Below are 56037 nucleotides of genomic sequence, written 5' to 3'. Positions count from 1 at the left end.
TTAACACTACGGCCTATAATTTTAATTGGTGGCTGTACTGGTAATGGCAAAACAACGCTTGTTCATAACTTAGCAAATGGGATTGATTTAGAAGGAATTGCTCATCATCGCGGGTCGTCTTTTGGTCGCACATTACAACCCCAATTTCCTCAAGCCACATTTGAAAATCATTTGGCAGTTATGCTACTGAAAAAAGCAGAACATCATAACCGCTGGGTTTTAGAGGATGAAGGTCGTGCAATTGGTTCTAATAGCCTACCCAGTGTACTCAAAAGTCAAATGGACTCTGCTACTATTGCGGTGGTTGAAGACCCCTTTGATGTACGGCTCGAACGCCTTAAACAGGAATACTTCGACCGTATGACACATGAATTTCTTAATGTATTTGGGGAGGAAAAAGGCTGGCAAGAATACAGCGAATATTTACACCACGGTCTCTTTGCTATTCGTAAGCGTTTAGGTTCACAGCGTGCAATTGAATTAACTCGCTTATTAGATCTTGCTCTTGCAGAACAAAAAGTGACAGGTGACACTCAAGCACACTATTCTTGGTTATGCCCTTTACTCAATGAATATTATGACCCTATGTATCTCTACCAATTAAGCAAAAAACAACAGCGGATTATTTTTCGTGGAACTTATGAAGAAGTTGAATATTGGCTAACGTCTCAGCACTGATTTTAGATCCATATCATACAAATCCCATGCTCAAAACGGTGAAACTGTATAGTTGTCATCTGCTATCTTTTAACAACAAGTTCAGTTACACCTTGGTAAATGAGCCTTGATGCTAGCGTACCTAGTACTATACCAACCGCTTTTCCTACTATTTTATGAATGCGTGAATACATTCTTCTGACTGACGTCATCGAGAAAGTTTGGCATAAAATGATTCGCCATATTAATGATGCGATGATAATGCCGAACCAAATGACGAGCTTGGTCCATAAAGGAGTAGAAGGTGAAATAGTTGTTGAGAAAATACTCATGAAAAACAAAACTGTTTGCGGATTAGATAAATCAGAAATCACCCCCCGCCTGAAATAAACACCGGAAGGAAAGCTTTCGACAATGTTTTCTGTAGATAAATTAAGCTGTGTCCTATTTTTAAAAACGGTTATGGCATAGTAAAACAGGTATAAACCACCAAGAATTTTGATCAATGAAAATAATGAACCAAATTCAGACATTAGGGTAACTAAACCAAATAGACCTAACCCGGAATAAATCGCATTACCCAATACAACACCATAACCACAAGTTAACCCCGCTTTTTTACCCGAACTTAATGTTGTTTGCACAACAATAAACAGGTTTGCGCCAGGGTTAAAAAAAGTTAAGACAAACAAAAATAGAGTGATAATAATGCTGTGCAAAGGGTCCATAATTTTGTATTCAAAAATTTAGGGATAACCATTATAGACATAAGATTATTAGCAACTCTATTTTAATTTGCATGTTTTCTGAGCTAAATCAGCAAATTTATTTCCTATTATAGACTTAATGACTTTTTACGGTGTAATAACCATTTGTCTAACTCATTTGCAAATTGCTGCCTATCACGTTGATTTAAACTTGCAGGCCCCCCTGTTTGAACGCCACTTGCCCGCATGGTATCCATAAAATCACGTATATTAAGGCGTTCACGGATCGTCGCCTCACTATAACGCTCCCCACGCGGATTCAAGGCAGAAGCTCCTTTTTCCATCACCTCTGCGGCTAACGGTATATCCGCCGTAACAACAAGGTCGCCTACTTGTGCACGTAAGACAATTTCATTATCCGCAACGTCAAAACCTGCAGAAACTTGCAACGTTTTTAAAAACGGTGATGGTGGAACTGTTAAGCGCTGATTGGCAACAAACGTTATTTGCACATTTTCCCTATCCGCCGCACGGTATAAAATTTCCTTAATTACTTTAGGACAGGCATCCGCATCAACCCAAATTACCATTATTGTATCCAGAATAGTCAAAAAATAGGGCTCATGATTATAACAGAGAATAGAAACAACGAGTGTGGATTTATAAGCGAGTCAACTAGAACAGATGAAAACAGGATACAATATTGACAATTTCATCACTATTTTATGTCAGGTTACCCCACCATACTCAGGGTTTTAAAAATAAACGTATTTATTTTCTGTATTGGTGTCTACGCCATCATAATTTTGTTGCGGCCAGTCACAGTGGCCTCTTCTTTTAAGTCTCAGATAGTATATCGACAACAGATAACACCAACCGATAACATTAACTAAAGTAGCTCATTGAACAGCCCGTTATACGTAAAAATAACAGGATAGAGCAACCAATAAAATAAGGTTATCGACTGGTTTACTGACTGTATTTTTAACTTAATGTATGAAAAACTTGTTTAAATTTATCGATATCTTGCTGGGTTGTTGACCAAGCCGTACAAAACCGTACGCACGTTGTTTCCGTTGTGGGGTTACCAATTTTGCTCAGTTGGTAATGCTTTAATAAATTATCAGCAAGGCTGTTTGGTAAAATAACGAAAACTTGGTTTGATTCAACGGGAGCTAAAAACTCAAACCCTTGTTCCTCAAAAAATAAGGCTAACTGAGATGCCATCTCATTAAGGTGATGACCAAGCTCAAAATATAGCTCATTATTAAACAGTGGCTCAAACTGTGCGGCCAATAACCAACCTTTAGCTTGTAACCCCCCTTTTTGCTTGATGCTATAACGAAAATCAGATTTTAATGCTGGGTTCAAAATAACCAGTATTTCCCCCGTTAAAGCCCCTATTTTTGTACCGCCAATGTAGAAAACATCTGTGACTGCAGCAATATCTTCAATGGTTAAATCACTTGCTTTAGACATTAACCCCGATGCAAGACGCGCGCCATCTAAAAAAAGGAGTAACCCATGCTTATCGCAAACCTCACGTAATGCAAGTAACTCATGTTTACGGTAAACGGTGCCTATTTCTGTCGAATTACTGATATACACTAATTTTGGCTGCACACTGTGTTCATCATTATGCTCAGCCAGCACATTCGCAACCAGTGTTGGCGTTAATTTCCCTGATGGTGAGCTCACCGTAATCACCTTATGCCCCGTTGCTTCGATCGCACCAGTTTCATGCGTAGCTACATGCCCACTATCAACAGCGATCACCGCTTGGTGCGGGCGTAAAGCATGGGAGATCACGGTTAAATTGGTAACAGTGCCGCCATTAAAAAAATGAATATCCGCATCAGGTTGTCCAATACGTGCTTTAACTTGCTCAGTGACCCGAGAACAAATTTCATCTGTGCCGTAACCTTTAAAACGTTTTCCTGCTAAGTCATTCAGGGTTTTCATCACTGCTGGATGGGCTATTTCATTGTAATCATTTAAGAAGCTATACATTCATTCACCTATTAATACTGGACAAAACCATTTTATAGCCACTATTTATAGGTGTATCTTATTAATTATTCAACAAAATTTTTATTGGGATGCGTTTCAAGTTGCTTACGTAGCTTTCAATTTTCTGAAGCTAAATATGCAGCTATTTATCACCTATTTCCCCCCTTTAGTTGGAATACAACCGACACTAGTTTTGGGTACGGCGAAAAGTTAAATTAAAGCGATAAGGGCCAAGTAGTGGGTGAGTCCCTGCTTTAATACGTCTTATACCATGGTAATTTAACCGTGATTGTCCCCCCCAAACCACCACATCGCCATGTTCTAAATGGATAGCTTGTTTAGCGGCATCCCTTGTTATCCCTCCAAAGTCAAATAGCGCAGGTAGCCCCAAAGAAAAAGAGACAATTGGATGAGAATAATCGGCTTCATCTTTATCTTGGTGCAAAGATAATTTTGCCCCGATAGCATAACGATTAACTAGGCAAGCATCAGGTTTAAACCCATCAAAACCGACGCTATTTGCAGCTGAAGTCGCTAACTGACGGAAAATAGCTGGCATTGATAACCAAGGTAAATTAGTGACAGGGTCACGCTGACTATAACGATAACCTTGTTCATCCGTTACCCATCCCCAATCCCCACAATTAGTCATCGCAACTGACATGTGATAACCACTTGGTGTTTTCATGTGCCTTAAAGGATTCGCCTTGAGTACAAGGTTCAAATCCTTCAATAACCCTTGGCTATGCCCTAATAAAAAGCCTTTTAATAAATAAGCATCAGGGGCAATCTGAATGGTGTTTTCTTCTTCGGAAAATAGCATATCGACCACTTCTCATTATTAGCTGCTAATAAAAATAATACTGCTGCCCGCTATACTACCCCAAAACTTTCGTTAACACCGGATAGTGTCGCTTTTGCTAACCATGTTACTGAAAGATGTTCTTTACATTACTCGAATAGCTTTGCTCACGTTTAAACGCAGACCTCATGTTATTTAGATGGAAAACATTGACTAAACATATAATCCAATATTAGACTAAAATTCCAATGCAAGACCACCGTTGTGATAGATAACAAGGTAAATATGAACCAATCAATTAAATATGCGAATGCCTCTACATTAATTCCCCCTAAAGGGCATTATTCTCATTGTGTTAGCGCTAATGGGTTTGTTTTTATATCGGGGCAATTACCTATTGATGCTTTGGGTAATGCCGCCACAAACATATCTTTTACCGAGCAAACCAAGCTTGTGCTCAATAATTTGCAAGCCTGCCTAGATACCGTCAATTGTACTAAAGCCAACTTGGTGCAAGTCCGTATTTATATTACCGATATGAATAACTGGAATAGTTTTAACCAAATTTATGCTGAGTGGATCGGTAATTACCGCCCCGCTCGTGCTGTTGCTGGGGTTTCAGAGCTCCACTTTGGCGCCGCATTAGAAATCGAAGCCACCGCTGTATACGCTTAAAATTTGATAATTTATTGAGGTAATATCATGACTGAGTTAACTTTGCCAAGCTATCAAGATATTGAAGATGCCGCCCAACGTATTTTAGGTTTTGCCCATAAAACGCCTGTATTAACATCAACCACTGCAAATAAACAATTTGGGGCTGAATTATTTTTTAAGTGTGAAAATTTCCAGCGTATGGGTGCATTTAAATTTAGAGGCGCATTCAATGCGTTAGCACAATTAAGTCCAGAACAAAAAAAAGCAGGTGTTATTGCTTTTTCATCAGGTAATCATGCTCAAGGTGTTGCTTTGGCCGCACAGTTACTCGATATCCCAGCAACAATTCTAATGCCAAATGATTCCCCTGCGGTCAAAGTAGCTGCCACCCAAGGCTACGGGGCTAAAGTTATACACTTTGATAGATATACCGAAAACCGCGAGCTACTTTGCCAACAACTCGCTAAGCAACATGGGTTTACCATTATCCCGCCCTATGACCATCCACATATTATTGCTGGCCAAGGTACTACTGCTAAAGAACTCATAGACGAAGTTGGGCCATTAGATGCCCTTTTTGTGTGCTTAGGTGGTGGTGGTTTGCTCTCAGGCTGTGCTATTGCCACAAAGCAACTACTCCCTGATTGCCAAATATATGGTGTCGAACCACTTGCGGGTAATGATGCACAACAGTCATTTTATCGCGGTGAAATTGTACATATTGATACCCCAAAAACCATTGCAGATGGTGCCCAAACCCAACATTTAGGCCATTATACTTTTGAAATTATTAAAAATATTGTCAATGATATTTTTACCGTTACTGACCCGCAATTAATCGACTGTATGAAGTTTTATGCTGAACGCATGAAAATTATCGTTGAACCAACGGGTTGCTTATCTTATGCAGCAGCTCTGGCTAACAAAGAACGACTGCAAGGTAAACGAGTGGGGATTATTGTCAGTGGAGGGAATGTGGATATTCATCACTTTGCTCAGTTAATATCCTAACCCCATAATTGCCTATCACCTGTTAGATACATTAAAAATAGTTTAAAATTAGGGTTTCGATACAAGATAAATAAGGGAGAATAATGTCAGACCTAAAAGAAAATTCATTACTTGCGCAAATAGATATTATAGCAAAAGGATTAAGCGAAACATTTGCCCCTTTTTGTGAAGTAGTGGTTCATGATCTTAAAAAACCTGAACATTCTATTCTCTCTATTCATAACAATTTATCTGGTCGCCAAATCGGTGAACCTACAACAGAGTTAGGCCTTGCAAGAATTGAGTCTCCTGATTTCCCAAATATCATAGCCAATTATACCAACCAGTTTACGGATGGACGCCCAGTAAAAAGTACCTCGATTGGTATAAAGGATGATTCTGGGCAATATGTCGCTGCGCTTTGTCTTAATTTAGATATGACGCTATTCAGGGGAATGCAAAGTATGTTGTCTCAATTTATCGAAGTGGGAAATAGCCCTATAAAAGAACATATTGAACCCAATGGCACAGAGGCAATTCGCATCCGTATTGACCAATATGCAGCTTCGTTAGCTACCACAGCGCGTACTTTAAAAGCTGAGGAACGGAAAAATTTAATTGAGATATTACGAAATGAAGGCTTACTGGATGTAAAAAAAGCAATGGAGACTGTTGCTCAACACCTTGGGATTTCAAGAGCCTCGGTGTATTTATACGCTAAGAAAGCAAGTTAGTTTTGCTTCCTTAGCCATTTACTTTTTTTAAAATACTTTTAATGCTTATTGGGTAAAAATCATTTACATCAACACCCACATTGATTGCACGTGAACCCAATATTTCTAAGCGTTTACGTTGCTCAGGGTCTTTACCTGAATTATGCACATGCCCATATAAATGAATAGCGTCACGGAAAAAACCTTGCCATTCTAAAATTGGGTAGTGAAATAACACAAATTTTTGCTTTTGGTATTCCAATTCATAGTAGCTTCGTACCCATTCAAATAAGGACGTGTCAAACTCTGGGTCATCCAAAAATTTATCATGGTTGCCCCGTATGAGATATTTCTTCCCAGCTAAACGACGTAATATTTTATTTGCATCACTGCCGTTCCCTTTATATAAAAAATCACCCAATATGTAGATCTCATCATAGTCCGTAACATAAGCATTCCAGTTATGAATTAAAGTATCATTCATGTGGTTAGTGCTTCGAAAAGGTCGATCACAAAGATTAATTATATTAGAGTGACAAAAGTGCGTATCTGAAATAAAGTAAATCATATAAAACCCGAAAAAAGATATTAATTGTCATTATGTTAAAAATGATAGTATACAAATAAATATGCGCTATCCCCTATATCATAACGTACTTGTAATTAATAACCTTACAGAATTGACCTAAAAATCCAATTCCTCCTACATAGAGGTTAGCGTTAATTGTTGATAGTTTTTATCTGTTTTTATCACTCGCATTGGACGCGAAATTGCGGCATAAATAATACAACATTCAAAATATCGGAAACAAAATGACCAATCCTTCCTCAATTTCTCTTTTCTATGATTCATTTGGTATAGCGAAAAACCCTGCTGTTGTGTTGATCCCAGGTTTGGGTGGCCATAATATCAGCTGGACTTCGGCGTTTTGCCAACAAATTGCAGATGCAGGCTTTTATGTTATACGTGTTGATAACCGTGATTCAGGATTGTCTTCCCACATCGAACATTTTCCACCAATCGTTTTAAGTGAATTGATTGGAAAAATGCAAACTGGGGAACAATTTGTTATTCCTTACACTTTATTAGATATGGCTGAGGATATAATTCGCCTACTCGACTTATTATCTATTGATAAAGCACACATAATTGGCCGCTCAATGGGGGGGATGATTGCACAGTTGGTTGCTGCGAATTACCCGCAACGTATACTATCCCTTTGCCCAATTATGTCTTCATCAGGGAACCCCGACCTGCCACAAAGCGAACCCGATGTAATGCAAATGCTGATGAGCCCAAGCCCCAACCCTAAAGAAAATTTAGAGGGGTACTTAAGCGGTCAATTAGCATTTTACCAACGCATTAGTTCCTCTATTTGCCCATTTGATGAAAATTATTATCGGGATTATGTGCTGCAAGCGCTTGCTCGAAATTATTCCCCAGAAGGAACTAAACGGCAAATGGTTGCTGTGGCTATGACGGGTGATCTTCGGCCTTATATCAAAAGTATAGATGTACCAACATTAGTTATTCATGGTTCCATTGACCCTTTGTTCCCATTAGCTGCAGGTCAGGATATTGCAGAGAATATAATGAATGCAAAATTAGAAATCATTGAGGGTATGGGGCATGAAACACCTCCGGCTCTAAACTCGCAAATTGCAACTCTGATTATTACTCATTTAAAGCAGAACCAAGTTTAGCTTGGTTAGTACCTATTTATGGCTCTATAACTGAGCCATAAATATAGGTGATTATAACCATCCTTGCTTTTTATGTTGCGTACAAATGGGGCAAATATTGATGTTTTCTTCCCAAGATGAAAATGGTAGATGGCAAGTATGGCACTGACCATCATAATAGTTAAAACTAATCGGTTCGCTATTTTTAGCCGTATGCGCGTGGACATGAATAGATTGCGGGAAACAAACTACTTGGCAGCTCATACACCCCGTACACCGCTTTTCATCTATTAAAAATTGGTTATTTTCGATGTTTATCGCATGTTCATCACAAACTTTTGCACAAGCACCACATAAAATACAGCTTGCTGTATCAAGCTCTACTCTAAACCAGCTATCCTCAGGGTAAAATTGTTTCCTTGCATTTAACCCCGTTTTTACTTGGCCTTTATCTAACGGTTTCTCGTCCAATTTTTGACGGAATAACATCATTCGACGCCCGGTATCCACCTGTGCCGGCTGTACAATACGTAATTGCCAAATCGGTTCTTGTAGCGTTTTTAACTTTAAATTCAATGAGGCAACTGTTGGCAGCCACTTGTCTACCAAAGGCTCTGCTATCTGTATGCCGCGAATGCCATATTGCCGGTGCCAAACAATTAACTCATCTGCATTGGCGACAGGTTCATCGTGGTTAACCACCAAAAAGTCACCTTGATAGGTTCGTTCATGAGGAGCAATATTCTCAATAGCGTCAACAGGGCAAGAAAATAAACAGTTACCACATTGAAAGCACAGTTCATTATCAATTGCAGCTGCCATATGGCTAAAAGACACCGCACCAACCGGACAACTCGTCGCACAATTGTCACAAATACTATTTTTTAATCGTTTTCTGACACAGTTATTATTAATTGTTGGCTCTGGTGGAAGTTCTAGATTAATAAAACGTCTCATCATTCTGCACTCCCATCGTAGCAATAAATACGAATGTAAAAATCAACATTCACCTACTCAACGCTCACATTTTACCATTAATCTAAGGTTTATTTTAGTACAACACATTGTGGATAAAGATGATTTAGGCTAACTAATATGTCAAAAAACATAAAGATTTAACTATTTCAATCACCTAGTAGGGCGGGAACTCATTTATAGTTAAAAACTTTATGTTTTTTTAGCAATAATAACTTATACAGTACTAGTTTATTGGTGCTGCTAACAGTGCATTTCTCATATAACTTTCAACGTGCATGACTGGGTCCCAGCCAGCTTGTATTAGCGCAATACTTTTACGACCAAAACTACTGATTTCATCTTGTATACGCATCCCTGCAAGTGTATTAGCTAAACACCCCATATATCATACAAGTCAAAATTATATGCTGGTTATATATCACTACCATAGCTATATAATTTGTATCTAATACATTTAGGCGCTAAACTTGATTAGTTAACAAAAACCAAGTCCACCCACTTTTAAGGCTAAGGTTTATCTATGAATAACTTCGAATTTTATAACCCAACACGCATCGTTTTTGGTAAAGATAAAATCGCTGAACTTGACAGGCTCATTCCACAAAATGCAAAAGTTCTCATCCTGTTTGGTGGCGAAAGCGCCCGAAGGACAGGTACATTGAATGAAGTTGAGCAAGCATTAGGCACGCGTCAATTTGATCTGTTTGGTGGAATTGAAGCTAACCCTCGTTATGAAACGTTAATTAAGGCCGTTGATAAAATAGAGAAAGAAGGCTTTGATTTTTTACTTGCCGTTGGTGGTGGGTCTGTCATTGACGGTGTTAAATTTGTGGCAGCAGCGGTTAACTACCCTGGTGATAAGTGGGAAGTTGTTACCAACAGAGGCTCTACAATCAAAACAGCTTTACCTTTTGGTACCGTTTTGACATTACCAGCAACAGGTTCAGAAATGAACAAAGGCTCCGTCATTACAAGGGAAGAATTACACTCAAAGTTAGCATTTATGAGCGATTATGTTTTTCCTCAGTTCTCGATTCTTGACCCTGTAAAAACATTTACCTTACCTCCTCGACAAGTCAGTAATGGTGTTGTTGATGCCTTTGTACATATTGTTGAGCAATATTTAACCTACCCTGTTAATGCTAAAGTACAAGACTCATTTGCTGAAGGTTTACTAAAAACGTTAATAGACATTGGTCCTAAAGCACTTGAAACACCTCATGACTATGATATTCGCGCTAATTTAATGTGGGTTGCAACATTAGCATTAAATGGGTTGATTGGGGTTGGCGTACCGCAAGATTGGTCTACCCACATGTTAGGCCATGAAATTACAGTGTTATATGGTTTAGACCATGCACAAACATTAGCTATCGTACTTCCTTCAATGCTGCTCGAAAAACTACCACAAAAACAGGAAAAATTAGCCCAGTACGCAGAAAATGTGTGGGGGGTTACCGCTGGTTCTCAATCAGAGAAAGCCATCAAAGCTATTGAGCTGACAAGAGCGTTTTTTGAAAAAATGCAAGTAGGCACACGCTTTAGTGATTACCAGCTTACCCAAGATGTCATTGAACCATTAGTCAACAGTCTAAAAGCACATGATATGGTCAAGCTGGGTGAACACCAAGATATTACTTTGGACGTTAGCCGCCGAGTGTATACCGCAGCCTTATAACGGCTATGTAAAGGTTGTACCTTCAACCTTTTTAATGAAGCCCGTTAATGTTTTCTTGACCACATTTGCATTGATAGGTGATTATTTCTAATAAACAAAATAATCACCTACTTAATTGTAATTTCAGGTATGTCCAAACCTGTATTACATGATTTTCTTTGCGCTAACCACCTAACCTTGTAGATTGGCTCAATCTAGGTTTATCGGTTATTTGGAGGGGAGATTTTTAATCAGTGAACCACTGTAATACCACCCCCCATCAAACTCGCTAAAGCCATTATTAATCATAATTAGGTTAATCATTTACCTTGATTGAACGCCCATTTGTTTGCATCCATACCTATAAAACTACATCGGCCATAATTAGCCTAAGTTACTCATATTTATCTATCTAGCATATAACGTTTAATTAGATATAAGGGCGCTTTAATTACCAGATTTTTAATTGTGAATGGTAGATTAGCATTAGCAAAATATTGTTTTCGATTCAGAGCATTATTCCCCATTTCTCACTGCTCTAAATTTATGTATTTTATAGCTTACAGACCTTTTTATACAAAATTTTAACAACAATTATGAGTTAGGTTGTGAGCCAATGCTTTCTAAATTTAATATATCAAACAGCGCATTACTTGCATCGTCACTACTCTTAACGATAGGACGTGGCGCAACATTGCCCTTCATGGCAATTTACCTAACTCGAGAATACCAAATGGCAATTGATATTGTCGGTATAGCCATGTCACTGGCAATGGTTATAGGTGTTTTATTCAGTATGGGCTTTGGTATGCTTGCTGACAGGGTTGATAAAAAACGCTGCATGTTATTTGCTGTGTTAGCTTTTATTTTGGGGTTTATCGCTATCCCCACAGTAAATAATGCTATTTTAGTTATCGCGTTCTTTTCTCTTATTAACTGCTCATATTCTGTGTTTTCTACGGTCTTAAAAGCCTATTTTGCGGATACACTCACAGTCTCTTTAAAGGCAAAGATATTTTCCTTAAATTATACCTTTATCAATATCGGTTGGACTATTGGCCCCCCCATTGGTACTTGGTTATTAATGTACAGTATTAACTTACCATTCTATTTAGCCGCTATATCAGCTGCTCTACCAATATTTTTTATACAACGTTTTGTACAAAGCATAAAACCAACGCCATTAGAAAACGGAAACATACGTAAATGGAACCCACTGAGTATGCTAAGTGATCAAGTCTTAGCATGGTTTATTTTATCCACATTTTTGGGTTCATTGGTTTTTGGTACTTTTACCACTTGGATTTCGCAATATGCAATTACTGTGGCAAGCAGTGATTTTGCTCAGGTTGTTATTGGAGTAATTTTACCTGTGAATGCAGTCGTGGTCGTTACATTACAATACACCGTAGGGAAGCGTATCACCCCGGATAACCTAAAAAAATTAATGACCTTAGGCAGCTTATTCTTTATTTTAGGCTTAGCAACTTTTATGAATGCACATGAAAATTTATACCTCTGGGCGGCAGGCGCTTTTATTTTTACATTAGGTGAATTAATTTATGCCCCAGGAGAATATATGTTAATTGACAGTATTGCACCGGAAGGCATGAAAGCGAGTTATTTTTCAGCCCAATCCCTTGGGCTATTGGGCGGTGCATTTAACCCTATGTTAACAGGTGTTGTTCTTACTGAGCTTCAGCCACATTTCATTTTTATTATTCTCATGTTTATTACCTTTCTGGCATGGTTATCCATGTTAAACGGGATGCGACTACGCAAAAAACAATTATTACGCACCGTATAGTGCGTTACCGTTAGTGCTCCATCATTAACGGTAACGCCTATTTTTCCTGACCCGTAAATTTAGCGTAGCCATAACGAGAAAAATTGCACTACTAATTATTAAGATGACTGAAAGTACTAAAGTTGAGAGATTATTTTCAGTCACCAGCAGTGAAAATGCAGGTATTGTAATTAATAAAGCTAAATTATTTATGCTTTCTGAAACAGATAATACTAATCCTTTATTTTTAGTACTCTCTTTAGCCAATAACGAGGTACTGACCGGTGAAGCCACCCCTAATGCTACCCCTATAAATAACAAGCAGATACAATCACCAACTAAGGGTAATTTTCCTGTAATAAATAACACTAAAGCAACCAATATTCCTAATAAAATTAGGATTAGTTTAGCCGCATCCTGTAGTTTATATTTTGCTATTTTCGCAACCAAAGCATTACCAATGAACAAGCCAATACCAAATAACCCCATAATGATACCAATCTCAGCTGTTTCTAATGCAGTTCTTTGTCTTATAATTTCCCCTGACAATAAAAAGATACTAACTGAAACCCCGTTCCATAATCCCTTTGCTATGATCAAACGTAAAATATTTGCTTGTATTAAGCAGCTCAATGAGTGGGGATAGGTATGGTTTTTTTTAGAACTCGGCAAGATAAACCATGATATAGAAAATGCGAATAAGCCACATAAACTCGTTAATATAAAAGGCGAATACCACGCAAAATATTGAACTAAAATACCCGCTAACATTGGCCCAGTCACAATGCCAACAGTCATTCCCATCATGACACTCCCCATCGCGGCTGCTTGGTTTTCTCTTTTTATCACATCGGCTATAAGGGAAAAAATAACGGGAACTAATGCCGCTGATGCCACTCCCCCTATAACGCGAAAAATTACAGCAACCGAAAAATTAGGCGAAAAAATAATCGCCAAACTATCTAGTGATAATAACAATATTGCAGTGAGTAAAATTTTTCGCTTATCTATTTGGTCAGAAAGGTAACCAATTAGAGGTGCTGTGAGTGTATATGCCAATGCATAGGACGATATTAGCCAAGGAATTTGTTCAGACGAAACTTCAAATGCCAGTGCTAGTGGCGACATTATTGAGGACAACATAAATTCTGTAGTCCCAACTAGATATACAATAACAGCAGATAAAAATAATACATTACGATTAGAGGTCATAGTATCCCCTTACGAGTGAAGTAATTAATATGATTTGAGTTTTAGATTTAATAAATTGAGTCTAAATTTAATGAATCGAAGAAATTAGATTTTGGGCTATAAGATGTCAAAATGAACGCAACTCGGCTAAAGTCACATAGTTTGAGGTGAGTGAAATGGGGTATTCTAGGTTAGTAATTAGGTAGGTTTCATCTAATTTAACACTAATTACGAGGCTAATGCAACTTTTAGTTTAACCTTATGGTTAACTATTTCTTATATTTAATTACCTAAACAACCCTCTTTTTAAATACAAATTATTAACATTTCGGTGAGTATGTAATAATGCTTATAAAAGTAACAATGTAATATTTAATTTATAATAAGCCGCTTTTACATCAAAAAAAAGCCCAAAATTATATTTTATAATATGCAAGAAATAACCAATAGATGCTTGTATACATGATTATTAAATGAATTTGTGTAAGTGATTAATTTAACAATTACATGAAAGTATATTTAGACTAGGCAAGGATGTATAAATATGAATATAACAACTCGATTAAAGATAGTTTCATTTTTACAATTTTTTATATGGGGATCTTGGTTAGTTACATTTGCGTCCTATCTTTTCAACACCCTACACTTTAAAGGTGGTGAAATTGGGTTAATATTCAGTGCATTAGGGATATCCGCTCTATGCTCACCAGTTATCATAGGGTTTATTGCAGATAAAATTAATAACCGTAAACTAGTTTATATCGCTTCTCATTTTATTTCTGCTTTATTCTTACTAGCGATGGCTCATAGTCATTCAATAACCCTACTGTTCATTATGACATTAATCCACCTAATGTTTTATATGCCAACAATTTCAATCTGTAACAGTATTGTTTTTGAAATGTTAGAGGAGCAAAAGCTTAGCTCTGATATCTATTTCCCTAAAATACGAGTCTATGGCACAGTTGGCTTTATTGTCGCTATGTGGACTATTAGTCTATTAAAACTTGAAATGAGTTTTTATCAATTATATATCAGTGCTGCTGCATCTATTGTTTTAAGTATTTTTTCTGTTTTCTTTATATCGATTAAAAGAGTTAATACATCAAAAAATAAAAAAATTAACTGCCAAAATATTATTCAGCTATTTAAAAAAGGTAGAGTCGCTGTATTTCTATTTTTTGCTATGCTACTCGGTTCTGTATTGCAAATAACCAATACCTTTGGTGTTCCTTTTTTGCAAGATATGGCTCTAGCTCCTGAGGCTAAGGGTTCTGTTTTCTCTGCGTATCCAACCATATTCTTATCAATATCACAGTTTTCTGAAATTATTTTTATTCTCCTTTTACCTATTTTGCTGAAAAAAATTAAAATTGAAACGATCCTATTGCTCAGTATGATTGCATGGATTTTACGCTTAGGATTATTTGCTTATGGTGACTTCACCTCCATAGGCACCATCGCCCTCTTCTTATCAATGGTTGTGTATGGCTGTGCATTTGATTTCTTCAATATTGCGGGAGCCCTATTTTTAGAAAAAGAAATCGCCCCTGAATTTCGTTCCACAGCACAGGGCGTTTTCACGACTTTAGTTAATGGGTTCGGTACTTTTTTAGGCGCAGTGCTTTGTGGTTGGGCAATTGAACTCAATACAGTTGAAGGTATTGTAGATTTGAAAACTTTTTGGCTAATATTTACCGGGTACACAGCAAGTTTTACGGCTTTATACCTTATCTATATGTTGTTCACTAAACATAATAAGGCTGAATCTATGTAATTGTTCATAATCACAAGCTCCCAAAGATAAACCTAAATCAACTTTACTCATGACTGCTAATGGGCTGTAGAACGATAAGCTAAGCGATTAGTACTTTAATTTTAAAGTACTGATTAATTTTTTGGGGGGCGTCTTTTACACCATCGACTCACATTAAGCTTTAGTTAACTCATCATAAAAGATGACCAATACTAAATGACTTATTATTTAAATCATTTACGTTGAGATTCTTTTAACAATAGTGCTTGTTTACGATCTATTCCCCAGCGGTAACCGGAAAGGTCACCATTATTTCTGACCACGCGGTGGCAAGGTATCGCTACAGCTAATATATTTGCAGCACAAGCACTCGCAACTGCCCTAACCGCTTTAGGTTGGCCTATTTTTTCTGCTATCTCACTATAACTTACTGTTTTACCAGCGGGTATATCACGTAATGCATGCCATACCCGTTGCTGAAATGCAGTACCTCTAATATCTAATGGTAGGTCAAAACCAATTTCGGGTGCTTCAATAAACCCCAAAACTTTCGCAATCACTTTTTCAAACTTATCATCACCTCCGATAAGATCAGCTTTAGGGAACTTATCTTGTAAGTCTCTCAATAGCTGCTCAGGGTCGTCTCCCAGTAAGATAGCACAGACACCTATTGGGCTTTGAGCAACCAATACAGTTCCTAATGAACAAGCAGCGAGAGCAAAATAAATTTTGCTGCCACCCCCTCCTGATTTCCAAGCGCTTGGGGTCATTCCTAGCCGCTGTATTGCCGTTTCATAAAAGCGGCTGTTTGATTGGTATCCTGCATCATAGATAGCATCAGTAATTCGTTCTTGTTGCTGAAGTTGACCTTGTAATTTTTCGTGTCGCAGACCGTTTGCATAAGCTTTTGGCGTTAAACCTGTGTGCGCCTTAAATAAGCGATGAAAATGGTAACGGCTAATTCCAACGTATTCTGCAAGTTCAGTCAGTGTCAACGGCCGATTTTGCTGTTCAATGTAACGGCAGGCCTTTTCTATTTTTTCCTTATAAAATTGGTTTAATTGTGCCGTTTCTGTACGTTGACGTTTACCGGGACGATAACCTTGCTTAATGGCTTGTTGCTCATTATCGAAAAACTCAACATTATCTCTATTCGGTAAACGCCCCGCAGCAGAAGGATGGTTATAAATTAATGATGTTTTCACACCATAAACAAAATGACCATCTGCATTTTTATTACGTTCGACTACGGCTTGCCAACGTTGCTCTGGAGATTTCCACATATTAACCATCGCTATGACCCCTATTCCACTTTAGAATTATTGCGTTAATTATCAACATTGGGCTAGCACAGAAACTCCGAACCTTGCTTTTTAATTATTCAATCGCTACTGGCTAACTACACGCCACTTCCGTTACGAGTTTTGTATTAGCATTTCTGCGAGAAATAACCAGAATAACACTGATGCCTAAAACAGCAATTAACGCCCCAATAAAGCTAATCATTGAATAGCTATAACCATGAGATAATATAACTCCCCCAATAGCGGCTCCAATCGCATTACCTAAATTAAAAGCCCCAATGTTAACAGAAGAAGCTAAAGCTTGTGCCCCCGTCGCAGCATTCATAACAAGCATTTGGATTGGTGGTACAATACCAAAACTAAAAATACTCCAAAATAATAAACCAGCACCAGCCCCGATTGAATTTACCGCGATAAATGGAAATATAGCCATACTGGACGCTAACATAATAAAAAATACAATTAAGGTACCAAACAATGATTTATCAGCAAACAGCCCTCCAATATAATTACCAATGGTAAAGCCAATACCAATAATTACTAACATCATGGTGATCATTTGATCTGAAGCTTGGATAAATTCCATTAACATTGGGGTTATATAGGTATAAAGTGTAAACATCGCACTGGCACCTAATACTGTTGAAAGCATCCCTAGCAATACCTGAGGTCGTCGCAGAATAGCTAATTCGCTTTTCACATTCACTTTTTTACTCGTCAAATGGCTAGGTAATGCCAAAACCAAGCTAATAATCGTCAATATACCTAAAGCAGAAATCAAATAAAATGCCTGACGCCAGCCTATCATTTGAGTTAATTTAGTCATTAATGGTACACCACCAATATTCGCTATTGTTAGCCCCATAAACATCGCTGCTATTGCACTGGCTTGTTTACCCGTTGGTACTACACTAGCGGCCACCATTGCGCCTAACCCAAAAAATGCGCCATGGTTTAAGCTGGTAATAAAACGAGAAAGTGACAGTGTCACTAAATCAGGTGACATGGCAGATAATAGATTCCCTATAGTGAATATTGACATTAAAAATATTAAAGCCATTTTCGGTCGTCTATTTGCTAAAAGTAATGTCATGATTGGCGCACCAATCATCACCCCTAATGCATATATCACTACAATAGAACCTACTGATGGTATGTCTACCTGAATATTTTGCGCGATATAAGGTAACATTCCCATCGGTGAAAACTCTGTTGCTCCAATAGCAAACGCACCTATCGCCAAAGCCAATAATGCTGTGTTTATTCTCATTCAAAACCCTTATTAAAATACATTATGAGTGCTGATTAATAACCCGAATTCTTTCATATTGAAACACAATGAAAAAGGCGTTAAGGTGAAAATGACTTTTGCCGGAAATGCAATAATGAAAATAACATTTGAAGAACTGCAAACCTTTATTAGTGTTGTCGATTGTGGCTCAATTACCGCTGCTGCTGAGCAGTTAAACGTCACTGTCTCAACTGCAAGTCGTCTATTACTTAGGCTTGAAGAAAAAGTGGACACCACCTTAATATATCGCACAACACGCTCAATAAAACTCAGTGATGAAGGTGCTGCATTTTTGCGAAAAGCGCGAGAAATTGTTAACCTCACTCAAGAAGCGGAAGAAATGCTATCTGCCCGCCAATCTATTCCCTCAGGCGTATTACGCATTGATGCATCAACCCCGTTTCTCACTCATGTTATTGCACCATTAGTCCCTTTGTTTTATCAGCATTACCCACAAGTTGAACTTGAAATACATAATTATGAAGGGATAACAAATTTATTAGAAAAACGGATTGATGTTGCCTTCCGTATTGGTACGCTTAAAGACTCTTCCCTTAACGCCACCTTACTTGGGTATAGCCAAAAACGGTTAGTCGCAAGCCCATCTTATTTAAAGCAATATGGCGTACCACAAAATATTGATGAACTAAATAAACACTGCATATTAGGCTTTACACAGCCTGATACCTTGAATGTATGGCCGATAAAAACCAACGATGAAAAATTGTTGAAAGTTACGCCTAATATTGCAGCTGCAAGTGGCGAGGTCCTATTTCACCTCGCTGTTCAAGGGGCCGGTATTTTATGTTCAGCAGATTTTGTTACGACGGATGCGCTTGAAAGTGGGCAATTATTACAAATTTTGGAAAGTAAAACTGTGGTGACTCGGCAACCCATTAATGCCGTGTATTATCGCAACCAAACCGTTTCCCCTCGATTACGCTGTTTTATTGAGTTTATAAAAAAATATTCAACTAAAATTGAATCCTGAATCCTCTATTCAGCAACCTTGTCTTTTTTATGTAATGCGTTTTTAAACCTTGTTAACGTCATACCCGTATGGCGTTTAAAATAACGACATAAATAGGACGTATCCTCGAAGTTTAATTCACTCGCTATTTGCTTAATAGATAATTCACCAACCTCTAATAATGCTTTGATTTCTAGAGTAACTTGTCTATCAATCAATGCTTTAGGTGGGTCATTAAAAAAGGCTTGGCTGATTTTCGATAAATAAAAAGGGGTAATTGCTAATTCATTCGCATAAAACTTCACCTCTTTATGTTGTTTGCAATGAGTCGTAATTAAATCCCAAAAGCGCCAACACAACTGTTCTTGTCGGCTTCTTTCCATCGGTTTATTTAGTTTATTTTGAGCCCCATTGCTAATCTCTAAAAATAGATTTTGTAGGTGATTTTTTAATTGCAATTGCCAATATTCGCCACGGCTTGATACGATTTCAAATAAAATATGCCGCCAGCTTTCAAGTACTGTTTTTTTCCCAGCTGGGATAGTAATAATCGGATATTCATTAAAAAATGAAAACAATTGGTTTGGCAATGAATAAGCGATTTCAGTTGCAAATTTTTTCTCAATCAATAGATAGTCAATCTGAAAATTGCGTGATTTAGCCTTTAACATCGCAAAAGTATCATCATATAACACCATGATATCACTTTTGCCAACAGTGTAATGTTTGAAGTTAATATTAAATACCGCTGCCCCTTGCCTGCATATACATACAGTGACATAAGATGGCCTTATTGGGGTCAATTGCATTTCATCCATATTCGTATTACCCAAACAAATCACATCCAATAATTCAATTTGATGTTTTTTTATACGAAGCATCTTTTTCCTCTTTCACCTTCGATTTGTTTAAATCATAGCAAATGAGTTGTCATTTGTACCCAAATTGGAGATGTATTGCCCTTTTTTGTTTTTCATAAATACCTAAAATAGCCTCCAATATCAAATAGGCATGATAAGGAGCTTTAGGATGATACTTAATACCAACAGGTTAGTTTTGCGCCCTTGGCAAGAAACAGATGCAAGTGATTTATATTTTTATGCAAAAGATAAACGAATTGGCCCAATAGCAGGTTGGCCCCCTCATCAAAATGAAGAAGAAAGTCGAATAATCATAAAAAATATTTTTATGCGTGAAGAGATCTATGCTGTTACGCTAAAAAATGACAATCGAGCTATCGGTTTAATTGGCCTATCCTTTAACCACGAAAGTAATTTCCCGATTGGTGATAATGATGCAGAAGTGAGTTATTGGATTGGTGTACCATTTTGGGGAAAAGGTTTGATCCCAGAAGCAATGTCTGAAATCATGCGCCATGCCTTTGTTGACTTGAAATTAGATAATTTATGGTGCGGGTATTTTCAAGGCAATCAACAATCTAAAATAGCCCAAGAGAAATGTGGGTTCAAATATCATTCAACCCTCGCCCCACAGTATATTGAGCTCATTGCAGAAACTAAAACAGAAGATATTAGCCGAATTACAGCCCAAGAATGGCTATCATTACAATAATTGTTTATTACTCACCAAGCAGCCATAAATTCAATATGGCTGCTTTCCATTGGTTACTATTCCCCACGTTTTTCAAACTGCATAAAATTATTCTACCCTGTTGTTATTAATGCTATGATTTTTCGATAATTATAAAGTTATAACATTTTTATTTTATAAAGGATCACAGGTAAACACATGCAGGACTATGGTATTTGGACAATTATAACTCCCATTGTGACCATTATTCTGGCTATATTAACTCGCCAGGTAATGCTTTCATTAATGTTGGGGATTTTAGTCGGTTTTACAGTTATTCATGACCACAATCTACTTTTAGGTGTTCAAGGCACTGTCGATGGGATTATTCATACTTTTTCATCCGCAGGTAATACTCGCACCATTGTCTTTATGGTAATGATAGGCGGTATCATGCGCTTGGTAGTTGTCACTGGTGGTGTTCGTGCCCTAGTTCAATTACTCACCAATAAAACTAAATTAATTAAAAACCGTACAGCCACACAACTGTTAGCGATAATCATCACATCTCTTATCTTTATAGAAAGTTCAATAAACCAACTCGTCGCCGGAGCATCGACTAAAAATTTAGCAAGGCAATATGGCGTTGCTCCCGAAAAAATGTCCTACATCATTCAAACAGCCTGTGTTTCGGTGTGTTCATCAGCCATAATTAATGGCTGGGGTGCAGTCATTATGGGGTTAATCGGTGTGCAAATATCTCAAGGCCTAATTAGTGGCGAACCTTTTGATATTTTAATTACCTCTATTGGTTATAACTTGATGGCATGGTTATCCATTATCACAATCTTGTTCTATGTATTTACTAATATTTCATGGGGCCCCATGAAAAAAGCAGAAGATAAATATCAACAAGATTTTGCCTCAGGGAATATCTCTCAGCACCAAGGGCAAAATGACGAAGATGAAATTATTGATCACCCAAACGCACATTCTTCATTAAACTTTTTTATCCCCATTTTATCTACTGTGCTTATGGTACCTATTGCGCTTTATATCACAGGAGATGGAGACTTTAGTAAAGGAAGTGGTTCAACATCTGTATATTGGGGAGTTATGTTTGGAACAGCAGTGTCTTTCTGCTGGTTTATTGGCCGTCGCTTACTAACTATTGATGATTTCTTTAAAGAGCTCTTTATCGGCTATGCCAATATGCTGAAAATTAGTTCTATTATGATCTTAGCGTTCTTAATGGGGAATGTTTCCGCTGAATTAAATACTGGCGCCTATATTGCCGAAGTCACTCATGGCGTTATGGCGCCGGGTTTCTCTATTGGTTTTATCTTTATTATCAGTGCCATCATGTCGTTAGCAACAGGAACATCTTGGGGAACATTTGCCATTATGATCCCCATTGGGGTTCAATTAGGTTTATCCGTAGGAATGCCTGTTGAGTATATGATTGGCGCTGCAATTTCAGGCTCTATTTTTGGTGATATGACATCACCAATTTCTGCCGATGCAATTGTTGCTTCGATGGCAACAGACTGTGAACATATTGAGCATATCCGCACTCAAATGCCATATGCATTAGTCACTGCCAGCATTGTGCTCGCCATTTACCTTTACCTTGGTTTCTCTTATTAATTTATTGGGAGTTTAAATGTCTCTTCAACAACAATTAAGCCAATATGCAAAAATAGATTTACTCAACGCACCAACTCCGCTTAACCGGCTTAACAATTTATCGCGTAAATTTCATCGTGAAATTTATATTAAGCGAGATGATATGACCCCCTTAGCGATGGGAGGTAATAAATTACGTAAGCTTGAATATTTGATGGCAGATGCCCTTGCAAAAAAGGCTAAAGTCATCGTAACTGCAGGGGCGATACAATCGAATCATGTTAGGCAAACCGCGGCTGTTGCTGCAATGTACGGTCTTGAGTGTGTCGCATTATTAGAGAACCCAATTCAAAGTGATAACCCTAATTTTCTGCATAATGGGAATAAATTACTAACTGATCTATTTGGCGCCCGTTGCGTCATGTGTGATGAATTAACTGACCCACAGTCACAGATGGAAACGTTAATTGAAACATTAGCGCTTAAAGACACCTATATTGTTCCAGTAGGCGGTTCAAATGCATTAGGTGCATTAGGGTATATTCAATGTGCTATTGAAATCGCGCAACAAAAGCCAAAACATATTGAATTCGATAAAATTATCGTCGCTTCCGGTAGTGCGGGAACCCACGCTGGCCTCGCTATCGGGATACAAGAATTATTATCTCAAAGCCAGGTTATCGGTGTCACCGTTTCAAGAAAGCAACAAGACCAATCCCCTAAAGTAGAGAAGCTACAAAATGAGCTAGCGCAAATGTTTGCGCTTACTCAAACACCAGAAATCCAATTATGGGATGATTTTTTTGCGCCTATGTATGGAATGCCAAATTGCCAAGGGTTAGAGGCAATTAGACTGTTAGCTCAACAAGAAGGTATTTTGTTAGACCCCGTTTATACGGGTAAAGCAATGGCTGGGTTAATTCATTACTTAGAAACGTCAACCGAAAATACCCCCGTATTATTTATACATACTGGCGGTGCTCAAGCCTTATTTGCTTATTCAGATATTAGCCAAAAAATTAAATAACCTACTTTGTGCAAAAGGGCTTATCTGCCCTTTTATCTTGCTTGCATAATCCTTTATATCCAAAAATGCTCTTCCCCCTCACCTCTGTAGCTATCTCACTGCATATTGCTATAAACTGATGATATACAGGAGATAATATTTATGACTCAAGTTTCTATTACACTGAGAAAAGCCACTGAACAAGATGCATCAATACTTAGTGATATAGGTATCAACAGCTATTGCCACCATTTTGCTGCTTTATGGAATAATCAAGATGAGCTATTAGATTATTTAGACCAAGAATATAGCCCAGTTAAAATTATTAATGATATCAACCAACAAAATATTGAATGGTACCTAATAGAAAATAGTTCTCCAATCGGGTTAGTTAAGTTAACTCACCAATCTTCCATACCTGAATCCTCAATAACAGGAACATTACTCAACAAACTCTATTTCTCACCCGACGTCACAGGTAAAGGTTATGGAATGATCGTTTTCAGATTAATTGAAAATATTGCCAAACAATCTGGCAGCACAGCATTATGGTTAGATGTTTTGGCTAGCAACGCGAGAGCCATCAAACTTTATCAGTCAAATGGATTACACATCCTGAAGGAAGTGTTATTCAAAAGTAAAACTCAGCAAACACTTGAATATATTATGAGTAAAACACTTTAATTTATTTAATCAGGAATATTTATGAAAAATACTATCCTCATCACCGGTGCTACGGGTCAAGTCGGTAGTTATTTGACCCAGTCATTACATGAAAAAGGATACCAAGATGTCGTTTTAGCTATTAGGGTTCCAAACAAAATAACTAACACCAGCTATCGTACCGTTGTCATGGATTACGATAAGCCTGAAACCATTGAAAATGCTTTGCAGGGTATTGATTCTGTTTTCATGATGACTGGCTATACCATTGATATGCTTGTACAAAGTAAAATTTTTATTGATACGGCAAAAAAATCAGGGGTTAAATATATCGTTCATTTAGGTGCTTGTGGCGATGATAATGCGCAAGTTGCTCATTGGGCTTGGCATCAGTTAATCGAGCGTTATATTGAATGGTCTGGAATGCAATATACTCATCTTCGCCCTGAATCTTATATGCAAAATCTATTAGGATACCAAGGGGATAATAACTTACAAAAAGGGATATTACGTTCTTATTTTGGCCATACTGTATTAAGTTGGGTTGATTGCGCAGATGTTGCCGAATTAGCTGCACATTGTTTACTTGCTCCTGAAAAACATACTGGTCATATTTATCGTCTTGGTTACGAAAATAAAAATTACACTCAGATTGCTGAACTCATTACAGAACAATTAGGTATAACTTTTCAGTATCAAGCAGAAAACCCAGATGAATTTTGGCAACATGCCCTAAATAACAATCTAGAGCTTGCCTATATGAAAAGTATCTATGACCATTATGTAGATTTTACAAATGGTAAGTTAGATCGCACAGGTATTGTTTTTGATAATTTTCAAACCATCACTGGTAAGCCCCCAACCTCATTAAAGCAGTTTATTTTAAAACACCAAAGATACTTTATATGAGCCTCACCCAGCTCACTATGTAATAGTGGGCTAACATTTATTAGTGAACATTTTACCTATAACGATGCCCTTCCTCCAGCTAACAGAGGCAGCAAAAATCACAAAAATTTCTTTTGCAAATGGCCTATGGTATTCGCTACAACCAAAAGAGGCTTTTGATTAAAATAGTAAGCAACTCTAACTCATAATTAATAACTCTATTTTATTAGCCTATAACTAATAACATACAAAGATTGCTCTGTTGGGTAAATTTCTCTAATCAGTTTTTTCAATGTATCTAATGTCATCGCTTCTTGCTGAGCATGGTATTCAGAAATATCATCGTAAGAGATAGGCTGTACCGAAAGAATTTCAATATCCGTATAGTATTTATTTGTTTCTAATGCATATACTTTAACAAAACTACCTGGCACATAATGGCTTTCGCTTTTATCACGAATAGTGATAACTTTTTCTCCTGATACGACTAATGGCAGTAAACGTTCAAAAAACGTGATGGTCTCTGGTGCTGCACTCTTCATATTATTCTCCTTATATTGTCAGTGAAATACCTTATCATAAAAACCAATTTTTAAATCCATCAGTAAATGCAATGGTTCCAATCGTGCTGTCAGAGGCTCAAGCACTATAGCGATTGAATTGTATTATATACAATGTAACCCAAAAGCAACTAGCCGTAATAAATCACAGGGTCTACAATGAATAACAAAGAAGGTTTATTTTACCAACAAGAAAATCATTTTTGGTCAGCAATTTGCTTAGAAACCGCTCATATTGACGACCATGTCATCGCTTATTTTTCTGAGCTTCCTCTGCCTGTTTTTAATTTTATTTATTTACATAAAGACGCAACTATTACAGGCTTTGAAAATGCACGACATTTATTTAAGCAACGCTCTAAGCCTTATGTACTAGTCGTTCATGAACAAGCACTTCATCAAGTCAAATCTGAAATTGCCAAATTAAGTTTAATTGCTGATGGTGAATCAACGGCCATGCTTCTTCCTCAAGCATCATTATCTCAATATTCTATAGCACTACCGCTTGCCGCAGATTACCGAATTGAAACCTGTAATGAACAATTAACTAATTGGGCACAACCTTTAATTACAGCTTTCCCAATTGAAGCTGAAGGAGAGGAAAACGATTCAACCGTCATTAACGAATACATTCGTTATCACCAAAGAGCTATGGATAAAAATACAAATATGATGCATTTCGTCTTATTTGATAAGCAACAACCCGTTTCTACTCTAACCTTAACTATAAATGAAAAAACTGCTCGCCTTGATGATATTGGAACTGATGTTCAATACCAAGGCAAAGGGCTAGCGACTCAATTAATTAAACATGCTCTTTTCTTCTGTCATCAGCAAGGTATAGAGCAATGTGTACTCGAAGCGTCATCAGATGGGCTATCTATTTATAAGAAATTAGGTTTCGAACCTATATTCAATTACTACAGTTTTATTGCTGAGTAATCTAATAGTTACACTTTAAAAATTAAGGTGTAACTATTCATCATAGGAAAAGATTAGTTATTGATTGTTTGGTACCAACTCTGAATATCCCTAATAATTTCCTTGGTATGTAATTGCCCTTTATTATCTTGGAAAAAATGGTCTAACCCTTGATATTGCTTAAAGCTCACATTGGTATTATGGTTTTTTTGTATCATTTTTTCCGTAGCATAAGCATCAACGTTGGTGTCGGCCATAGTTTGGATAACTAAGTGCGGCGTTTTTATCGATTGAATTAATTTTAAATTATCAATGGTTAACATTTCATACCACCACATGGCTCCATGACCACTCACGAACTGGTCTTTTCTTAATTGCTTTTGTTTGACGGCTTTTGCAAACTGTTTAAAACCCTCAATGGAATTATCGACTTCGTCGGCAGGGGTATTATTCTTAATACTGTATAAAACGTCATCGATAAAAAATTGCCCTCCAACGTTAATAGCGACGGAGGCAGTTATAAAATCTACTTTAGACGCAATTAAATTAGTGACTGTTGCCCCCTCGCTCCCCCCTAATAAAATAATATTCCGGTAATCATTTTTTAGCTGCTGTAACACCGCAATATAATTATCCGCCCTTTCTAAAGGGGAATCTTGGGACATATATTCAACGGGGCAATTTTCTTCCGAAACTGGGTTTCCATCAATACCAACTTGCCGAGTCAAGCCTGTTTTTTCAACTAATAAAATATCATTCTTAGGGAATGCGATAGCAAAATTTCTTACCATATTAGGGTTGTTTGTCACGCTTATGCAATCAGACCCTTGCAATAATACTAACAAATCATTTGAGTTTAGTGCTTGTTGCTTAATAACGTAATAATCAACTTTTTTCCCCTCATGGAGTAAAGTTTGCTTTTGCCAGTTATCTCCCTGTGCAAATGCATTTAAGCTGTAAATAGAAAACAAGAAAGCAACAATTTTTAGCTTCATAATATGCCCAAATAAATTTTAGTCAGGTGATTATATTAAACCATCCTGTAAATTAGGTGCTAAAAATGCCTTAATAAAGATATGAATTTAGAAAAATGATAAATAACAATAAAAGTCTAGCCACTGATTAAGCAAGCTATCTTCTATCCAGAGTTCCCAAAATAGTTTTTCCCGCCTAATTATTGTTCATACTGACCTAACTAGTCTTATTGACTCATAATACCTGAGAATATTATTCAGTGATGACACTAACCACAAAAAAATTTATTTTTGCGTTAAATTCGCACTAGAACCTTATGATATTGTTTCATTAGTCCCTATGATTAAACCTACTGATGTACACTTAAAGGCAAGTACTTTGATGGCAAAAGAGCCATTATTGTCTTTGATTGCTCTATTCTCCACGAGCAAATTCTCGCTATTTTAAATAATGGTTAATTTTATTTATCTTATTGTAAAGTAATTAAAAATGCACTCTACCCAACAATTAAACGTTAATATTCACGCTGCGCCAGCCAAAAAAGAACAAGTTTCTACACGAATTATCTTTTTTATTGCAGGTTTTGTAACCGCTGCGTGGGCCGCTATAGTGCCTTATATTAAGATTAACACGGCAGCAAATGATGCCACCCTTGGTATGTTACTGCTCTGCTTTGGGGGTGGTGCTCTCGTTGCCATGCCAATGACTGGCGCTCTGGCTGCAAAATATGGTTGTCGGCGATTAATGGTTTTTTCAACAATTGCGTTTTGTTTACTCTTCCCTATTTTATCTTTCATATCGCAAATTAATTTGTTAATAATCGGCTTATTACTGTTTGGTATTTTTATCGGTTTAACAGATTGTGCCATGAATGTACAAGCCGTGATCGTCGAAAAATCATCCGATAAACCCATCATGTCAGGATTTCATGGGTTTTATAGTATTGGTGGTATTGCGGGGGCCGGTACGATGAGCCTAATATTACTCCTCGGCGCTTCAGCAGTGCTTGCATCAGTTATTATCTCTGTAATTGCATTCATTTTACTCATGGTTTGCTATAACGGTCTGCTCCCTTATGCCAATGCGCCGTCAGGGCCACTGATTGCGGTCCCTAAAGGGATTGTGCTCATCATCGGGATTGTTTGCTTTGCCGTTTTTCTTTCTGAAGGTGCAGTATTAGACTGGGGAGCCGTGTTTCTTATTGAGCATCACGGTTTAAAAGAAACCCTAGGGGGACTTGGTTTTGCAGCCTTCGCAACCATGATGACTATTGGCCGGTTATTCGGCGACAAGATTGTTATGCGAGTAGGTTCTGCACGTGTGGTTTTTTTAGGGGCTTTGATTGCTTGCTCTGGTTTTGTTATTGCCGTTTTATCACCGTCTTTAACATTGGCGATCATCGGCTTTGCTTTAGTCGGTGCTGGTTCATCCAATATTGTTCCTGTCATGTTTTCCGCTGCTGGGAAACAAAAAACTATGCCTGAATCACTAGCTGTCCCGGCAATTTCAACCTTAGGTTATTTAGGTATTCTTGCAGGCCCTGCCGCAATCGGTTTTGTTGCCTTTCATCTATCATTAGCCACCTCATTACTGATGATCTCTGCATTACTTATTATTATCGCTTTCGTGACACGTTTTATTCGCGTGTAATCGATTTAACATCATAAGGTGATTGACCAAAGTCAGTCACCTTATGATGCATTCTTAATCCAGTTCTACTGTCCCGCTAATACAGTTAACAACATCACCGGCAACCCAGATCCCTTCATCATCAGCGGTTACATAAATTAACCCATTGCGCCCAATGCACTGACCTTGACCAGCAGTATATTGTTGCGGTAATTTCCCCTGAGGGATTAACCACTGTGCAGCCACCGCATTAAAACTTCCCGTCACAGGGTCTTCTTCGGCTATGGAACAACAAAATGCCCTAACCTCTAATTGTTTATCATGACCTTCAGGGCAAATGGCACATAATCCAATGTCATATCCCTTTAATTGGGAATAGTCAGGTTCAATGTGCAATAGTTTTTCAACAGATTTAAGTTCAATACCAAGCCAACCAGGACCATTATCGAGCCACTTGCAGCCAACGACATCATCATCTGTAAGCCCAAGTGCTTTAAAAATTTTATTTTTTTCTTGTTGTTCTATTTCACCACCACGAATTAGTGGTGGCGCCATAAATGCCAGCTTACCATTTATTCGTTTTATTGTTACTAAGCCCACTCCGCACTCTTGGACTATGGTGTCTAGCGGTCGACCATAAGTTTGCTGCCATACAAAACAACTGCCTAAAGTTGGGTGCCCAGCAAAAGGGAGTTCACCTTCCGTGGTATAAATCCTCACACGGTAATCCGCTTTAGGTGTTGTTGGTTTTAATAAAAAGACGGTTTCACTTAAGTTAGTCCATTTTGCAAATTTATTCATTTGCTCTTCTGTTAAATCGTCAGCCCCTACAACAACAGCCAAAGCATTGCCATCCATTTTTTTAGATGAAAAAACCGTTACTTGCTCAAAAATATACTTCATTTACTTTCCCTATTTTACTTCTATGCTGCATCAATGTTCGAATAATAATGCGCCATTAATGAATTAATCGGATATAATTAAAATAATAGCTTATTAATTGTTGCCTTAACTTTATAGTAGTTTTCATTATATGGCGACTTTCTGGGTAATTTATGCATTCTGAACATAAAAAAACTATTGTTATCGTTGGTGCAGGCATTGTCGGAGTGACACTCGCATGGTATTTATCAAAAGAGAGTGATAGCAAAATTATTTTGCTAGATAAAGGCCATGTTGCTCAAGGGGTAACACAGCACTCTTTCGCATGGTTGAATGTTTCATATGGGCGACCAGATGGTTATAGCCAGCTTCGTCAGCAAGCTTTAGCGAGTTGGCATCAGTTGGAAAAATTAACCCATGGTGAGATAAAAATTAATTGGTCTGGTGCTATCAGTTGGCACAAGACTGATAAAGAAACCCAAGAATTCATCAATAGCCACCAATCTCAAGGTTTTAACATCCAAGCGTTAAACCGTATTGAGTTGCAAGCGATGGAACCTAACTTAAAAATCTCACCTGCTATTACTGCTTTTTGCCCTGATGAAGGTAGCATTGACCCTGTCAATACCACACAAACCTTGTTAAAACTTGCTATTAAACAAGGTGTAACATACTTACCTGAGCACGAAGTATTATCCTTAAATGTTAGTGATAAACGTATTTTAGGAGTCAAGACTAGCGAGGGTAATTTCATCGCAGATCAAACCGTCGTCACTGCGGGAGTTGGAGCAACTGGTATCATTAATTCATTAGGAATAACGCTGCCAGTTTCAGCATCTCCTTCAATTATTGTCCATTTTACGAAACAAGATACCGTCAAAATGGTTCAACATATCATTTCAACACCCGCAATGGAGCTTCGCCCAGAGACTTCTGGTAAAATTGTTTGCGCTGAAGATTATATTGATGAGCAGCCTATACATAGTGCAGTCAATATCGCACAAAATGCCCTTACAACAATCAAGAATTCATTTATAGGTAGTAATACACTAACTCTTGATAAAACTTTCATAGGAATGAGACCTATGCCTAAAGATCAGATGCCAATTGTTGGAAATGTTGCTGATTTTGAAGGTTTATATATTATCAGTATGCACGCAGCAATTACATTAGCGCCTTTGATATGCCAGTTAGCTCAAAGTGAAATATTACATGGTGTAAAACATGCTGCTTTAGGCCCATATCGATTAACTCGTTTTGCATCAGGTAACTGACAAATGAATATTCCGCTTTATTACTTAAGACACTACCAATCGATCGAAAAAACGTTTTGGACTTCAATTTGTGAACATAGCATTCAAATAGCACAGCATACCATTTGCTACTTGACGCCCTTAAACTCCCCTGCGTTTAATTTCATTTATCTGCAACCTGATTCCACCAGCCATGCATTTATGCAGGCACATAACTTATTTATATCACAAAGAAAAAACCACACATTAGTTATCCCTGAAGAAATGTTGCCACAAATTGTGCAACAGGCTGAATCATTAAACTACAAACGTGACAGCGTCACAACCGCTATGGCGTTGACCCTTGCAAAACAGAATGAGGTCACTCTGCCCAATAACCAAGTTGATATCGTACTGGCTAATCATGACTTATCGCTCTGGGCCGCTCCTCTCGTGGCTGCATTTTATTTATCTGAAGAACACGATGAAGTCATTAAAGAGTATGTTCGTTACCATGAAGATGCATTACAGCAAGGTGCGCCACAATTTCACCTCGTATTGCTCGTCAATGGTGAGCCAGCGACTTCAATGACAGTGACCATAGAAGGTACCCTTGCTCGTTTCGATGATATCGGTACTGAGCCGAAGCACCAAGGCCATGGGTATGCTTCACAACTTATTGATTACGCCTTAGCATTTTGCCGCCAGCAAGGTGTCGAACATTGCTTCCTTGATGCCTCAGAAGCAGGGTTTGACCTGTATAAAAAATTCGGTTTTGAGCCCTTGTTCCGCTATATTAACTATGTCTGGTGTAAATAGTTCACGTCATTGGCGTTATTTGCACGACCTCCCTGAGCTGGAACCATTGCTTGTACAGTGGTTCCTTCAAGAGTGGCCCTCCCATTATGGTCCTCTAGGTAAAGGTGATGTTTGGCAAGATATTGCTTCCTATCGCCATCGTGAAGGGGTCGGTATGGGGATCATCGCCTTTGAACATGATATACCTTGTGGTTTTATTGCATTGAAAAGTGATACTTTTTTTTCTGATAACACCGCATTTCCATGGGTTGGTGCTTCCTTTGTTATCCCCAGAAAACGAAATCAGGGTATCGGGAAGTTTTTGTTTGAACAACTTGAATGGGTTATTGATAAACAGCAATACCCTCATATTTTTTGTGCAACCACAGTGGCTGATAACTTACTTATTCGCTGTGGATGGCAATTAAATTTATCATTAAGTCAGCCTTCTCTACGTATTTACCACAAATATATCTGACAGTTACATTGCATGAAAATTAATATCATTGGTACCAGTGGCAGCGGTAAAACGACTCTTTGCCAACAACTTGCATCGCTATTAAACGTGCCTTCAATCGAATTGGATAGCCTATATTGGCTGGAAAATTGGCAAGGTTCTTCGGATGAAGCGCTTAACCAGAAACTAAGCGCAGCCTTGAATGAATCCGTATCAGGCTGGGTGCTCGATGGAAACTATACACGGACTCAACCCATTAAATGGAAAGAGGTTGATATGGTGGTTTGGCTGGATTACTCATTACCTCGAACCCTTTATCAGTCTATTATACGCACGTTATCACGTATTCGTTCAGGGCAAGAACTGTGGGAAAATACAGGTAATAAAGAAAGCTGGAAGAACGCCTTTTTCAGCCGTGATTCGATTATTTTATGGCAGCTAAAAACATACTACCCAAATAAAAGAAGAAACCTAAAACATATGGCTAATATCAATTTGCGCCATATTCAGTTTGTTCGGCTGACTTCGCCAAAGGAGACCCGCCTATTTTTTGAACATATAAAGTCGCAAATTTAGGAGAGATTAATAGGTTAACGCTGGTAGTCTGGGATCACCTCAGTAGCCATAAAGACTACCGAGGTAGTATAAATCAACGATTAAATTTCATCACATGCTGTTTTCAGCATCGCCGTTTGTTGGAACTTTTCAATGCCTAACTCAATCAAACGACTAATTAATTGCTGATATGTCATACCGCCTTGTTGCCATAGCTTAGGATACATACTGATATTCGTAAAACCTGGCAACGTATTGATTTCATTAATAACTACATCATTATTTTCTGTTAAGAAAACATCAACACGCGACATACCGCTACAATTTAATGCCCTGTATGCCGATAACGCAATCTCACGAATTTTATCACTAACGGCTTCATCTAGCTGAGCTGGAGCAACCACAGAAGCACCATTTTCATCAATATACTTAGTGTGATACGCATAGAAGCTATCATGTAAAACAATCTCACCGCATGGGCTTGCTAGTGGGTTTTCATTGCCTAACACTGCACATTCAATTTCGCGGCCTTTTACTGCGCTTTCAATTAACACTTTAGTATCGAATAAAAATGCAAAATCGAGGGCTTGGTTAAATTCAGCTAGATTACTGACTTTATTAATACCCACTGAAGAGCCTTGATTAGCGGGTTTAATAAACAGAGGTAGGCTTAACTGAGCCACTATTTCATCATAGTTAACTGTGGTGCGCTCACTGTTTAAAACGGTAACAAAGGGTGCAATTTTTAAACCCGCATCTCTTAGTAACCTTTTCGTTACGTCTTTATCCATACAAGCCGAAGAACCTAATACTCCAGGCCCAACAAAGGGTAAATTAGCCATACGTAAAAGGCCTTGTAAGGACCCATCCTCACCTAAATTACCATGAACAATTGGAAATATAACATCGATTTGAGGGAGCGGCTTTGCGTCTTCTAAAGAAATAAATTGTTCGGATGTCTTGCCTGGAACAATCGCAATACTACGCTTTGGTGTATTTAATGTAATACGAGATGGGTCATCACCATGCAATAAGAAATCGGCTTCGTTATATTCATGCCATTGCCCTTCTTTATTAATACCTAAAAGGCATACATCAAACCTATTGCGATCTAGCCCATTGATAATATTTTTAGCGGACTGTAAAGAAACTTCATGCTCCGTTGACTTACCACCGAAAATAACACCTACCCGTATTTTGCTCATTATCTGCTCCAACATAAGACATAAAACCCAGCAGAGAAATATAGCACGCACGGAAATAGTTATGTCATAAAATCTTTATATGACAGGGGGGTTCGGTGAATTAACAACCAAAATATCCTTTTTTGATAGTTAACTATATTAATTTATGATTGTTTTAATACTTGTATTCACTTGGTCGATTAACCACTGGGTAAAAATATCTGCTGCACTCTTAGGCTTGATGGGTTTTACCGACAATAAATAATACGCTGAGCCATCTTGCATAAACCCATCTGGAGCACAAAGTTGCTTCGATTTAACTTCATCAGCGACCATCAAAAATGATGCCAATGCGACACCTTGCCCTGCTAATGCGGCTTGAATACATAGATAAAAATGTTCATAAGTGATTACCTTATTCCCTTGAAAAGATACCCCTTTCATTTTCTGCCAAGTTTGCCATGCATTTGGCCGCGACGCTGTTGATAACAATGTCGCGTCGCCAATTCCCCCTGCAAAATCTATTTCGGGCCTAATAACCACCCCCATATGTTCAGAGCACACTTTTACCGAACTAATGTACATATCCCATGTGAAATCATTTCGTCTAAGCGCTAAATCAACATTGGTTTTAGTAAAATCAATAGGCCCTCCAGCGGCAACCAAGTGCACCGTAATATCTGGATAATGTTGATAGAAATCAGTCAACCGAGGAATTAACCACTTCATCGCAATCGTCGGCTCACAAGATAAACTTACCACATTAGAGGTGTTATTTGCGGTGATTTTTTCGACACTTTCTCGCAATTGCTCAAATATAGAAGTGGTTGTTTGTAGTAATAATGCCCCTTCTGCAGTTAAAAAAACAGCTCGGTTTCTGCGCTCAAATAGCTCGACATTAAGGTGTTCTTCCAATAAACGAATTTGCCGGCTAATTGCGCTGTGAGTGACATTTAACTCTTCGGCAGCTTTAACAAAGCTGCCTGCTTTAGCGGCAGCGTCAAAAAAACGTAATGAAGTTAAAGGTGGTAGTTTCATATAGGTAATAAAAACTGACAGATTTATGTCAGGATAAATCGCTTTTTAGTTTTAATCAATCTATTGATAATAAAAAATAATAAGCCAGCTGAGAAAGATAAAACAAAGACTTTTCAGTAAGTTTTTATTACTCATTTAGGGAATTAATATGAATGAAATTATTGCTGTTGCCACTATTACGATTTTGGCCGTTATTAGTCCAGGCCCCGATTTTGCTATGGTGACGCGCAGTAGCTATACCTATGGGGTTAAGACAGGGTTAATTTGTGCGTTAGGTATTGCTATCGGTGTACAAGTACATGTTTTTTATACTATTTTCGGCATTACAGTGATCATTATGAGTTCACCCACTTTATTTTTAGTGGTGAAACTTCTTGGTGTTTTTTATTTGGTTTATATAGGTTTTAAGTCATTTATAAATAAAACAAAGATAACAACAGGTGCTTCCCAAGGTCAGTCGCTATCACATTTTGTCGCGTTTAAAACGGGCTTTTTAACTAATGCGTTAAACCCCAAAACAATGTTTTTTGTTGTTTCTGTCTATAGCCAAGTCATCCAAGTGAATAACTCTGTTTGGTTAAACCTAGGCTACGGGTTATTTATCTCTTTTGCCCATTTAGTCTGGTTTAGTTTAATCGCCCTATTTTTTGCAACCCCAACTGTACGTAATAAAGTACTTAACTACCAACTTGTGATGGATAAGGTTATTGGTCTTTTACTTATCGTGTTAGGGTTATCTTTGTTGTTTTTCAACGTGAGCTAATTTTGCGTTGGCTTGCCAGTCACTGTTGATAATATTCATTGACCATTTTCGCCAACTCAATCACATCCTCAGGAATATTGAGTTTGGCGAGTTGCTCATATGCAACCCATTTGAATGGCGCAATGGGAGGCTGTGCTGGCGACAATAATTCGCACAAATACACCATATCAATATGCCAATGATCCCCTTGCGTTTTATCAGCAATAAATTCTTTTAAAATCGCGAGAGGTAAAGGCAATACTTGTGTCGGAGGAACCCCCTTTACCTTTGATTTAAAAGGATAACTACAATCAATAACCTTGCATTCCAACCCCGTTTCTTCAAGAACCTCTCGAAAAACAGCCTGCTGTGGTTCTTCATTCGCTTCAATATGGCCACCGGGGGGTAACCAAAACCCTAATTTACGATGTTCATGTAATAAAAACTCACCTTTATCATTACGGATCATCGCAGTAGCTGTATAGTGCTTCACTTCATTATTCATTTTATAACCATTCTTTTATTAGATTAACAACGCGCTACCTTCCAGTCATAAGGCATTAACTGTGCTAATGTCACTTGCATATCATCACTCACACCCACAATCGTTTCTTTATTTTTATCCGACAGTTGGGTAAGAAGCTCACGGCATCGTCCACAAGGAGGTACGATACAACCTGATGAGTCAACAGCAACAATAGCTTTAATTACTGACTTACCTTCCTTTAACATATCAGCGACAGCAGCGTGCTCAGCGCAAAAACCCAATGAGCATGCTGAATCAATGCTCACACCACTATAAATTTCACCATCTTCTGTTTCTAATGCAGCTGCTACATGCCCGCTTTCTATATACCCATTAAAGGTTGCGGGCTTTGCATAATTTTTAGCAATTTCTATTAGATGTTTTAGCATAAATAACCCCAGATTTATCTTTTAATTCAACACTATTAAAAACTAATCGAATAAAAACCATCAAGTTTTTCGTGCGTTATTGTAAGCCTAGTCACAACAATATCACTTGATGTTGTAGGTTAATGATTATTACAACATAGGACGTTATTATCTGTGCTGTTGCGAAAAAATAACCTATAACAGATTTTCGCACTATTGGAGCGACCCAGACTTAATATTTACCCTACATTTGTTACTTCACCAATTAGATGATGGACACGCTATATCGTTGCGAAACCCTAGGTACATACTGGGAATTGCCACATAAAAACGTATAACCATAACAAAAATAAAGTGATAAGTTATATTTATAGGCAAATATTCAGTCTACTAGACGCCCTTTCACCATTACTTATATTATCTGCTCAATAGGGATGCTATGCACTTTATCGTCGTTACACCTCAGGACACACAACTTATTGAACAAATTAGCAGTGCCTTACATCATGAATGGCGGCATTTACCCCCGTGGGAAAATATTTCTGCCATTCGTATGCGGCTAATAGAACGCTGTAGTCATGACAACCCGCAAATACTATCTTGTTATGCGGATAAAAATGGCAATCTCCTTGCTACTGCAAGTACTATTTTGCATGAATTAACGGGTGTCCACCAAGCTACTTGGTGGCTAGGCGAAGTGCTCACAGTCCCTGAAGCCCGCGGACATAAAATGGGCAGTAAACTTATTGAAGAATTATATAACTACTATCACAACCTGATAGGCCAAAGCCTTTACTTATACACTCCGGATATGCAGCAACTCTATCGTCGAATGGGCTGGAAAGATGTCGAGGAACGGATAGTGAACCATGAGCAGGTTACAGTGATGAAACGTTAGTCTCCATAAAAATAGCCGATATACCATCGGCTATTAGTAGGTAGTAGGATAATTTATCCCTATGCGGTTAAAGCCAGTTTCACACCAAACATTAGAAACACGGCACCAATACAGCTATTGGAAAATTTGGATAATTTTTTATTGTGTTTCACCATATTAGTCACTGCAACTGCACCAAAAATTAGTAATGATAAATAAATCATACTGCAAGTTTCTAAAATGAGGCCCAGAATGAAAAATGGCACTCCAGCGCTTGGGTAAGCAGGGTCTATAAATTGGATAAAGAACGACACATAAAAAATGATCATTTTGGGGTTAAGTAAACTTAAAAAGACGGCTTTTTTAAATGTCCCTTTAGTGGCAAGGACAATAGAATCAACATCACCCGCCGTGTCTTTTTTATGTAGAACGCTATAGAGTGTTTTAATCCCTAAATAAAATAAATAAGCTGCCCCTGCATATTTTATGACGCTAAAGAATATAGGAGAGGTTTTCACCAATGAAGCGACACCCAAAAATGATAAAAATATGAGTACAGCATCACCAGTAAAAACACCTAACGCTGCTTTATAACCATTTTTTACGCCATATTTTGCACTGCTCGTTAAAACAAATAAAGAATTAGGGCCGGGTACCAGAGTAATAAATATTACACCAATAAGATAAGTCCATAAGTTTGTAATACCGAGATTTTCAAGCATAGTAAACCTGCTAACTCTATAAAAGTTATAACAAAAAATTCACATTCTTTCTTAATGATTACTATGATACAGATCTTCTGTTTTATATGAAAGATATCACTAATTAATAATTTTAATATGGATTTATCATCTACATATAAATAAAAAATCAGCTTAACCAATGAGTCTCTGGCATCTAAAACGGAATATAAAACCAGAGAGGTTACCCTATTCAGTGGCGTGCTGAAAATAAATTACTAGCGTGTTTTTATGCTTACATTTCATAATTAATTGGAGTTTTAAACTTTTTATGGCCATCTATTAGCAGTAGTGATTAAGTTTGTATTTCAAGATATAACATAACAGCCTGTATTACATAAAAGTAGCTATGGCACTAACATCTATTTATTAAACACCCTATATAAATTAGTATTCCAAATGCCATCTTTCTGCTTATTAGTTGTTATTAAAATAATGCTATCAATAAGTCGCTTAATAAAAATAGCTCATAAACGACTCACTTTTGGGAATGCTATGGAAAGTACCCATTACTTTCATTTACAAGGCCTTGGTGGGCTTGAAATGATCAATGGCACGTAATCAGGTGGATATAAAAGAGCAATCTTGTTTTATCCCATTGAGTTATAAGTCTTTAATATAAATTATATTGCTATAATTATTTTTACTCATAATAGGTATATATCTACATGTATTCTCAACAACATCACTCATGGCAAAAAGCAATGATGAACGGCGCTGTTCACACTGCCCCTCTCAACCTTGCCGTTATTCCATGGGGAGTCCTCGCTGGCTCTATGGCTGTCGAAACAGGGCTTGATTTTTGGCAAAGTCTTGCCATGTCAGCCATGGTATTTGCTGGTGCTGCTCAATTAGTTACACTTGGGTTACTTAATTCTGGTGCTGGTTATATCACGATTATTATCTCGGTTTTCTTTATTACTTCTCAACACTTACTATATGGGTTGACACTGCGACCCCAAGTTAAAGACTTTACAACGCCTCAGCGCCTTAGTATCGGCTTCTTACTGACAGATGAGTTATTTGCGATTAGTGCAGCAAAACGCCAGAGTTTAAGTTTTCCTTATCTCTTTGGTGCAGGTTTTAGTTTTTATCTGGTTTGGTTAATTACCAGTCTTTGCGGGATTGCGATGGCCAATATTGTGGGCGATTTAAGTCGATTACATCTTGATTTTTCTGTGGTTGCAACTTTGCTCGCAATCGTCGTTCCATTAACAAGAAAAATAAGTACACTTTGCGGAGTTATCTTTTCACTCGTTGTCGCTATCATACTTTCAATGTACTCCTTCAGTAGTGCTATTGTTATCGCAGGCGTTGGTGGGATGTTTGTCTCTGTCGCAGTTTCACGTTTATTGAAGGAGGAAAAATGATCTGGTTGTTAATTATTAGCTTAACCGCTATTGTTTTTACTCTGCGCTATATTTTTCTAATCCCCCAATTACCAATACGGTTACCCCTTGTCGTTCGTCAAGCTTTGAGCTATTCGGCTCCCTGCTTATTGACCGCTATTTGCGCACCTGTAATTTTGCTAGAAAACCATGAGATTCGCAGCTTCCCAGACAACCCTTACCTTTGGGGTGCTCTCTTTTGTGTGGTCGTAGCTTCAGTGCTTAAAAATATGCTATTAACCGTTGGGCTTACCTTAGTCTTTTTCTATTCCCTTATTTATTTTATGGGCTAGATAACACTACATGGGGTAAAGCATCGTTCAGTGCTTTGCTTTATCCTGTTATTCCCTCATAATAGCCACCTCGTCATCGCAAGTTTCTTTTCAAACAATATCTTGTCAGCGTTGTCACGGTAACCATTAATGCAAACAATATGATTGCGTTAATTAATTTTATAAATAATGGATAAAATACAACCATGCTTAATAATTATGTTTTACGTAGTATTCGCTATATGTTGGACTTGAGCGATGCTCAGATGGTTAATATCGTAAAACTAGCAGAGCTCACAATTTCAAAAGAAGACATGGTGAGTTGGTTAAAGAAAGATACAGACCCTGAATACATTGAATGTAATGATAATGTAATGGGGCATTTTTTGAATGGGCTGATTTATTATCGCCGTGGTAAAGATGAAAGTCGTCCTGCACCTGAAATCGATACTCGTTTAAACAATAATATTATTCTCAAAAAATTACGTGTCGCTTTTGAACTAAAAGACACTGATATGATTGAAATTTACCAACTCGCTGACTTTCGTGTTTCAAAACCCGAACTAAATGCCATTTTTCGTAAACCCGGGCATAAAAACTACCGTGAATGTGGAGACCAGCTACTTCGTTACTTTCTAAAAGGCCTCACAACGCGTTTTCGAGGCGATAAATAGCCTTTACCAATGGCTATTTTTTAATCTTTCATTTTACACCTTACTGACAATTGTCTATAATAAATAAGACAAATGTCAGGAGGTATTCAATGAGAAACTATATTCCAGCACTCCCAACCCAACCCACCACGCCACCTTTTAAGCCCCTATGGCGCTTTGCTGGCCTACCCGCAGAACGTGGTATCGAACTCACTCATTTCCTACGACAAGGTCTTTCCGTTACGGTGTTAGACAACATTCAAGAATGGTCTGGCATCAGCAAATCTGAATTACTCCGTATTTCAGGTATTAATGAGCGCAATGTGGCAAGGCGTAGAAATGCAGGTCAGCCACTCAATGCCGATGAAAGTGAAAGAATTGCTCGCTTAGTGCGTGTATTTGATGCCGCTGTACGCTTATTCAATGGTGATAAGTCAATGGCAAGTGATTGGTTGAATCACCCCGTGAAAGGCTTAGGACATACGCGCCCTATAGAGTTGATTGCCACTGAAAGTGGTGCTCTTGAAGTTATCGACCTTATTGGCCGCATTGAACACGGTGTTTTTTCATGATTTTATATCGTTTGATTAAATCTGACTTTGCTCATGATGCGTGGTCCGGTCAAGGTGCTAGGTTATACGGTGGGCGCTGGAACCATAAAGGTACGCCCGCTATCTACACATCAACAAGTATTTCATTAGCTGCTTTAGAAATTCTCGTTCATATAAACCAAGATACCGTGCTTAATCATTTCACTTTATTATCAATTGAGATCAACGATAGGTATGTGATGAAGCTGTCAGTAGAGCATCTCCCTGATGATTGGCAGCGTGACCCAGCACCTACCTCCACAATGGACATAGGCACAACCTGGTTAACGAACCAAGACAGCCTAGCCTTAATTGTCCCTTCTTGTATTATTCCTTATGAATACAATGCCATTATTAACCCTATGCACCCGCAATTTCAAAAAGTGACCCAAACCATTAAGCCCCTCGACTTTACTTTTGACCCACGATTTAACCGGTAGTGAGCTTGTTATATTTGCTGTAATAAATAATTTAAAAACGCAGCTATCTTTGGTGATAATGCACTGCGACTGGCATAAACAGCACGTAACTCAATAGGTGCAGGTTTTATATCACCAAATTCAATCAACTCAAGTACCCCTTGCTGTATTTGCTCACGACAAGCCTCTAACGATAAAATCGCGTAACCTACGCCGTTTGCCGCAGCGGCATTAGCAAGTAACCCACTGTTAACCCGATATGTGCTGTTTATTACTACTTTTTGCTGGCGGTCATGTGCATCAATAAATATCCACGGCTGCCCTTGTAAAGCGCTTAAACTTGAAATGCAAGGCACACTAGCCAAATCAGCCACTGTAGAAGGTTTCCCCGTTTTTTCAATTAATTTTGGTGATGCGACTACCGCACTTGGCCATGATTTAATTAACCGTGAGTGATAACTACTGTCTTCGAGATGGCCCCGATGAAAAGTCAGCAATAAATCAATATCGTCACTGATAACATCTTGTGGTGTTAATTGAGTATCACAATGGATATTTAGTTGGGGATGCAATAATGCAAATTTTGCGAGTAAATCAGCCAATAATAAACTACCAGACTCACTGGGAATAGTCAGCCTCAATGTCCCTGTGAGCGCTTGAGGGTGACAAATTCTCTGGACGACTTGCTCCAATTCATCTACTAGTTTTTGGCTTTGAGCAAATAATATATTACCGGCCTCGGTTAAACGCATTTGCCGCGTTGTTCGCTCAATTAATTGGCTATTTAGTTGATGTTCCAGTTGTTTAATATAACGGCTTACATTTGATGTAGGCATGGAAAGCTGCTTTGCCGCATTCACAAAATTCCCTTGAGTGGCTACCGCAATAAAAACTTTCAATAAATTCAGGTCAACCGTCATATTTCCTCCATGCTCCACAACATATGAGCCTGAACTAATAACATTAACAATAACCGAAATCCATTATTTTTTGATAACGAGAAGCGAGCAATGTGTCTATATCTAATTGAGTTAATTCAGCTAAATCGACCAATAACTGCTGCTTTAAGTGCTCGGCTGCCAATGTATAGTCACGGTGTGCTCCTCCCATTGGCTCAGGTATAATTCTATCGATAATTCCGAGGTCTTTTAATCTAGGAGCTGTCATCCCCATCACTTCCGCGGCTATTTGGGCTTTTTGTGCATCTTTCCATAAAATAGATGCGCACCCTTCCGGTGATATTGCTGCATAAGTACTGTATTCCAGCATATTTATTCTGTCCCCTACACCTATCCCTAATGCACCACCTGAACAGCCTTCCCCTGTTATCACACAAATGATCGGTGTTTTTAAACGAGACATTTCGATAATATTTCGGGCAATAGCTTCAGCTTGCCCTCGTTCTTCCGCACCAACACCCGGATAGGCCCCTGCTGAATCAATGAAAATAATGACGGGTAACTGAGAGCGTTCCGCCATTTTCATTAAACGCAATGCTTTTCGATACCCCTCTGGTGAGGGCATTCCAAAGTTGCGCATCACTTTTTCTTTCGTTGTACGCCCTTTTTGTTGGCCAATAACCATCACAGGCTTACCGTCTAAACGCGCGAGCCCGCCTACCATTGCTTTATCATCAGCAAATGCGCGATCACCTGCAAGCTCTTGAAACTCAGTAAATATTAATGGGATATAATCTAAGGTATAAGGCCTTAATGGGTGCCTAGCTAACTGAACAACCTCCCATGCACCAAGTGATGAAAATATTGTTTTAGTCAATGAGAGGCTTTTTTTCTTTAATAATTGGATTTCTTCATCGAGTTTAATTTCAGATGGGCGGCCTTTTTGTTTAAAGGCGATCAAAGCTGCTATTTTTTCGTTAAGTTCAATAATCGGTTTTTCAAACGCCAAAAAATGAGTTGTCATAATTTCCCTAAAATCGTTACTACAATTTTAGCAGTGTAATCAGATTAGCCATCCCATTCTATGCTTGAAATTAGGATTCATTATTATCAAAAGTGGGATAATATAATCAGGGTCCTTTTTTCTTTAACTGGTTTAATTTTAAACGACTTGCCATAATCTTTTGGAAGTTAGGGCATAAAAAATGATTCTCTTCAGGGCAATTAGCAATATGTAAAATACCATTTTTTAAAACTGACAGACTTTGCAGGGTTTGTTCAATCTCATCCGCTTTTGCCAGTAAACTTTCTCGTTCAATTTTAGGGCCCCCTTTATGGTTTAGCATTTCAGCTATTTCTTCAAGTGAGAACTTTGCCTCCTGCCCTAGCGAAATCAAAGATAAACGGGTTATAACTTCTTTGCCATGATAAACCCGTTTTAGCCCTTTTCTGCCTATCGGTTTAATTAACCCTCTTTCCTCATAATAACGAAGTGTAGAGGGTGCCAAACCTGATAACTGGCTAACTTGGGAAATATCTAGCTCATCATACATAAAATAATAACCCGTTATGCAATAAAAATTCATGATTAAATAACTACATCAACTAGTTATGCAACATCTAATTCCTGGCGTAATAATACCGTAATGCAACCGTTCATAAATATTTCACGGTCGACAACATAGCCTACTTTTTCAGCAACACGCAAAGACGCTATATTTCTCGGCTCAATAAAACAAATTGATTGCTTATGTTTTTTTTGTTTTTTTAACCACATTAGAGCGGCGCTCATCGCCTCGCTTGCATAACCTTGACCTTGAAATTCAGGTGCTATTACCCAACCAGCTTCAGGGACCCCTTTAACTTTAGGCTCAACCATGCGGTGAAAATCAGCAAAGCCTAAATCCCCTATATACTGCCTCGTGTTTTTTTCGCGCACAGCCCAATAACCAAACCCCAGTAATGGCCACAGCCCTCCATACGCAAGCATTCTCATCCACGATTCACGCTCTGAAGATGGAACGCCACCAATATGGCGTACCATAGATTCTGTTGCCCATAACTTGGTCAGTGCAGGAAAGTCACTTACCTGATGTTTGGATAAAATCAACCTATCCGTTTCAATTTCTGGTATCAAATTCATAGATGGCATCTCCTTGCTATCTAAATGGCGGTTCATCAAAAGTTCTTAATTTCCTAGAATGTAATTTATCCCCTTCTTGCCTTAATAAATCAATAGCACGAATACCTATTTGTAAGTGTTCGGATATCGCTCCTTCATAAAAACTATTGGCTTGTCCCGGTAATTTAATTTCACCATGCAGAGGTTTATCTGAAACGCAAAGCAGTGTGCCATAAGGTACTCGGAAACGATAACCTTGCGCTGCGATTGTTGCACTTTCCATATCCACCGCGACCGCACGGCTTAAACTAAACCGACGTGCGGTTGCAAAAAAACGCAGTTCCCAGTTTCTATCATCTGTGGTAACTACCGTTCCAGTACGTAGCCGCTGTTTGACCAACTCACCAGGCATATTACTTACCTGTTTTGTTGCATCATAAAGAGCACGCTGAACCTCTGCGATACTTGGAATAGGAATATCTGGCGGTAATACATCATCTAAAATATGGTCATCACGTAAATAAGCATGAGCTAACACATAATCACCAATTTTTTGGCTTTCCCGTAAACCACCACAATGACCAATCATTAGCCAGGTATGTGGCCTTAATACAGCAAGGTGATCACAAATGTTTTTTGCATTTGAAGGGCCAACGCCAATATTCACTAATGTGATACCAGAGCCATCTTTTGCAATCAGATGGTATGCAGGCATTTGGAACTTTTTCCATGTTAAATCGGAAGTTGCAATTTGTGGGTCTGCATTTTCATCCGTTAAATAATTGTGACCAACACAAGACAAAGCAATATAGCGGCTTTCAGGGTCTCGAATTTGTTCGCATGCCCAGCTCACAAATTCATCCACATAACGGTTATAGTTCGTAAATAAAATATAAGGTTGGACGTGCTCAGGCGGTGTACCCGTGTAATGTTTTAAGCGCGCTAACGAGAAATCTACCCGCAACGCATCAAAATGCGATAATGGCATTTCATCAGTTATTGGGTTTAAACCATCCGTAATATCGTCACTAATATGTGATAAGTCTGTAATCGGAAAATGTGCAGCAAGACGACTGCTCATACTACGGTCTAGGACTAAATCTGAACCATCAATCACAAATGGGTAGGGAATTTCTGTTTTGGATGGGCGAACCGTAAAAGATACATCATAGTCTTGTTGTAAAATAGAAAGCTGCTCAACTAAATAAGCCCGAAATAGTTCTGGTTGAGTTATCGTGACAGTATAATTACCGCGTTTAACAAAGCGTGCATAAGCACGTGTTTTTTCACAGTGATCAACTTCCCCTAACCATGTTACGCATAGCTCTGGGTAGGCAAATAAACCATTTTCCCGTTCAGCATTTTCAGGTATGCGGCCATCTTTAACATAAATAGCGATTGCATCTCGTAATGAATCAATTGCATTTGTATATAACAATGAAAGTTTATCCAATACCTCTTCAATTGATAAATTTTCATATTTCTGACATTTATCCAAAGACACACACAACTCCTTATCAGACGAAGTAATCTCCCGATAACATAGTGTATGGAGGCTAAGGTTGCAAAATATATCGCTGTTATTGTATGGCTAATGACAGAACTAGTGGCAAGGTAAAAACCGCCATCACAGTTTGTAATGTAATAATACCTGCCATTAATTGGCTATCACCATTCAATTGCCTAGTCAGAATATAAGCTGTTGGCGCAGTTGGAATAGCAAAAAAAATAACTAATAAAAGAGTTTCAAATTCAGGTAAGGAAAATAAATATGCGATTGATACCGCCAATACTGGCATCGCTAATAAACGTATCAATGTTGAGATAATCAAAGGCTGGAATTCTCTTCTTAAGGTTGCCGTTTGCAAAGCGCCCCCAATGCATATCAACCCTAATGGTAAACTGGACGCCGCCAATAATTTTAATAATTGGCCAGACCCAAATGGCAAACCAATAGGGGATAAATTCAATAGAATACCGACCAAACAAGAGATAATTAATGGGTTTTTAATGATCGGGAATAGAATTTGCTTTATCGATATTTTCTCACCTGATGTTAGGGAAAGTACCGCAATCACATTACAACTAGGGACAAGAATTGCCATTATTACCGCAGCAATTGCAACCCCTTCTTGACCAAATAAATCAGCTATTATTGCCAAGCCTAAGTAGGTGTTAAAACGCGTGATCCCTTGAATATAAGCACCGAAGCGCGGAACCGTAATTTTGAATAAATATTTACATAGCAAAACTAAAAATGAACTTGCCCCTAAGATACAGAATATTGCACTGGCAAGGAAAGTTAATTTAGGGTTATCTAGCGGTGCACTGGCCAAACTATTAATCAACAATGCAGGGAATAGGATAAAATAGTTAAGTTTTTCAGCACTCGGCCAGAAATCATTAGAAAATAAACTTGTACGACGTAAGATAAACCCAATTGCTATTAACGCAAATAAGGGCCATAACACCAATAAAATCTTTTCCATGATAAGTTAATTTATTCAATGAGCTAGCTAAACATGGCAGAAGCTTATCGTTAATGCAATGTTATGGTTAGGTAAAAAAAGCGGTATTGTGAATATCCGTTTTTGTAAGAAGGTTTTTTCATTAAAACTAGAAATATCTCACATTTCCTATTCTTAAATAGTTTTATTTTCTCCGCTAATCTCACTGACAACACAAAACGGTATCCCTCCGCATTATTCAACCTCATATCACAGTACTAATTTATAAATATTGTTTGCTTACAACCTAAAGTTTATGTATTTTTATGCACTATAAATGCATAAATAAAGAGGCTGTAATGATGTTTAAAAAATTAGTTTTTGCGGGATGCCTGACACTCGCGGCTTTTGCAGGGAATGTTTACGCTAAAGAAAGTTATACGGTCGGTGCTGGTGGTACATACCGCCCTTTTGAATTTGAAAATAGCCAAAAACAACTGGAAGGTTTTGATATCGATATTATTAAAGCTATAGCGGAAGTTGAAGGTTTTGATGTGAAGTTAATCAATACCCCTTGGGAAGGTATTTTTGCAACTTTATCCTCAGGTGATCGGGACATTTTAATTTCCGGTATCACTATCACAGATAAACGTAAAAATATGGTCGATTTTTCCAACCCTTATTTCCCAGCAGAACAAGCTATCGTTATCAGCGAGTCCTCCAATGTGACTGACCTGAACAGCTTAAAAGATCTCAATGTTGGCGTGGTCAATTCCAGTACGGGGGATATTGTAGTCTCTGAAGTTATTGGCAAAAATAGTACCTCAATCAAACGGTTTGATAATACCCCTCTTCTACTACAAGAACTATTTGAAGATGGTATTGATGCAGCAGTCGGCGATGTGGGTGTGATTAAGTTTTATATCAAAACACACCCAGAGAAAAAATTTAAGCTGATCTACGATAACCATTTTGAAAAACAATATTTCGGTATTGCGGTGGCTAAAGGCAATAGTGAATTACAACAAAAAATCAATAATGGTTTAAACAAAATTGTTGAGAACGGAACTTATAACAAAATTTACCAAAAATGGTTTGATGAGAACGTTCCGCAACTGCCAAAACAATAATAGTAGAATTTAAAGCCATCGTTGGGTGGCTTTTTCGCGATATAAATCAGGGTGATAATTAAGATGTCTGCGTTTCGTTGGGAAATAATCGAAGAATATGCCCCTTTGTTTGCCGAAGGCGCTATGATGACTATCAAAGCAACCATCATATGCGTTATTTTAGGCTCACTTTGGGGATTAACATTAGGTTTAGGAAGAACAGCTAAAGCTGAACAAGGGATCTGGAAACCTGTTTTACACTATTTCGTTCAATGGCCTGTCCGTTTCTATGTAAGTGCATTTCGTGGCACACCTCTGTTTGTACAAATAATGGTCGTCCATTTTGCCTTAGTACCGCTTTTTATTAACCCACGTGATGGCTTATTAGTCACATCAGGGATTATGTCCATCGATACTGCGCGTATGTTACGCTCTGATTACGGTGCATTTTTATCATGTGTAATCGCAATTACGCTAAACTCAGGAGCTTACGTCTCTGAAATATTCAGAGCCGGTATTCAATCCATTGATAAAGGGCAAATGGAAGCCTCCCGAGCGCTTGGTATGAGCTGGGCTAAAACAATGCGAAAAGTTATCTTGCCTCAAGCTTTCCGCAGGATCCTTCCGCCATTAGGGAACAATGCCATTGCAATCGTTAAGGATTCATCCCTTGCATCAGCTATCGGTTTAGCCGACCTTGCTTATGCAGCAAGAACCGTTTCCGGTGCTTACGCAACCTATTGGGAACCGTATTTAACCATATCAGTAATTTATTGGATGCTGACATTTATACTTGCTCAGCTTGTGCAATATATGGAAAAAAGGTTGGGCAGAAGTGATTTACGTTAATGATTTACAAAAAAAATTTGGTAATACCCATGTATTACGAGGCATTTCATGTGAAGTTCAACCACAAGAAGTTATTTGTATCATTGGGCCTTCAGGCTCAGGGAAAAGTACCTTTTTACGTTGCTTAAATGCATTAGAACGTCCTGATGGCGGCGAAATAAAAGTTAATGGGTTTAACGTCCATGACCCTAAAACTGATTTAAATAAAATGCGTGAAAATATAGGTATGGTTTTTCAGCGTTTTAATTTATTCCCTCATATGACCGTACTTGAAAACCTGATGATGGCGCCGACATTGGTCAAAGGACTAAAAAAGGATCAGGCACTTAAGCAAGCTGAGCAATTACTCGCCAAGGTTGGGTTATTAGACAAAATTGATGCATGGCCTGCGAGTTTATCCGGTGGGCAACAACAACGAGTAGCTATAGCTCGCGCCTTAGCCATGCAACCGTCAATTTTATTATTTGATGAACCCACCTCAGCGCTTGACCCTGAGCTAGTGGGAGAAGTTCTAGCAGTCATGAAAACTTTAGCCAATGAAGGAATGACGATGGTTATCGTTACTCATGAAATGGGGTTTGCACGGGAAGTTGCTGACCGCGTTATCTTTATCGATCAAGGCATCATCCAAGAACAAGGTAGCCCTGAACAAATTTTCAACTCCCCGACAAACCCACGTACTGCAGAATTTTTAAGTAAGGTACTCTAGGCATCACGCCTGCTTATAATTGACTAAGCAGGCTATTCCGATAGTCAGGGTTACCTGTGATAGATAAGCTAAGCATATTATTCTTAGCTAAAGCTGACTAACTTATGGATATAAAAACTCTTTGTAATCAATTTCGCTCAGGCAAAAAATATAAATATGTTTTTTTCTGGGGCCACCAAACAAAACAAAATCACATAACCAAAAGCTGTTTTAGCCAATGGTACCCTTCCCCATTTATTGTTGATGGTCATCGATTTGCAAGTGCTGAACATTTTATGATGGCGGAAAAAGCACGCTTATTTGGTGATACAGAAACCCTAAATAAAATTATTCATGCACCAAATCCAGGTGCGGCTAAAGCTTTTGGTCGCGAAGTCCGTGGGTTTAAACAAGATGTCTGGGATAAAAACCGTTTTGAGATCGTGGTTGCCGCTAATATGGCAAAATTTTCACAAAATGAAGAACTAAAGCAATTTTTACTTTCTACAAATGAGCGAATACTCGTAGAAGCCAGCCCCGTTGATAAAGTTTGGGGAATTGGGTTAGCTGAAGATAGTGAAAATATCGAAAATCCTCTAACGTGGAAAGGGTTAAATTTACTGGGTTTCGCATTGATGGAAGTACGTTCCCAATTAGCTGATTAACTCAGTTTATTTTTGCATGCTCTCTGATTGAGATGAAAAACCCGTTGTTGCCAAACAACGGGTCAGCAAATAATTAACTGAAATGTAGGATATTTGGCGGCTATTTATTACAAGGCCATTCTGTATTCAATCACGCCGGGCTTTTCTGCCACCCAGTTATACAATTTTTGACCGGGTAAGTTAGTTTCTTGCGTATGCCAATAAAGACGACCACATTGTTTTTCTTTAGCTTGCTGATGTACAAACTCGATTAACTGTTTCCCAACATGACGACCTCGCATTTCAGGTGTCACATATAAATCCTCTAAATAACAAAAATCATTTTCAGCCCAAGTTGACCGGTGATATAAATAATTCACAAAACCAACAACTTTTCCTTCTTCCAGTGCTACAGCACAATACATCGGCTCATTAGCATCAAAGAAGCGCTCCCACGCTTTTAACGTCACCTCTTCTTTTAAATCCACTTTGTAGAATTTTTGATATTCTAGCCAATAAACTAACCACTCAGGGTAATGTTCTGGCGCGACAAAATCGACTGTGACTGGTAATGCTGTTTTATTCATAATAACCCTTCCATCTATTAATTTATAACTTAGTGGGGTTATAGTACATACCAATCTGGTGCTGTATAAGATACACTTTTGTTATTTAAATAGGGTCCACTTTATGCGCCGTAAGCAGCAAGCTCCATTTCCCCTTCTTTTACTTAAAGAGGGTTACATTAAAGAAAATGTTTACCACACAATCCGTGATGCAATTCTGGATGGGCGTATTAATACAGGTATTAAACTTCCCTCAACTAGAGCACTTGCGGAAATGATGTCAATTTCTAGAAATTCTGTGATTGCAGGATTCGATAGGTTAATTGATGAAGGCTATTTGTATACCAAGAAAGGGTCTGGCACTTATGTTTCAGCGAAGATCCCAGACGAATTAGTTAGAACAACAAGTAAGCCTCAAATTATTAATTGCCCTGAATACAATGCACTTAATCTGAACCCTATTATCAGCACACTAGAAAGCTTATGGGATAAATCACGCCCGAATACAAACACACACCAAATGTTTAATATTGGTATTGGCTGTGTAGACCAATTTCCACATGAACTTTGGGGGCGTTTACTGGGCCGTGTTTGGCGTAAATCTAAGTCTGCAATCCCTCATTTTAACCATCCCGATGGTTATATGCCGTTAAAAAAACTGGTGGCTGACTATGTTCGCTCAACGCGTGGAGTCCACTGTAATGAAAATCAAATTATTATTGTCAACGGTACCCAGCAAGCCATTAATTTAGTTTCCAAAGTTCTATTAAAACAAGGTGATACTGTTTGGTTAGATGACCCTGGTTATGATAGTGCAAGGGCAATACTCACCGCAACAGGGGCTAAAATCGCCGCTATTCCTTCAGATCAGGAGGGAATGGATATCACTTACGCTGCAAAACAATATAGCCATGCAAAATTAATTTACACCACGCCCTCACACCAATTTCCACTAGGAACAACGTTAAGTTTACCTCGGCGCTTGGCATTGCTAGATTGGGCACAACAAAATAATGCATGGATTTTCGAAGATGACTATAACAGTGAGTTTCGTTTTTCATCTAAACCAATTCAAGCATTACAAGGACTGGATAATCACCAACGTGTAATTTATGCAGGCACATTCTCTAAAATGATGTATCCCGGATTCCGTTTAGGCTTTTTAGTTGTCCCAGAAATACTGAGCGAACCTTTTACAATGATGAAATATTACAGTGATAGTCATTGTGGCTACCTAGAGCAAGCGGCCTTAGCTCAGTTTATTCAAGAGGGGCATTATGCACGTCATGTTAGGAAAATACGCAAAATATGTCATGACAGGCAAAACGCATTCCTCAGCGCAATCAACTTATACTTGCCCCATTTATTTGACGTACAAATGACAGACTCTGGTATTCACACTGTTTGCTGGGTCAAAGCAGGTTACGATATTCGGATAATCCTTGAACAATGCCAGCAATTAGGCTTTGGTGCACAACCGTTATCTCGTTATTGTATTGAAAGCCGCAACCACAATGCGATTCTCTTTGGATATGCCGCTCATAATGAGAATGACATCATAAGTAGTGTAAAACTGCTCAGTGAAAAACTAACGAACCTATACCCAACCTAAACAATGGTTATTTTAAGCTTTTATCTGATAGCTTGATTTCTACGAACCATTATAAATGTACCTTAATGACATTATATTTCATTGAGGTAAATTGATGGCGACAATAAATTATCCCCATAAATTCGAAGTTGGTGATATTGTATTTACCAGTATCGGAACAGAGTTGTTTCGCCAGATAGCCTCTGCTTCACAATGCTGGAGCAACCATGTCGGCATGATTGTAGGCCATGATGGAGATGACTATTTAATCGCTGAAAGCCGTGTTCCACTATCAACCACAACTACCTTATCCCGTTTTATTTCTCGGTCATCTGATAAGCGCTATAGTGTACGGCGACTCAGACAGTCATTGACCCAAGAACAGAAAAAAGCGTTAGTCGCACAAGTACCACCACGTTTAAATAAATTTTACCATACGGGGTTTAATTATGATTCTTCTAGGCAATTTTGTTCAAAATTCGTGTTTGATATATACCAATCAGCGCTATCTATCCAAATTGGCGAAATTGAAACCTTTGAAGCTTTATTAACCAAAAACCCAAACGCCAAATTAAACTTTTGGAAATTATGGTTTATTGGACACATCCCTTGGGAACGTACAACCGTTACTCCAGCGAGTTTATGGCATCACCCTGAATTATCACTAGTGTACCGTAGCCATCAAGATATCCATTAAAACACCATGTGGAAAGCTATATTCGCCATATTAGTTTTGTATAGAGATAAGAAATGCGTTGCTCGTCATTAAACAAATTTGCTGCATAATTTGTGCTAACAACGCATCATCTATTTGTTCGCGCTCTAATCGCTTGAGTAATGGCTTGCGTGCAACAACAAAGCCTAATACTTGACCGATTAATGTATGGGCGCGAATAATTGCAGTTTGCTCATCAACCGAATGAGCCAATTGAACGAGGCTAGATAACCTAATATGAAAAGGCTCAATAAAATCACGATAAATAACATCATAATTTTCTGTCGGTTCTAACTGCTCCCGAAGGATCAATACTGAGTAATATTCATGTTCAGGTAATAGTAATGCATTACCCAATCCTTTAATCAATAAACATGCCAATTGATTTATTTGCTCATTTTCCACAACAGACTGTGTTTTTATCTTTGCCATCTGATCATCAAATAGCTGAATATTACTCGCTTGGGATAAATCAGCGGCTATTTTTTGGATAACAGCGGTATAAACGCCCAATTTCCCGCCCATATGATACGGAATTGCAGACTGGTTAACTCCTGCATTTTCAGCTAGTTGTCGCGTCCTTACACCATTAATACCATGAAGAGCAAACTGTTTAATCCCTTCATTGATTAACTTTTCTTTGGTTGACTCAGAAGAAAGTGTATTTTTATTGGTTTCAGTCATATCCCGCTGTTATTCCATCTATTAATTATCTGCCCGCATAAGATAAGTTGAATTATGATTCAGTTCAATACCCTGACTTTGACCAACGACGACAGTTCCGCCCAAATTACATAAATGGTAACCAAATGCGCAATTAGGTTCAAAGGCAAATGTCATACCTGCTTTTAACACCAGCTCACGACCAGGGTTCGGTAAACGCTCTAATTGGCGATACTTTTGTGCAATAGGTAAAGACTCGATACCCGGCGCAGTACCAAAACCAATTGGCCCATATGGGTTAATACTGTGGATCAACGGGTGAACATGCCATCCTTTTGATTTTAAAAGAGGCTGTTCCATTTTATCGACCACTTCCCCAAAAGTGACACCTTCTTTCAGATTTTCAACGCCTATTTCATAGCATTCCCGTGCGACGGCCGCAGCCTTTTCGAGGTTAGGGTGAATTTTCCCTACAGCGACTGCGGCTTGGTGTTGTGTTTCATACATCCCATACAGTGCAAATATTTCACTCAAGACAATATCACCTTGCTCAATTTTACGCGGTGGCTGTGAACGATATTGCCAAGCAGGTTGCCCCCAACCAATATACTCAGGGCCAGAACCCATTAAAATTTCGGCAGTAAACCCGCCCATGGACAAACACTTGGCTGTCACTGCTGCGGCAATATCGGCTTCTGAGTGACCGACCAACGCAGTTGCGCGCATTGATTCACTCATTGCTTCACCAATCATCGCAGCATATTTTACATGCTCTAATTCTTCGGCACTTTTCACTGAAGCTAACTGGAAAAAATGTTTATACACAGGCACAAAATTAAGTTGAGGTAAGCGTTCTTTGATACCTGTTAACGTGTTATAAGGCATCGCCCCATCAAAATAAAATGGGGGATAAGGTTCCAAACCCACCACACCGATATTCGCATTGGCTGATACCCCTAAATCAACAAATATTTGTGCAATATTTCGCCCTGTTTTACCCACAATAATCTGCTCTGGCGAGATCCATTGTACATCGCCCCGCATCTGCGCTTGCATATGGTCAGCCACCATCATTGGCGCAAATGTCACCACCAGCGGTGCTTTATCTTGATGAAAAATCACGACGGAACCTAAGCGGTCATTAGTAAAGTAGTGGTCAATACAAAAAGGTGCTGGCGCAGCTGACTCCCTATCCCCATAAATCATTAAGACCTCTAGGTCATTTAACTGCATGATTTTCCTTGCTATCCCCCACCTTCTATCACGTTCTTCAAAAGAAAAGGGGCTTGGAACAGTTATTGTATTCATCATCATCTCTCTTTATATTTAATTCATTTGAATGAATTAAATATAAGCCTGAGTAATCCCCTTTGTCAAACAATCATATGAACATATCGTGCGGATCAGGGAATTAAAAAATGGGTATTTAGTGAGGCATTAACGATAGCAAATACACTCAGATAAATGTATTTGCTATCATTGATTAACTATAAGCGCAGTTTTACGACTAAAATTATTTCTTTTTATTTAACATTGATTTTAAATCTGCAAAGGGATTGTAAGTCGCGGCTTCAACATCATCTTGCGCATCCTCCCCTGCGACCACGCGTGTACCGTACTGGTCAGCTTCCGTATACTTGGAGTGTTCATGATCATGACAAAACAGACACAATAATTCCCAATTACTACCATCTTCTGGGTTATTGGTGTGGTCATGGTCGATATGATGAACCGTTAATTCGCGTAAATTTGAATACACAAACTCCCGAGTACATCGCCCACATATCCACGGGTAAATTTTAAGTGCTTTCTCACGGTAGCCGCTTTCCAAGCGCGCATAGTTTTTTGGGATCACTGCCATTGCCAATGTTACCTATAATAAAAAACAACTTTACGATGATTTCTTTAATATACCCTATCTGGGAACAAAAGGAGAAATGCAAAAAGTAGAATTTTAATCAACTGATCAACGTGCCTGACATATAGAACCACATTAAACACCAGTTACCTATGTCTTGTGTAGCTCAGGTGTTTTTTGATACCCCCCAAAAGTCAGCTGCTGAGACTACCCTC

The 56037-nt window shown here is 38.3% G+C and carries 62 protein-coding genes (1 of these 62 cut by a window edge); 33 read left to right on the top strand and 29 right to left on the bottom strand.

Annotated elements, in window-relative coordinates; translation table 11 throughout:
- Window positions 1-678, top strand: partial view of a tRNA 2-selenouridine(34) synthase MnmH gene (mnmH, locus tag ACIPUA_RS13645; protein ID WP_449059791.1) — the 3' portion only. It extends 414 nt beyond the left edge of the window; only the last 678 of its 1092 coding nucleotides appear in the window; its start codon lies off the left edge, out of view; its stop codon occupies window positions 676-678.
- A 62-nt stretch (window positions 679-740) separates the two neighbouring features.
- Here the strand turns inward: mnmH and ACIPUA_RS13640 are convergent, their stop codons facing one another.
- The 4 genes from ACIPUA_RS13640 to alkB all read right to left on the bottom strand — a co-directional run bounded on the left by ACIPUA_RS13640 (window position 741) and on the right by alkB (window position 4197).
- Entirely contained in the window at window positions 741-1385 is a 645-nt protein-coding gene (locus ACIPUA_RS13640; protein ID WP_129465918.1) for a LysE family transporter, read from the bottom strand.
- A 107-nt stretch (window positions 1386-1492) separates the two neighbouring features.
- A complete protein-coding gene (locus ACIPUA_RS13635; protein WP_042843771.1) occupies window positions 1493-1954 on the bottom strand; it encodes a YaiI/YqxD family protein in 462 nt (153 codons plus the stop codon).
- A gap of 394 nt (window positions 1955-2348) precedes the next feature.
- Window positions 2349-3374 carry a threonine aldolase family protein gene (locus ACIPUA_RS13630; protein ID WP_042843772.1) on the bottom strand — a complete coding sequence of 342 codons (1026 nt, stop codon included), beginning with the start codon at window positions 3372-3374 and terminating at the stop codon, window positions 2349-2351.
- Between the two features lie 187 nt (window positions 3375-3561).
- A complete protein-coding gene (gene alkB, locus ACIPUA_RS13625) occupies window positions 3562-4197 on the bottom strand; it encodes a DNA oxidative demethylase AlkB (RefSeq protein ID WP_071548093.1) in 636 nt (211 codons plus the stop codon).
- Between the two features lie 264 nt (window positions 4198-4461).
- On the opposite strand from alkB, the gene ACIPUA_RS13620 reads away from it, so the two are divergent.
- The 3 genes from ACIPUA_RS13620 (at window position 4462) to ACIPUA_RS13610 (ending at window position 6557) form a co-directional block, all read left to right on the top strand.
- Window positions 4462-4851: a RidA family protein gene (locus tag ACIPUA_RS13620; protein ID WP_042843774.1), complete on the top strand. Its 390-nt coding sequence runs from the start codon at window positions 4462-4464 to the stop codon at window positions 4849-4851.
- A 27-nt stretch (window positions 4852-4878) separates the two neighbouring features.
- Window positions 4879-5844, top strand: coding sequence for a threo-3-hydroxy-L-aspartate ammonia-lyase (locus tag ACIPUA_RS13615; protein ID WP_071548092.1), 966 nt, complete (start codon window positions 4879-4881; stop codon window positions 5842-5844).
- An 83-nt stretch (window positions 5845-5927) separates the two neighbouring features.
- Window positions 5928-6557, top strand: coding sequence for a helix-turn-helix transcriptional regulator (locus ACIPUA_RS13610; RefSeq protein WP_042843776.1), 630 nt, complete (start codon window positions 5928-5930; stop codon window positions 6555-6557).
- A gap of 10 nt (window positions 6558-6567) precedes the next feature.
- Here the strand turns inward: ACIPUA_RS13610 and ACIPUA_RS13605 are convergent, their stop codons facing one another.
- Window positions 6568-7104 carry a metallophosphoesterase gene (locus tag ACIPUA_RS13605; RefSeq protein WP_071548091.1) on the bottom strand — a complete coding sequence of 179 codons (537 nt, stop codon included), beginning with the start codon at window positions 7102-7104 and terminating at the stop codon, window positions 6568-6570.
- Between the two features lie 245 nt (window positions 7105-7349).
- Here ACIPUA_RS13605 and ACIPUA_RS13600 point away from each other — a divergent pair, with 245 nt between their 5' ends.
- Window positions 7350-8240 carry an alpha/beta fold hydrolase gene (locus ACIPUA_RS13600; RefSeq protein ID WP_071548090.1) on the top strand — a complete coding sequence of 297 codons (891 nt, stop codon included), beginning with the start codon at window positions 7350-7352 and terminating at the stop codon, window positions 8238-8240.
- Window positions 8241-8291: 51 nt separating this feature from the next.
- On the opposite strand, the gene ACIPUA_RS13595 is transcribed toward ACIPUA_RS13600, so the two are convergent.
- Together ACIPUA_RS13595 and ACIPUA_RS13590 are read right to left on the bottom strand one after the other, a co-directional pair.
- Complete coding sequence (locus ACIPUA_RS13595) at window positions 8292-9176, bottom strand: 4Fe-4S binding protein (protein WP_449059790.1); 885 nt, start codon at window positions 9174-9176, stop codon at window positions 8292-8294.
- Window positions 9177-9420: 244 nt separating this feature from the next.
- Complete coding sequence (locus ACIPUA_RS13590; RefSeq protein ID WP_158516024.1) at window positions 9421-9579, bottom strand: hypothetical protein; 159 nt, start codon at window positions 9577-9579, stop codon at window positions 9421-9423.
- 138 nt (window positions 9580-9717) lie between these two features.
- Between ACIPUA_RS13590 and ACIPUA_RS13585 the strand changes: the two genes are divergently transcribed.
- Together ACIPUA_RS13585 and ACIPUA_RS13580 are read left to right on the top strand one after the other, a co-directional pair.
- Window positions 9718-10875: an iron-containing alcohol dehydrogenase gene (locus ACIPUA_RS13585; RefSeq protein WP_071548089.1), complete on the top strand. Its 1158-nt coding sequence runs from the start codon at window positions 9718-9720 to the stop codon at window positions 10873-10875.
- A 595-nt stretch (window positions 10876-11470) separates the two neighbouring features.
- Window positions 11471-12661, top strand: coding sequence for an MFS transporter (locus ACIPUA_RS13580; RefSeq protein ID WP_105881025.1), 1191 nt, complete (start codon window positions 11471-11473; stop codon window positions 12659-12661).
- Between the two features lie 24 nt (window positions 12662-12685).
- Here the strand turns inward: ACIPUA_RS13580 and ACIPUA_RS13575 are convergent, their stop codons facing one another.
- The gene (locus tag ACIPUA_RS13575) at window positions 12686-13852 is read right to left on the bottom strand and encodes an MFS transporter (protein ID WP_449059786.1); all 1167 of its coding nucleotides are present in this window, start codon (window positions 13850-13852) and stop codon (window positions 12686-12688) included.
- A gap of 523 nt (window positions 13853-14375) precedes the next feature.
- Between ACIPUA_RS13575 and ACIPUA_RS13570 the strand changes: the two genes are divergently transcribed.
- Entirely contained in the window at window positions 14376-15608 is a 1233-nt protein-coding gene (locus tag ACIPUA_RS13570) for an MFS transporter (RefSeq protein WP_449059785.1), read from the top strand.
- Window positions 15609-15820: 212 nt separating this feature from the next.
- Here the strand turns inward: ACIPUA_RS13570 and ada are convergent, their stop codons facing one another.
- Together ada and ACIPUA_RS13560 are read right to left on the bottom strand one after the other, a co-directional pair.
- Window positions 15821-16879, bottom strand: coding sequence for a bifunctional DNA-binding transcriptional regulator/O6-methylguanine-DNA methyltransferase Ada (gene ada, locus ACIPUA_RS13565; RefSeq protein WP_048607206.1), 1059 nt, complete (start codon window positions 16877-16879; stop codon window positions 15821-15823).
- 103 nt (window positions 16880-16982) lie between these two features.
- Entirely contained in the window at window positions 16983-18161 is a 1179-nt protein-coding gene (locus ACIPUA_RS13560) for an MFS transporter (RefSeq protein WP_449059784.1), read from the bottom strand.
- Window positions 18162-18276: 115 nt separating this feature from the next.
- Between ACIPUA_RS13560 and ACIPUA_RS13555 the strand changes: the two genes are divergently transcribed.
- Complete coding sequence (locus ACIPUA_RS13555) at window positions 18277-19173, top strand: LysR substrate-binding domain-containing protein (RefSeq protein WP_449059783.1); 897 nt, start codon at window positions 18277-18279, stop codon at window positions 19171-19173.
- Window positions 19174-19178: 5 nt separating this feature from the next.
- Here the strand turns inward: ACIPUA_RS13555 and ACIPUA_RS13550 are convergent, their stop codons facing one another.
- Window positions 19179-20033, bottom strand: a complete 855-nt coding sequence (locus ACIPUA_RS13550; RefSeq protein WP_449059782.1) for a helix-turn-helix domain-containing protein — start codon at window positions 20031-20033, stop codon at window positions 19179-19181.
- A 148-nt stretch (window positions 20034-20181) separates the two neighbouring features.
- On the opposite strand from ACIPUA_RS13550, the gene ACIPUA_RS13545 reads away from it, so the two are divergent.
- From ACIPUA_RS13545 to ACIPUA_RS13525, 5 genes are all read left to right on the top strand, one after another.
- Entirely contained in the window at window positions 20182-20724 is a 543-nt protein-coding gene (locus ACIPUA_RS13545) for a GNAT family N-acetyltransferase (RefSeq protein ID WP_042843782.1), read from the top strand.
- A gap of 177 nt (window positions 20725-20901) precedes the next feature.
- Window positions 20902-22329 carry a Na+/H+ antiporter NhaC family protein gene (locus tag ACIPUA_RS13540; protein WP_048607201.1) on the top strand — a complete coding sequence of 476 codons (1428 nt, stop codon included), beginning with the start codon at window positions 20902-20904 and terminating at the stop codon, window positions 22327-22329.
- 16 nt (window positions 22330-22345) lie between these two features.
- On the top strand, window positions 22346-23335 hold the full coding sequence (locus ACIPUA_RS13535) for a D-cysteine desulfhydrase (RefSeq protein ID WP_071548084.1): 990 nt from the start codon (window positions 22346-22348) through the stop codon (window positions 23333-23335).
- Window positions 23336-23476: 141 nt separating this feature from the next.
- Window positions 23477-23998 carry a GNAT family N-acetyltransferase gene (locus ACIPUA_RS13530; protein WP_129465907.1) on the top strand — a complete coding sequence of 174 codons (522 nt, stop codon included), beginning with the start codon at window positions 23477-23479 and terminating at the stop codon, window positions 23996-23998.
- A 21-nt stretch (window positions 23999-24019) separates the two neighbouring features.
- Window positions 24020-24886 (top strand): SDR family oxidoreductase, encoded by an 867-nt coding sequence (locus ACIPUA_RS13525; protein ID WP_449059781.1) that lies wholly within the window; start codon window positions 24020-24022, stop codon window positions 24884-24886.
- Between the two features lie 197 nt (window positions 24887-25083).
- On the opposite strand, the gene yqfB is transcribed toward ACIPUA_RS13525, so the two are convergent.
- Window positions 25084-25407 carry a N(4)-acetylcytidine aminohydrolase gene (gene yqfB, locus ACIPUA_RS13520; RefSeq protein ID WP_042843790.1) on the bottom strand — a complete coding sequence of 108 codons (324 nt, stop codon included), beginning with the start codon at window positions 25405-25407 and terminating at the stop codon, window positions 25084-25086.
- Window positions 25408-25584: 177 nt separating this feature from the next.
- Here yqfB and ACIPUA_RS13515 point away from each other — a divergent pair, with 177 nt between their 5' ends.
- Entirely contained in the window at window positions 25585-26367 is a 783-nt protein-coding gene (locus ACIPUA_RS13515; protein ID WP_048607197.1) for a GNAT family N-acetyltransferase, read from the top strand.
- 53 nt (window positions 26368-26420) lie between these two features.
- Here ACIPUA_RS13515 and ACIPUA_RS13510 read toward each other — a convergent pair whose 3' ends face one another.
- Window positions 26421-27341, bottom strand: a complete 921-nt coding sequence (locus ACIPUA_RS13510; RefSeq protein WP_449059780.1) for an alpha/beta hydrolase family protein — start codon at window positions 27339-27341, stop codon at window positions 26421-26423.
- Window positions 27342-27810: 469 nt separating this feature from the next.
- On the opposite strand from ACIPUA_RS13510, the gene ACIPUA_RS13505 reads away from it, so the two are divergent.
- A complete protein-coding gene (locus ACIPUA_RS13505; protein ID WP_071548080.1) occupies window positions 27811-28971 on the top strand; it encodes an MFS transporter in 1161 nt (386 codons plus the stop codon).
- Window positions 28972-29025: 54 nt separating this feature from the next.
- Here the strand turns inward: ACIPUA_RS13505 and ACIPUA_RS13500 are convergent, their stop codons facing one another.
- Complete coding sequence (locus ACIPUA_RS13500; protein ID WP_042843793.1) at window positions 29026-29853, bottom strand: PhzF family phenazine biosynthesis protein; 828 nt, start codon at window positions 29851-29853, stop codon at window positions 29026-29028.
- Between the two features lie 152 nt (window positions 29854-30005).
- Here ACIPUA_RS13500 and ACIPUA_RS13495 point away from each other — a divergent pair, with 152 nt between their 5' ends.
- Genes ACIPUA_RS13495 through ACIPUA_RS13480 form a run of 4 tightly spaced genes read left to right on the top strand, consistent with a single transcriptional unit; the run spans window position 30006 to window position 32895 of the window.
- Entirely contained in the window at window positions 30006-31106 is a 1101-nt protein-coding gene (locus ACIPUA_RS13495; RefSeq protein ID WP_042843794.1) for an NAD(P)/FAD-dependent oxidoreductase, read from the top strand.
- 3 nt (window positions 31107-31109) lie between these two features.
- The gene (locus tag ACIPUA_RS13490; RefSeq protein ID WP_042843795.1) at window positions 31110-31883 is read left to right on the top strand and encodes a GNAT family N-acetyltransferase; all 774 of its coding nucleotides are present in this window, start codon (window positions 31110-31112) and stop codon (window positions 31881-31883) included.
- The gene (locus tag ACIPUA_RS13485) at window positions 31867-32340 is read left to right on the top strand and encodes a GNAT family N-acetyltransferase (RefSeq protein ID WP_449059779.1); all 474 of its coding nucleotides are present in this window, start codon (window positions 31867-31869) and stop codon (window positions 32338-32340) included. Before ACIPUA_RS13490 ends, ACIPUA_RS13485 begins: the two co-directional genes overlap by 17 nt.
- Before the next feature lie 12 nt (window positions 32341-32352).
- Window positions 32353-32895 carry an AAA family ATPase gene (locus ACIPUA_RS13480; RefSeq protein WP_042843796.1) on the top strand — a complete coding sequence of 181 codons (543 nt, stop codon included), beginning with the start codon at window positions 32353-32355 and terminating at the stop codon, window positions 32893-32895.
- Window positions 32896-32975: 80 nt separating this feature from the next.
- On the opposite strand, the gene ddlA is transcribed toward ACIPUA_RS13480, so the two are convergent.
- Window positions 32976-34079, bottom strand: a complete 1104-nt coding sequence (ddlA, locus tag ACIPUA_RS13475; protein WP_042843797.1) for a D-alanine--D-alanine ligase — start codon at window positions 34077-34079, stop codon at window positions 32976-32978.
- A 138-nt stretch (window positions 34080-34217) separates the two neighbouring features.
- Window positions 34218-35096, bottom strand: a complete 879-nt coding sequence (locus ACIPUA_RS13470; RefSeq protein ID WP_449059778.1) for a LysR family transcriptional regulator — start codon at window positions 35094-35096, stop codon at window positions 34218-34220.
- A gap of 148 nt (window positions 35097-35244) precedes the next feature.
- Between ACIPUA_RS13470 and ACIPUA_RS13465 the strand changes: the two genes are divergently transcribed.
- On the top strand, window positions 35245-35859 hold the full coding sequence (locus tag ACIPUA_RS13465; RefSeq protein WP_071548077.1) for a LysE family translocator: 615 nt from the start codon (window positions 35245-35247) through the stop codon (window positions 35857-35859).
- A gap of 19 nt (window positions 35860-35878) precedes the next feature.
- On the opposite strand, the gene ACIPUA_RS13460 is transcribed toward ACIPUA_RS13465, so the two are convergent.
- Both ACIPUA_RS13460 and ACIPUA_RS13455 read right to left on the bottom strand, forming a co-directional pair.
- Window positions 35879-36343, bottom strand: coding sequence for an NUDIX hydrolase (locus tag ACIPUA_RS13460; protein ID WP_042843800.1), 465 nt, complete (start codon window positions 36341-36343; stop codon window positions 35879-35881).
- A 23-nt stretch (window positions 36344-36366) separates the two neighbouring features.
- Window positions 36367-36753 carry a cytidine deaminase family protein gene (locus tag ACIPUA_RS13455; RefSeq protein WP_042843801.1) on the bottom strand — a complete coding sequence of 129 codons (387 nt, stop codon included), beginning with the start codon at window positions 36751-36753 and terminating at the stop codon, window positions 36367-36369.
- A gap of 418 nt (window positions 36754-37171) precedes the next feature.
- Here ACIPUA_RS13455 and ACIPUA_RS13450 point away from each other — a divergent pair, with 418 nt between their 5' ends.
- Window positions 37172-37630 carry a GNAT family N-acetyltransferase gene (locus ACIPUA_RS13450; RefSeq protein WP_042843802.1) on the top strand — a complete coding sequence of 153 codons (459 nt, stop codon included), beginning with the start codon at window positions 37172-37174 and terminating at the stop codon, window positions 37628-37630.
- Window positions 37631-37689: 59 nt separating this feature from the next.
- Here ACIPUA_RS13450 and leuE read toward each other — a convergent pair whose 3' ends face one another.
- Window positions 37690-38331, bottom strand: coding sequence for a leucine efflux protein LeuE (gene leuE / locus ACIPUA_RS13445; protein WP_048607183.1), 642 nt, complete (start codon window positions 38329-38331; stop codon window positions 37690-37692).
- Window positions 38332-39017: 686 nt separating this feature from the next.
- Between leuE and ACIPUA_RS13440 the strand changes: the two genes are divergently transcribed.
- The 5 genes from ACIPUA_RS13440 to ACIPUA_RS13420 all read left to right on the top strand — a co-directional run bounded on the left by ACIPUA_RS13440 (window position 39018) and on the right by ACIPUA_RS13420 (window position 41692).
- Window positions 39018-39719 carry an AzlC family ABC transporter permease gene (locus ACIPUA_RS13440; RefSeq protein ID WP_048607181.1) on the top strand — a complete coding sequence of 234 codons (702 nt, stop codon included), beginning with the start codon at window positions 39018-39020 and terminating at the stop codon, window positions 39717-39719.
- Window positions 39716-40030, top strand: a complete 315-nt coding sequence (locus ACIPUA_RS13435) for an AzlD domain-containing protein (RefSeq protein WP_042843806.1) — start codon at window positions 39716-39718, stop codon at window positions 40028-40030. The genes ACIPUA_RS13440 and ACIPUA_RS13435 overlap by 4 nt, the downstream gene beginning before the upstream one ends.
- A gap of 185 nt (window positions 40031-40215) precedes the next feature.
- Window positions 40216-40683 carry a DUF1456 family protein gene (locus ACIPUA_RS13430; protein ID WP_449059777.1) on the top strand — a complete coding sequence of 156 codons (468 nt, stop codon included), beginning with the start codon at window positions 40216-40218 and terminating at the stop codon, window positions 40681-40683.
- Between the two features lie 89 nt (window positions 40684-40772).
- Complete coding sequence (gene parS / locus ACIPUA_RS13425; protein ID WP_042843808.1) at window positions 40773-41234, top strand: type II RES/Xre toxin-antitoxin system antitoxin; 462 nt, start codon at window positions 40773-40775, stop codon at window positions 41232-41234.
- The gene (locus ACIPUA_RS13420; protein ID WP_449059776.1) at window positions 41231-41692 is read left to right on the top strand and encodes an RES family NAD+ phosphorylase; all 462 of its coding nucleotides are present in this window, start codon (window positions 41231-41233) and stop codon (window positions 41690-41692) included. Before parS ends, ACIPUA_RS13420 begins: the two co-directional genes overlap by 4 nt.
- Window positions 41693-41700: 8 nt before the next feature.
- On the opposite strand, the gene ACIPUA_RS13415 is transcribed toward ACIPUA_RS13420, so the two are convergent.
- The 6 genes from ACIPUA_RS13415 to ACIPUA_RS13390 form a co-directional block, all read right to left on the bottom strand.
- Entirely contained in the window at window positions 41701-42591 is an 891-nt protein-coding gene (locus ACIPUA_RS13415) for a LysR family transcriptional regulator (protein WP_042843811.1), read from the bottom strand.
- 43 nt (window positions 42592-42634) lie between these two features.
- Entirely contained in the window at window positions 42635-43594 is a 960-nt protein-coding gene (gene accA, locus ACIPUA_RS13410; protein WP_449059775.1) for an acetyl-CoA carboxylase carboxyl transferase subunit alpha, read from the bottom strand.
- 106 nt (window positions 43595-43700) lie between these two features.
- Window positions 43701-44123, bottom strand: a complete 423-nt coding sequence (locus tag ACIPUA_RS13405; RefSeq protein ID WP_042843814.1) for a helix-turn-helix domain-containing protein — start codon at window positions 44121-44123, stop codon at window positions 43701-43703.
- A 56-nt stretch (window positions 44124-44179) separates the two neighbouring features.
- A complete protein-coding gene (locus ACIPUA_RS13400; protein WP_226619150.1) occupies window positions 44180-44713 on the bottom strand; it encodes a GNAT family N-acetyltransferase in 534 nt (177 codons plus the stop codon).
- A 16-nt stretch (window positions 44714-44729) separates the two neighbouring features.
- A complete protein-coding gene (locus ACIPUA_RS13395; protein WP_042844339.1) occupies window positions 44730-46190 on the bottom strand; it encodes an AMP nucleosidase in 1461 nt (486 codons plus the stop codon).
- A gap of 82 nt (window positions 46191-46272) precedes the next feature.
- Entirely contained in the window at window positions 46273-47181 is a 909-nt protein-coding gene (locus tag ACIPUA_RS13390) for an AEC family transporter (protein WP_048607173.1), read from the bottom strand.
- A gap of 320 nt (window positions 47182-47501) precedes the next feature.
- Here ACIPUA_RS13390 and ACIPUA_RS13385 point away from each other — a divergent pair, with 320 nt between their 5' ends.
- From ACIPUA_RS13385 to ACIPUA_RS13370, 4 genes are all read left to right on the top strand, one after another.
- The gene (locus ACIPUA_RS13385; protein WP_048607209.1) at window positions 47502-48269 is read left to right on the top strand and encodes a basic amino acid ABC transporter substrate-binding protein; all 768 of its coding nucleotides are present in this window, start codon (window positions 47502-47504) and stop codon (window positions 48267-48269) included.
- 63 nt (window positions 48270-48332) lie between these two features.
- Window positions 48333-49097 (top strand): amino acid ABC transporter permease, encoded by a 765-nt coding sequence (locus ACIPUA_RS13380; protein WP_042843817.1) that lies wholly within the window; start codon window positions 48333-48335, stop codon window positions 49095-49097.
- A complete protein-coding gene (locus ACIPUA_RS13375; RefSeq protein WP_042843818.1) occupies window positions 49084-49806 on the top strand; it encodes an amino acid ABC transporter ATP-binding protein in 723 nt (240 codons plus the stop codon). The genes ACIPUA_RS13380 and ACIPUA_RS13375 overlap by 14 nt, the downstream gene beginning before the upstream one ends.
- 104 nt (window positions 49807-49910) lie before the next feature.
- Complete coding sequence (locus ACIPUA_RS13370) at window positions 49911-50450, top strand: NADAR family protein (protein WP_042843819.1); 540 nt, start codon at window positions 49911-49913, stop codon at window positions 50448-50450.
- Window positions 50451-50557: 107 nt separating this feature from the next.
- On the opposite strand, the gene ACIPUA_RS13365 is transcribed toward ACIPUA_RS13370, so the two are convergent.
- On the bottom strand, window positions 50558-51016 hold the full coding sequence (locus ACIPUA_RS13365; protein WP_042843820.1) for a GNAT family N-acetyltransferase: 459 nt from the start codon (window positions 51014-51016) through the stop codon (window positions 50558-50560).
- 103 nt (window positions 51017-51119) lie between these two features.
- On the opposite strand from ACIPUA_RS13365, the gene pdxR reads away from it, so the two are divergent.
- Together pdxR and ACIPUA_RS13355 are read left to right on the top strand one after the other, a co-directional pair.
- Window positions 51120-52607: a MocR-like pyridoxine biosynthesis transcription factor PdxR gene (gene pdxR / locus ACIPUA_RS13360; protein ID WP_449059774.1), complete on the top strand. Its 1488-nt coding sequence runs from the start codon at window positions 51120-51122 to the stop codon at window positions 52605-52607.
- A gap of 94 nt (window positions 52608-52701) precedes the next feature.
- Window positions 52702-53283 carry a YebB family permuted papain-like enzyme gene (locus ACIPUA_RS13355; protein WP_449059773.1) on the top strand — a complete coding sequence of 194 codons (582 nt, stop codon included), beginning with the start codon at window positions 52702-52704 and terminating at the stop codon, window positions 53281-53283.
- 30 nt (window positions 53284-53313) lie between these two features.
- On the opposite strand, the gene ACIPUA_RS13350 is transcribed toward ACIPUA_RS13355, so the two are convergent.
- The 3 genes from ACIPUA_RS13350 to yajD form a co-directional block, all read right to left on the bottom strand.
- Window positions 53314-53985 (bottom strand): CerR family C-terminal domain-containing protein, encoded by a 672-nt coding sequence (locus ACIPUA_RS13350; protein ID WP_042843824.1) that lies wholly within the window; start codon window positions 53983-53985, stop codon window positions 53314-53316.
- A 21-nt stretch (window positions 53986-54006) separates the two neighbouring features.
- Window positions 54007-55272: a M24 family metallopeptidase gene (locus tag ACIPUA_RS13345; protein WP_449059772.1), complete on the bottom strand. Its 1266-nt coding sequence runs from the start codon at window positions 55270-55272 to the stop codon at window positions 54007-54009.
- Window positions 55273-55477: 205 nt separating this feature from the next.
- Window positions 55478-55825, bottom strand: coding sequence for an HNH nuclease YajD (gene yajD / locus ACIPUA_RS13340; RefSeq protein WP_042843825.1), 348 nt, complete (start codon window positions 55823-55825; stop codon window positions 55478-55480).
- Window positions 55826-56037 lie beyond the last annotated feature (212 nt).

The organism is Providencia sp. AGC89 (assembly GCF_053543535.1).
This window is presented reverse-complemented; position numbering and strand designations above follow the sequence as displayed.

Excerpts from the sequence above, each read along its gene's own strand:
- ACIPUA_RS13535 (WP_071548084.1), top strand. The coding sequence starts at position 22,346 with ATGTCTCTTCAACAACAATTAAGCCAATATGCAAAAATAGATTTACTC.
- ACIPUA_RS13530 (WP_129465907.1), top strand. The coding sequence starts at position 23,477 with ATGACTCAAGTTTCTATTACACTGAGAAAAGCCACTGAACAAGATGCA.
- ACIPUA_RS13620 (WP_042843774.1), top strand. The coding sequence starts at position 4,462 with ATGAACCAATCAATTAAATATGCGAATGCCTCTACATTAATTCCCCCT.
- ACIPUA_RS13495 (WP_042843794.1), top strand. The coding sequence starts at position 30,006 with ATGCATTCTGAACATAAAAAAACTATTGTTATCGTTGGTGCAGGCATT.
- ACIPUA_RS13365 (WP_042843820.1), bottom strand. The coding sequence starts at position 51,016 with ATGAATAAAACAGCATTACCAGTCACAGTCGATTTTGTCGCGCCAGAA.
- ACIPUA_RS13515 (WP_048607197.1), top strand. The coding sequence starts at position 25,585 with ATGAATAACAAAGAAGGTTTATTTTACCAACAAGAAAATCATTTTTGG.
- accA (WP_449059775.1), bottom strand. The coding sequence starts at position 43,594 with ATGACAACTCATTTTTTGGCGTTTGAAAAACCGATTATTGAACTTAAC.
- ACIPUA_RS13385 (WP_048607209.1), top strand. The coding sequence starts at position 47,502 with ATGTTTAAAAAATTAGTTTTTGCGGGATGCCTGACACTCGCGGCTTTT.
- ACIPUA_RS13595 (WP_449059790.1), bottom strand. The coding sequence starts at position 9,176 with ATGAGACGTTTTATTAATCTAGAACTTCCACCAGAGCCAACAATTAAT.
- pdxR (WP_449059774.1), top strand. The coding sequence starts at position 51,120 with ATGCGCCGTAAGCAGCAAGCTCCATTTCCCCTTCTTTTACTTAAAGAG.
- ACIPUA_RS13540 (WP_048607201.1), top strand. The coding sequence starts at position 20,902 with ATGCAGGACTATGGTATTTGGACAATTATAACTCCCATTGTGACCATT.
- ACIPUA_RS13405 (WP_042843814.1), bottom strand. The coding sequence starts at position 44,123 with ATGTATGATGAGCTAGATATTTCCCAAGTTAGCCAGTTATCAGGTTTG.
- ACIPUA_RS13505 (WP_071548080.1), top strand. The coding sequence starts at position 27,811 with ATGCACTCTACCCAACAATTAAACGTTAATATTCACGCTGCGCCAGCC.
- ACIPUA_RS13640 (WP_129465918.1), bottom strand. The coding sequence starts at position 1,385 with ATGGACCCTTTGCACAGCATTATTATCACTCTATTTTTGTTTGTCTTA.
- ddlA (WP_042843797.1), bottom strand. The coding sequence starts at position 34,079 with ATGAGCAAAATACGGGTAGGTGTTATTTTCGGTGGTAAGTCAACGGAG.
- ACIPUA_RS13435 (WP_042843806.1), top strand. The coding sequence starts at position 39,716 with ATGATCTGGTTGTTAATTATTAGCTTAACCGCTATTGTTTTTACTCTG.
- ACIPUA_RS13485 (WP_449059779.1), top strand. The coding sequence starts at position 31,867 with ATGTCTGGTGTAAATAGTTCACGTCATTGGCGTTATTTGCACGACCTC.
- ACIPUA_RS13570 (WP_449059785.1), top strand. The coding sequence starts at position 14,376 with ATGAATATAACAACTCGATTAAAGATAGTTTCATTTTTACAATTTTTT.
- ada (WP_048607206.1), bottom strand. The coding sequence starts at position 16,879 with ATGGTTAATATGTGGAAATCTCCAGAGCAACGTTGGCAAGCCGTAGTC.
- ACIPUA_RS13615 (WP_071548092.1), top strand. The coding sequence starts at position 4,879 with ATGACTGAGTTAACTTTGCCAAGCTATCAAGATATTGAAGATGCCGCC.
- ACIPUA_RS13460 (WP_042843800.1), bottom strand. The coding sequence starts at position 36,343 with ATGAATAATGAAGTGAAGCACTATACAGCTACTGCGATGATCCGTAAT.
- yqfB (WP_042843790.1), bottom strand. The coding sequence starts at position 25,407 with ATGAAGAGTGCAGCACCAGAGACCATCACGTTTTTTGAACGTTTACTG.
- ACIPUA_RS13575 (WP_449059786.1), bottom strand. The coding sequence starts at position 13,852 with ATGACCTCTAATCGTAATGTATTATTTTTATCTGCTGTTATTGTATAT.
- ACIPUA_RS13630 (WP_042843772.1), bottom strand. The coding sequence starts at position 3,374 with ATGTATAGCTTCTTAAATGATTACAATGAAATAGCCCATCCAGCAGTG.
- ACIPUA_RS13510 (WP_449059780.1), bottom strand. The coding sequence starts at position 27,341 with ATGAAGCTAAAAATTGTTGCTTTCTTGTTTTCTATTTACAGCTTAAAT.
- ACIPUA_RS13440 (WP_048607181.1), top strand. The coding sequence starts at position 39,018 with ATGTATTCTCAACAACATCACTCATGGCAAAAAGCAATGATGAACGGC.
- ACIPUA_RS13605 (WP_071548091.1), bottom strand. The coding sequence starts at position 7,104 with ATGATTTACTTTATTTCAGATACGCACTTTTGTCACTCTAATATAATT.
- ACIPUA_RS13580 (WP_105881025.1), top strand. The coding sequence starts at position 11,471 with ATGCTTTCTAAATTTAATATATCAAACAGCGCATTACTTGCATCGTCA.
- ACIPUA_RS13455 (WP_042843801.1), bottom strand. The coding sequence starts at position 36,753 with ATGCTAAAACATCTAATAGAAATTGCTAAAAATTATGCAAAGCCCGCA.
- ACIPUA_RS13415 (WP_042843811.1), bottom strand. The coding sequence starts at position 42,591 with ATGACGGTTGACCTGAATTTATTGAAAGTTTTTATTGCGGTAGCCACT.
- yajD (WP_042843825.1), bottom strand. The coding sequence starts at position 55,825 with ATGGCAGTGATCCCAAAAAACTATGCGCGCTTGGAAAGCGGCTACCGT.
- ACIPUA_RS13560 (WP_449059784.1), bottom strand. The coding sequence starts at position 18,161 with ATGAGAATAAACACAGCATTATTGGCTTTGGCGATAGGTGCGTTTGCT.
- ACIPUA_RS13590 (WP_158516024.1), bottom strand. The coding sequence starts at position 9,579 with ATGGGGTGTTTAGCTAATACACTTGCAGGGATGCGTATACAAGATGAA.
- ACIPUA_RS13480 (WP_042843796.1), top strand. The coding sequence starts at position 32,353 with ATGAAAATTAATATCATTGGTACCAGTGGCAGCGGTAAAACGACTCTT.
- ACIPUA_RS13450 (WP_042843802.1), top strand. The coding sequence starts at position 37,172 with ATGCACTTTATCGTCGTTACACCTCAGGACACACAACTTATTGAACAA.
- ACIPUA_RS13555 (WP_449059783.1), top strand. The coding sequence starts at position 18,277 with ATGAAAATAACATTTGAAGAACTGCAAACCTTTATTAGTGTTGTCGAT.
- ACIPUA_RS13600 (WP_071548090.1), top strand. The coding sequence starts at position 7,350 with ATGACCAATCCTTCCTCAATTTCTCTTTTCTATGATTCATTTGGTATA.
- ACIPUA_RS13370 (WP_042843819.1), top strand. The coding sequence starts at position 49,911 with ATGGATATAAAAACTCTTTGTAATCAATTTCGCTCAGGCAAAAAATAT.
- leuE (WP_048607183.1), bottom strand. The coding sequence starts at position 38,331 with ATGCTTGAAAATCTCGGTATTACAAACTTATGGACTTATCTTATTGGT.
- ACIPUA_RS13465 (WP_071548077.1), top strand. The coding sequence starts at position 35,245 with ATGAATGAAATTATTGCTGTTGCCACTATTACGATTTTGGCCGTTATT.
- parS (WP_042843808.1), top strand. The coding sequence starts at position 40,773 with ATGAGAAACTATATTCCAGCACTCCCAACCCAACCCACCACGCCACCT.
- alkB (WP_071548093.1), bottom strand. The coding sequence starts at position 4,197 with ATGCTATTTTCCGAAGAAGAAAACACCATTCAGATTGCCCCTGATGCT.
- ACIPUA_RS13500 (WP_042843793.1), bottom strand. The coding sequence starts at position 29,853 with ATGAAGTATATTTTTGAGCAAGTAACGGTTTTTTCATCTAAAAAAATG.
- ACIPUA_RS13525 (WP_449059781.1), top strand. The coding sequence starts at position 24,020 with ATGAAAAATACTATCCTCATCACCGGTGCTACGGGTCAAGTCGGTAGT.
- ACIPUA_RS13585 (WP_071548089.1), top strand. The coding sequence starts at position 9,718 with ATGAATAACTTCGAATTTTATAACCCAACACGCATCGTTTTTGGTAAA.
- ACIPUA_RS13400 (WP_226619150.1), bottom strand. The coding sequence starts at position 44,713 with ATGAATTTGATACCAGAAATTGAAACGGATAGGTTGATTTTATCCAAA.
- ACIPUA_RS13390 (WP_048607173.1), bottom strand. The coding sequence starts at position 47,181 with ATGGAAAAGATTTTATTGGTGTTATGGCCCTTATTTGCGTTAATAGCA.
- ACIPUA_RS13610 (WP_042843776.1), top strand. The coding sequence starts at position 5,928 with ATGTCAGACCTAAAAGAAAATTCATTACTTGCGCAAATAGATATTATA.
- ACIPUA_RS13355 (WP_449059773.1), top strand. The coding sequence starts at position 52,702 with ATGGCGACAATAAATTATCCCCATAAATTCGAAGTTGGTGATATTGTA.
- ACIPUA_RS13430 (WP_449059777.1), top strand. The coding sequence starts at position 40,216 with ATGCTTAATAATTATGTTTTACGTAGTATTCGCTATATGTTGGACTTG.
- ACIPUA_RS13545 (WP_042843782.1), top strand. The coding sequence starts at position 20,182 with ATGATACTTAATACCAACAGGTTAGTTTTGCGCCCTTGGCAAGAAACA.
- ACIPUA_RS13635 (WP_042843771.1), bottom strand. The coding sequence starts at position 1,954 with ATGGTAATTTGGGTTGATGCGGATGCCTGTCCTAAAGTAATTAAGGAA.
- ACIPUA_RS13470 (WP_449059778.1), bottom strand. The coding sequence starts at position 35,096 with ATGAAACTACCACCTTTAACTTCATTACGTTTTTTTGACGCTGCCGCT.
- ACIPUA_RS13380 (WP_042843817.1), top strand. The coding sequence starts at position 48,333 with ATGTCTGCGTTTCGTTGGGAAATAATCGAAGAATATGCCCCTTTGTTT.
- ACIPUA_RS13420 (WP_449059776.1), top strand. The coding sequence starts at position 41,231 with ATGATTTTATATCGTTTGATTAAATCTGACTTTGCTCATGATGCGTGG.
- ACIPUA_RS13345 (WP_449059772.1), bottom strand. The coding sequence starts at position 55,272 with ATGAATACAATAACTGTTCCAAGCCCCTTTTCTTTTGAAGAACGTGAT.
- ACIPUA_RS13350 (WP_042843824.1), bottom strand. The coding sequence starts at position 53,985 with ATGACTGAAACCAATAAAAATACACTTTCTTCTGAGTCAACCAAAGAA.
- ACIPUA_RS13550 (WP_449059782.1), bottom strand. The coding sequence starts at position 20,033 with ATGCTTCGTATAAAAAAACATCAAATTGAATTATTGGATGTGATTTGT.
- ACIPUA_RS13490 (WP_042843795.1), top strand. The coding sequence starts at position 31,110 with ATGAATATTCCGCTTTATTACTTAAGACACTACCAATCGATCGAAAAA.